Raw genomic sequence first — 57,671 nt, 5'->3', positions numbered from 1 at the left:
TTACAATCATGATCTTAATCATTCTGCTAATAGCAATATTTCCATTGGGGCCTCTTTATCTCTGGATCGCAATATGTCGATAAGTAGTAGTATGCAACACACAGACGAGCATAACGTCTTGATTGCTGATATTTCAAAATCAGTCGAAAGATCAGGCGGTATTGACTGGCGTGCGCAGGTAAGGCGTAGCGCAGCTACCAACTCTGCTACACTTTTAGATAAAAACATAGAAAATTATAATAGTGTTAGTGCATTGGCTGAGCTAAGTTATCTTGGACGATACGGACGAGTACAAGGTGGAATCAGCAGTATTGATAATCAGTATGCTACTTATGCCAGTGGTATAGGATCATTAGTAATGATGGGTGGCGGTATATTTCCTGCTCGCCAAATAGATAATGGTTTTGCCGTAGTATCTACAGGAGATATCGCTAATGTGCCCGTTCTGTTACAAAATAATCCCGTCGGTACTACCAATAAACAGGGACTCTTACTAGTAACGTCACTTAATGCCTATCAAAACAATAAAATTGGTATTGACCCTATGCAGTTGCCTGCTGATACGCGTATCAATAAAGTGAGTATTGAAGCAACGCCGATGGATCGCACAGGAGTGATGGTAGCCTTTGATATTGCACCGGTCCGCTCCGCAACTATCATCTTAACAGACAGCGCGTATCAGCCGATTGCGCTTGGTAGTCAAGTGAAAATACTGTCTAATGATGAGGCTCAGACGTCAGTGATAGGTTTTGATGGAGAAGTATATCTAGACACTTTAGATGAGGAAAATATATTGGAGATTACTACGCCTTCTAATGGTATTTGCACAGTAAAATTTCGTTATACCAAGCAAGGTGGCGAGATTCCGCTCATAGGTCCTCTTGTCTGCCATAAGGTACAGTAATGTTACGACTGCAATGGTATTACATACTTCTTATGGTATTGGTTATATTTTTCCTAGCTAAGCCTGCAACTACATTCGCTGATATTGGCTCTGGACCCGTTAGTTGTACCCAGTCAGGTAGTGTAAACAACATCAACAGTTTAAATTTTGGTGTCGTTGATCCTTTATCCAGTTCGGCTACGACTTCGACAACTCTTAATTATGAATGCAAAGGGAGTGAGGGACGTGATTCAACTGCTCGAATTTGCTACACTTTTGGACCTTTAAATTCCAACCGTCATTATGAACTGCTCGGACCAAGTAATTCATTATTAGCTTTCAGTTTATTCTCTGACCCAAACTTCACTAAGCCAATTACAGATGATGAACCGCTACAATTGATATTGACGAGCAGTAACAACACGACTATTACTGGTAGTATTACGGTATATGCTCAGGTTGTTGCTGGACAAACCAAGCTTATTGCAGGTAATTACGCGCTTCAGAACCAAGTGGTTATGACCGTCAATTCAATAGAGGGAAGGAGAGCTCCAGCCAATTGTATTGCCGTAGACAACTCAACTTCAACCTATGAGTTTCCGTATGACAGTAAGGCTTCTGTTAATGCATACTGTGCTGTTACTACAACGGGAGCTTTAAATCTTGGTAGAGTTGCTGCGACCACTACACCTATATCAGGAACAGCATCTAATCTTATCAATGTCAACTGCACTAATGAGACATCCTACAACATTGGTTTAGCGCCTGCTGCGTATAAGGGAGTAGTCAATAATAATGGTGTTGGAGCCATGAGGGGAACCAGAGGTGATATTGATGTGGTACATTATCAACTTCAATCGAATGAGAGTGGTACGGTATGGGGCAATAATGGTAACACTTATGCTACTTTAACCAATGGCGTCGCAGGTCAAGGCAATGGCACATCCCAAACACATACTGTATACGTGACTGTACCAAATACCGATGTAAAACCTGATGTTTATTCTGACATAGTAACCATTAACGTAAATTATTAACCATTACTTAAGGTTTAATGTACATGAACATATTATCAATATATCGTTATCTAGAAGCTTATAAGCAGTATAGGTAACATTCTATCATTTAAGAGCGGTTACTTGACCTACCTTTACATAGTAGAGGTCGCTATCTCGAATCTAGTTACGACTACCAGATTTTAAAGCCCCAATCTTAAAGATTGAGGCTTTTTTTGTCTGTAAAATATGGGTTGTAGCAAAAGTAGAAGCAAACATGACCGCAATACAGATTGATATTTTTATAGAAATAATATAAGATTCATTTTAAATGAACTTTTAAGAAATAGGCGAATTATACTTTGAGTAATCGTTCTAACAAGATTTAATTAATACTCAAAACTTTAGGCACTGTTACCGGTGTCAGTACCTCAACTTATCAATATAATGAAACACCAAGGAAAATATCATGGCGTCACCAAAAACGATAGAAATTGTAAAAGCAACCGTACCTGTGCTTGAAGAGCATGGCACTGCGATTACCACCGTGTTTTATCAAAATATGTTTGAAGAGCATCCTGAGCTGTTAGACATTTTTAACGAGACCAATCAAAAGCTAGGTCGCCAGCAGACTGCCCTTGCGACCACAGTTTTGGCCGCTGCCAAACACCTTGAAAACTTGGCTATTTTGCTACCGCAAGTAACCCAAATCAGTCATAAGCACCGCGCTTTACAGATCTTGCCAGAGCATTATCCGATCGTGGGTAAGCATCTACTTGGCGCGATAAAGGAAGTGTTAGGGGAGGCGGCCAATGACGACATCATCGACGCTTGGACTGAAGCTTATGATGAGATTGCTGGCGTCTTTATTCAGCTCGAAAAGAGCATGTATGAGCAAGAAATGTGGGAAGGTTTTGCGCCCTTTAAGGTCGTTGAAAAGGTGGCTGCAGCCACCGATATCGCCGCCTTTACCGTCGTTCCTGTCAATGATAATGCAGAGGACAGTCAAGACATTGACCTAAGTAAGCTCAACCTTACTGCTGGTCAATATATCACGGTAAAAACAGATCCAAAAGACAGTGATCATGTTGCACTACGTCATTACTCTTTATATTCTGCCAACACTGATACAGGCATTCAGTTTGCCGTCAGACGCGACAATCGCAATGAGCATTATGGTTTGGTCTCCAACCATTTACATGATGAGGTAGAGGTCGGCGATACCATTTTATTATCTGCCCCTGCTGGTGACTTTGAGCTCAACCAAGATATGGTGCAGCAAAACGATGTGCCATTAGTACTGATTAGTGCTGGCGTTGGTGTTACGCCCATCTTATCGATGTTAGAGGCGCAAGTAACTGCGAACTCACAGCGACCTATCATTTGGGTATATGCTTGCCAAAATAAACATCATCACGCCTTTGATATTGAGGTTGATAAGCTTTTAGAGTCAGCAGCAAACGTTGAAAAAAATATTTTCTATTTTGACGCGGGACAAATACTTGATGAACGTTATCTTGCTACTCTACCAAAGCCTGCTGATATTTATGTGTGCGGGTCGATGCCATTTATGGAAAATATGATTGATGGGCTGATGAAACTCGAGCATGGAGTAGACAATGTTCGTTATGAGCCATTCGGTCCTAAGATGAGCTTAGAGCTGGCTTAGTTTTGTAGATAAAATATAACTAATTACATTACTATATAAAATAATAGAGTGATATTTAAACGGTTTATTGGATGGTATTAAAGTCATCCACGTTTAGGTATGACTCTATTTTTTGTTTAACTCGCGTAATATTTGAGAAGCGTATTTTTCTCTGCTCATTTTAAATGTACGTCGTTATCTGCTATATAAATGACAAATGATAAAAACTTACCCTTCACATTACTAAAATATTTGTATAAAATACCGTCTGTATGGTTTCTTTAAAATGTATTGATACATTTTATTATTGGCCCTTTTACGCTCAATCGAGAGAATATGCTTGATTTAAAACAGGTAATTTAATTATGAGTCCTACCACTATTGCTTACGGTTATCTCGCGATTGCTATCATTTGTGAAGTGGTTGGCACGACGTTTTTAGTCAAGTCAGAGCAATTTACGCGTTTGGTGCCAACCCTGATTATGGGTGTGCTTTATGCCATCTCGTTTTATTTATTGACCCAAACCCTCAAGACCATTCCACTTGGCATCGCTTATGCGCTGTGGGGTGGACTGGGTATCGTGCTGACCTCGCTCGTTGGTATCGTATTTTTTAAGCAAAGCCTTGATACAGCAGCAGTGGTAGGCATTGCGATGATTGTTGGTGGTGTGGTGGTGATGAACTTACTGTCTAATTCTGTGGTGCACTGACAGGTAGGGGAAAATGAACATGGAAATAAAAATGGAAATACAGAACGCGCATAAACGTAAAAAACAGCCAGAACTCGTACGGCGGGCGCTGCTTGATGAGGCAGCACGTATCACGCTAGAGCAGGGTTTATCTAAAGTGACCTTTCAAGCGGTGGCGGATGCTGTCGGCGTGACCAAAGGCGGAGTGATGCATCATTTTGCTACCAAAGATGCGCTTATCTTGGAGGTGTTTTATGACGCGATGGCCAAGTTTGAGGCAGAAGTTAATCAAGCCATGGCAAAGGACCCTGTCCGCTATGGCTCTTTTACCCGCGCTTATATCGATGCCACGATTAGCTTGGGCGAAAAAGGCCAAGCCGAGTTTAATAGCCAAGCCACGCTGTATGTGCTGATGCTAGGAGATCGGATGCTGCGTGAACGTTGGGCTGAGTGGTCAAATGAGCAGCTAAAAAAGCACGCTGATACCGACAATACTGAAACGCTATGTATGGTGCGTCTGGTTGCCGATGGTATTTGGCTCTCGGACTTTTCAGGTATCGATATCTCGGACAAAATCTCATTGCGTAAGCGCCTGATAAATATGACGCAGCAAGACTTTGATAAACAGCCTTGATAACTGATTTTGACAAACAGCTTTGATCAATAACACGCACGCAGAAAATTTAACCTTTAACCCATGACGGCATGATTTACTTAACGCTTTTTTATAAAGCTTCAGTCGCCCTAAGGAAAACTTATGACAACTACTCAGACAAACGTAAATAATTTACAAGACATTATTGATTTAACACAAACGCAGACCGCTTATATTAACGGTCGTTATCTGGCTGTCGACGACTCGTTAACTACCTTTGACGATATTAATCCAGCGACTGGTGAGGTGCTGGCGACCATTCAGCAAACGACTGCTGAGCAGATTAATGAAGCGGTAAAAGCGGCGCAACAAGGCCAAAAACTATGGGCAGCGATGACAGCAGTTGAGCGCGGCCGTATTTTGTCAAAGGCAGTTGAGATATTGCGCGAGCGTAATGATGTTCTGGCGTTACTTGAGACCAAAGACACGGGTAAAGCTTACTCTGAGACCAAGTATGTCGATATCGTAACCGGTGCTGATGTCGTTGAATATTATGCAGGGCTTGCACCAATGATTGAAGGTCGTCAGATTCCGCTGCGTGATAGCAGCTTTGTTTATACGCGTCAGGAGCCACTCGGCGTCGTCGCCGGTATTGGTGCGTGGAACTATCCTATTCAAATCGCCATGTGGAAAGCTGCACCTGCATTGGCCGCAGGTAATGCGATGATTTTTAAACCATCAGAAGTCACGCCATTAACTGCTTTAAAACTAGCAGAAATATTTACCGAAGCGGGTTTGCCAGATGGCGTTTTTAACGTCGTGCAAGGTAATTACGAAGTGGGCGAAGCATTAACCCAGCATCCTGATATCGCCAAAGTATCGTTTACGGGCGGTGTGCCGACTGGTAAAAAAGTCATGTCGAGCGCAGCATCATCGTCGCTTAAAGACGTGACCTTAGAGCTTGGTGGTAAGTCACCATTAATCATATTTGAAGACGCTGACATCGATACCGCTGCTGACATCGCAATGATGGCGAACTTTTATAGCAGTGGTCAGGTCTGTACCAATGGCACGCGCGTGTTTATCCCTAAAGCGCTACAAGCCAAGTTTGAGCAAGCTATCTTAACGCGTGTTGAGCGTATTAAGCTCGGCGATCCAATGGACGAGAACATCAATATGGGTCCAATGGTCAGCTTTACGCACATGGAGAGAGTGCTTGGCTATATCGAGCAAGGTAAAGAGGGCGGCGCGCGTGTATTGACTGGCGGCGAACGTATCACCTCAGGCGAACTTGCCAATGGCGCGTTTGTCGCACCAACTGTGTTCACCGATTGCAGCGATGATATGACTATTGTACGCGAGGAAATCTTTGGCCCAGTGATGTCGATATTGACTTATGAGACCGAAGAAGAAGTCATTCGCCGTGCCAATGATACCGAGTACGGCTTGGCAGCAGGGGTCGTGACCGCTGATTTGACTCGCGCACATCGAGTAATCGGTCAGATTGAAGCGGGTATTTGCTGGCTAAATACGTGGGGTGAATCACCTGCGCAAATGCCAGTGGGTGGTTATAAGCATTCGGGTATTGGCCGTGAGAATGGTATTGAAGCCCTTGAGCACTATACACAGACCAAATCTATCCAAGTAGAGTTGGGTGCGTTTGAATCGGTATTTTAATAAACTGTATTGAGAAAATTCTTAATCAGTAAGATTGATTCATTTGGGCTAATTTGTCCTTTTGATTCAATTTTACTGATATTAAATGATTTATTTTTCAATATTATGGAGCATTTTATGACAACAACCACACCTGAATATGACTACATCATTGTCGGTGCAGGCTCAGCCGGAAATGTGCTGGCCACGCGCTTGACCGAAGATGCCAACATTAAGGTGTTGCTGTTAGAAGCGGGTCGTCCAGACCATCGCCTAGACTTTCGCACCCAGATGCCAGCAGCGCTCGCGATGCCGTTACAAGGCACCACTTATAACTGGGGATACAAAACCGATCCCGAGCCGAATATGAATAATCGCGTGATGGACTGCGGTCGCGGTAAAGGGCTTGGTGGCTCATCACTCATCAATGGCATGTGCTATATCCGTGGCAATGCGCTCGATTTTGACGATTGGGCGAAAATCAAAGGCTTAGAAGATTGGACTTATTCAGACTGTCTGCCTTACTTTAAAAAGCTAGAAAACTGCGACGCTGGCGAGAATGATTATCATGGCGTCGGTGGTCCGGTTGAGATGACCACTTCAAAGCCAGGAGTCAATCCGCTGTTTGAAGCGATGATTGAAGCGGGCGTGCAAGCTGGGTATCCAAGCACAGATGATCTAAACGGTTATCAGCAAGAAGGCTTTGGGCCAATGGATCGTTTTGTGACGCCCAATGGTCGCCGCGCATCAACGGCTCGCGGTTATCTTGACCGTGCCAAACCGCGTAGCAATATCACCATTTTAACTGGTGCATTGACCGATGTGATTTTGTTCGATGGCAAGCGTGCCGTAGGCGTTAAAGTAGAACACCAAGGTCAAACCAAAAACTTTTACGCATCTCGTGAAGTGATTGTCTCTTCTGGCGCGATTGCTTCACCGCAACTGTTGCAGCGTTCAGGTATTGGTCCTGGTCAATGGCTTAAAGATGTAGGCGTGACTGAGATTTTAGATTTACCGGGTGTCGGTAATAATTTACAAGACCATCTAGAGCTGTATATGCAGTACGAATGTAAGTTGCCGGTCTCGATCGCACCTGCCAATAAATGGTGGAATAAGCCAGCGATTGGTGCTGAATGGTTGTTTATGGGGACGGGACTTGGCGCCTCCAATCAGTTTGAAGGTGGCGGCTTTATCCGTACTGATGAGAAGTTTACCCATCCTAATATCCAGTATCATTTCTTGCCGTTAGCGGTGCGTTACGATGGCCGCAGTGCGGTGAACTCTCATAGTTTTCAAGCACACGTAGGTTCATTGCGCTCGCCAAGTCGTGGCCGCGTCAAGTTGACCTCAAAAGATCCAAGCGCTCATCCGAGTATCTTATTTAACTATATGTCTCATGAGCAAGACTGGCAGGAGTTCCGCGCTGCGATGCGTATCACTCGTGAGATTATGCATCAGCCAGCACTCGATCCTTATCGCGGACGTGCTATTGCGCCGACCGATGATTTGGTGACCGATGCGCAGTTGGATGAGTACGTTCGTAACCACAGTGAGACGGCGTATCACCCATCTTGTACTTGTCCGATGGGCGAAGGCAATGATTCGGTAGTCAATGGAGAAGGGCTGGTGCATGGTATTAGTGGCTTACGAGTCGTTGATGCTTCTATCATGCCAAATATAATTAGTGGTAACCTTAACGCGACCACCATTATGCTGGCAGAAAAAATCGTTGATAAGATGCGCGGCAAGCAATTACCGCGCTCGACGGCAGATTATTATGTCGCCAATGGCGCTCCGCTAAGAGCCGAGCCGATGCGTGATTACAGCTCTGTTATTTAAACGATTTTATAAGCTATTGAACACTATTAGATAATTTCAACAAGAAGGCCTTTCGAAGTAAAGGTCTTTTTTATCAGCGCTATAGTCGTTCCATTAGAAAAGTATTACTGCGTTAACCTCACTTGAAGTATTAAGTATACATCTACATTCGGTTGCCTTGTACTACTTTTAAATTGACTCGACTATTAGATGAAAAAAACGAATACCTTTATGGTTGAATTTTAAATCATTTACTCTGTTATTTAAGTAGTAAATTTTAAATAGCAGTTTTTGTTTATTGGTACTGCTTTGTGCGTCATGCGGTTATACGTATTTTATTTGACTATCAGTCATAAAGTTATGACGGACCAAGCAATATCAGACCCTGTTTCATTTACCTATTGAGGTCTTTTATGTACAGCTCGCCATCAGAAGATGCGACGAAATCCCTGACTCTAAATAAGACGGTTTTTTTAGGTTCAGCTATTATTTCTATTTTATTGATAATCTGGACGATCATGTTTCCAGATTATAGCGAGACATTATTGAGCGCTGGCATGGCATGGGTATCAGAGAGTTTTGGCTGGTACTACATGCTGGTGGTAGCCGCTTATAGTATTTTTGCTTTGTTTGTTGGCTTCTCTAAATATGGCGACATCAAGCTCGGTCAAGACCACGAAAAAGCCCAGTTCCCCTTTTTAGCATGGGCGGCAATGCTGTTCTCTGCCGGTATCGGAATTGATTTATTGTTCTTTGGTGCGTCTGAGCCGTTGATGCATTATTTGACGCCGCATACGGGGCTTGAGCCTGGCAGTGAGGCGGCCATGCGTGAAGCATTGTCGCAGACCTTTTTACATTGGGGTCTACATGGCTGGGGTATTTATGCCTTAATCGGTATGGCATTGGCATACTTTGCTTATCGTAAAAATATGCCATTGGCACTACGCTCACCACTGACACCTATCTTTGGCGAGCGCCTAATCAAGGGCTGGCTTGGTGATGGTATTGATACCTTTGGTGTCGTCTGTACGCTGATGGGTATTGCGACTAGCCTAGGCATTGGGGTATTGCAGGCCAATGCGGGTTTAACTCATGTTTTCGGTATCGAGTCTAGCAAAATGGTGCAGAGCCTGATTATCTTGGGCGTGGTCGCTGCTGCGGCTATCTCTGCGATGACAGGCGTAGAAAGAGGCGTACGCCGTCTATCTGAATTCAATATGCTGGCATCAATTTTGCTATTGATTGCCATATTGGTGCTGGGTAATACGATTTATTTGCTCAACACCTTTACCCAAAGTATCGGTCAGTATTTCCAAACCATCGTTTTCAAAACATTCGACGTTTATGCCTATGACGGTACTGCTGGTGCCGATTGGAAATCAGGCTGGACGATATTTTTCTGGGCATGGTGGGTTGCTTGGGCGCCATTTGTAGGCTTATTTATTGCGCGTATCAGCCGTGGTCGTACTTTGCGCGAGTTTGTATTTGGCGTGATGTTTATCCCGCTAGGTTTCATCTTTGCATGGTTCTCTATCTTTGGTAATTCAGCCATAGACCTAGTCGCCAATGGTGCAACTGAGCTTGGCGAAATTGCAGTCAATGATGCAGCGATGGGCATGTTTGCCTTGTTTGAGTACTTTCCTTACAGTGATATTTTATCATTTGCTGGCGTGGTCATTGGACTTATATTCTTTGTGACTTCAGCTGACTCAGGCGCTTTGGTACTCGCGAACCTAAGCTCGAGAGGCATGACCAATGATACTGACGCGCCTGTATGGCTGCGTTTGTTTTGGGCGGCGGCAACGGGTTTGATTACCCTAGGCTTACTGTTCGCAGGTGGCTTTGCATCATTACAGTCCGTTTCTGTGATTGCCGGTTTGCCGTTCTCGCTTATTTTAGTTCTTTACATGATGTCGATGTGGACCTCATTAAAAGAAGAAGGTAATAAACGTAAAGCCAGCACCCTTGGCACTGCAAACGTGCTAGATAGCGGTAAGAGCTGGAAAGCACGTCTGCAACGTATTGTCAGCTTCCCAGGGCACGCACAAGTTGAAAGATTTTTGCAAAATACTGTCATGCCAGCGATGACCGAGGTTGAAAAAGAGCTGAAAGCAGGCGGTCTTAACACTTCTCTAGATATTCGTAATCTTGATAATATCAGTGAAAGTATAGATGCTGGTAAGGGTCAAGATGAAGGTCAGATAGATGGCGTAAAACTGCGTGTCGGTCATGGCGATGAAGATGACTTTGTGTATGAAGTTAATCTCATCAAAGCTGAGCGTCCTAACTTTACGCTGAATACTTCGACCAAGCATGCAGAATTTTACTACCGTGCTGAAGTGTTCTTGAGTGATGGTTCGCAAGAGTATGACTTGGTTGGCTACACCAAGGAGCAAGTGCTGGTCGATATTCTACATCAGTACGAGTGCCATCTACAGTATCTACATTTAGAGCGTTAATTGGCTAGATGTTAACTGGCTATATGTAGTGACGAGATTGTCTTTTATATGACCCCATAAGTTGAATGCAGCTTATGGGGTTTATTTATGAACTGGCTATAGGTAAATAGGTGTTATAAAGTAAAATATATAGAGACAAGTTTTAAAGTATAGTCAGTGAGAAGTGATATCTATACATCATATACCAGCAGTACCGTAGCGTTTTCAAGGTATTTTCAAGGTGTTTTAACTAGGACATACCCTGTATCAGCAAAGGATAAATTTGTGACCACACTCAAATACATCGCTCATTATTCTGAGCATATCCAAAGCCAAGCGGCACTGCTCATCAGTGAGGGCAGGCTAGGAGAGTACCTAGAAAATAAATACCCTGATCAGCACCAAGTGCAAAGCGATAAGGCGCTGTATCAATATATAAACGACATAAAAAACCAATCTATGCGCAAAATTGGCCCATTATCGAATGTCAGTTATAGCAGTAAGTTAAAAGTTCTTAAGCATGCGCTGGGTATTCATACTACCCAGTCTCGCGTACAAGGCAGTAAGCTAAAATCGCATAACAGTATTACGGTAGCGAGCTTATTTAAAGAAGCGCCACCTGAGTTTTTACGCATGATAGTCGTTCATGAATTGGCGCATTTTAAAGAGCATGAGCACAACAAGGCTTTTTATCAATTATGCTGCCACATGGAGCCAGATTATCATCAGTTTGAGTTGGACACACGCTTGTGGTTGCACTGGCGTGAGTTGTGATTTGATTAATTGTACCGATTTAACTCATTGATATGACTTAGATTCAACCATAGTTTACTCTTCGCTATATTCCCAGTATTATCTTGACAAGCCTATACGAATGGCCTATAAGAGTTATAGAGTATAGGCTATTTCATAAGCGTTTTTTACGCATAGAATAATCAACGCCAAAACATACTAAAGGATATATCTAATATTTTGATGTTTGATCTGACGATTATTACTTTACAGTTTTGAGGCAATCAATGCCTATACTTTGACATTCATTAATGGCTGTTAAGCCAGTGTTGTCAACCTTACCTGCGCACGTGAACGATTTTGATCATTTTGCTTAAGTTCATTACCTGCCTATCAGGACGATTAGGTGACGATTCAGCGATATATGTCGCGCTGGGTTTATAAAAAGGGAATTGATGGAATGATGACATTATCCGATAGTTCTACAATACAACAAACCGCTACAGACTCAGGACACCACTTCGATGCCAACCGTCATTGGGCAGCATTTTTGACGTTGGGGTTTGGGGCTCATGCTGATGGTGATACCCATATCACTCGTATGAATATAGCGCGCCATTATGGTCCCTTACGTGTCCAAAGACCATTCTACCCTGAAGGTCGCGATGGTTGCTGTCATGTCTATCTGCTACATCCACCAGGTGGTATCGCTAGCGGTGATACGCTCAACATCGATGTCACTGTAGCGTCAAACGCGCATACTTTGCTAACGACAACTGCTGCCAATAAGCTTTATAAAGCTGATAGCAATGGCGTTGCTTGGAATCAGCATACCTATCTAAAAATTGCTAATGACGCTACTTTAGAATGGCTACCACAAGAAACGTTGGCTTTTGACGGTTCTCGCGGCGAGCAGACCATCATCATTGATTTAGAAGACAATGCTAAATGCTTGGGGTGGGAGATTCTCGGTCTTGGCCGTCCTGCCAGTAAGCTACCTTTCGTCAGTGGCCGTCTCGAACAGCGCTTTCATCTCACTCGTAATGGGCGTCCGTTATGGATAGAGCGCCAATGCATAGACCCCGATCATCCCAGATTCGCTGGCATGTGGGGTCAGGGCGGTGCCACCGTCCATGCGACGCTATGGGCAGTTGGACTGGACGATCCGCTAGAGGCCATCACTGCACTACGTGAGCATATACCCGCTGCCAATCATTGGGCAGTTACCTATCGTCGCGGCGTATTGCTGCTACGCTATTTAGGCGTTGAGCGTAACGAAGCTTGGGAGTTATTCCAGCAAGCACGAGAAGTGCTACGTCCGCGATTGACCGGACACAACGCTATCACACCACGAATTTGGTTGACTTAACGATTGGTGCCCAAGCATTTGCTTGGGGGCTGCCAAACGCTTTTATCTGTCTATTTATTAATAATTAATAACATAAGCCTTCTAATGACATAGGCTTTCCAAAAAACAATAACGATAACCATAATATAAGAAGGAGTCAGCGATGGAATTAACGCCAAGAGACAAAGATAAATTGCTATTGTTTACTGCAGGGCTACTTGCTGAGCGCCGCAAAGCTAAAGGCCTCAAACTGAATTATCCTGAAGCAATAGCGCTGATCAGTTGCGCCATTATGGAAGGTGCGCGTGAAGGCCGTACTGTGGCGGAAATGATGAGTGCCGGGCGCGAAATCCTTACTCGAGATGACGTTATGGATGGCATCGCTGAGATGATCGAAAGCCTGCAAGTTGAGGCAACTTTTCCCGACGGCACAAAGCTTGTGACCGTTCATAACCCTATTGTCTGAGGAGACTTGCTATGATTCCTGGTGAATATCAGCTAAAGAGCGATGACATTGAGTTATGTGTCGATCGTGAACCTATCACTATCAACGTCGCAAACACGGGTGACCGTCCTATCCAAGTCGGCTCTCACTATCACTTTGCCGAGACCAACGCAGCTCTAGATTTCGACCGTAAAAAAGCGTATGGACACCGCTTGGCAATTGCGGCAGGTATGGCGATACGTTTTGAGCCGGGTCAACACCGTGATGTACCCTTAATTCCTTTTTCAGGCTTACGCCATATTTATGGTTTCCGTGGTGAGGTAATGGGTCCCTTAGATCAGGATCAGGGTCAGAACCAAAACTCAGACTCAGGAGCGAACTTATGAAAATTACTCGCCAAGCTTATGCAGATATGTATGGTCCAACGACTGGCGATAGAATTCGTTTAGGCGATACTGAGCTGTGGATTGAGATCGAAAAAGACTACACGCATTATGGTGAAGAGGTTATGTTCGGTGGTGGCAAAGTGATTCGTGATGGTATGGGGCAAAGTCAGCGCTGCGACGATGCCGTGATGGATACCGTCATTACCAATGCTATCATTATCGACTGGTGGGGTATCGTGAAAGCCGATGTGGGTCTAAAAAATGGCCACATCGCTGCTATAGGAAAAGCCGGCAACCCTGATACCCAACCTGATGTCGATATCGTCATTGGCCCTGGTACCGAAATTATAGCCGGTGAAGGTCAGATTTTGACGGCAGGTGCTGTCGATACTCATGTGCATTATATTTGTCCGCAGCAGGTGGACGAAGCATTAATGAGTGGCCTAACGACTATGATTGGCGGCGGTACGGGACCAGCGACTGGCTCAATCGCGACCACTCATACCCCAGGTCCCTGGCATCTAGGCAAAATGATGCAAGCCGTGGATGACCTGCCCATTAATATTGGTTTTCTTGGTAAAGGTAGTGCTAGCACGCCAGAAGCGCTGGTGCAACAAGTAGAAGCGGGCGCAATGAGTCTAAAAATCCATGAAGATTGGGGCGCGACGCCAGCCTCTATTAGCAATGCCTTAGATGTGGCCGATCGCTATGATATACAGATTGCTATTCATGCCGATAGCTTAAATGAGTCAGGCTTTGTAGAAGATACAGTAGCGGCGTTTAAAGATCGCTGTATTCATACCTACCATTCTGAAGGTGCTGGTGGTGGTCATGCGCCCGATATTATCGTCGCTTGTAGCCTGCCCAACGTCTTACCATCATCTACCAATCCGACACGCCCTTATACGATTAATACCGTTGATGAGCATCTCGATATGTTGATGGAGTGCCATAATCTAGACCCAAGTATCCCAGAGGACGTCGCCTTTGCCGATTCGCGTATCCGCCGCGAGACTATTGCTGCCGAAGACATCCTCCATGATATGGGGGTGATTTCGATGATTTCATCTGACTCACAAGCGATGGGCCGTATTGGCGAAGTAGTGTGCCGCACTTGGCAAACTGCGCACAAAATGCGCCTACAACGTGGTCTGTTACCAGAAGATGAGGAACGCGGGACGGATAACTTCCGTGTGAAGCGCTACATTGCTAAATACACTATAAATCCAGCCATCACTCATGGCGTTGGTCATGAAGTTGGTTCTATCGAAGTGGATAAGCTGGCAGATTTGGTATTGTGGAAGCCGGGCTTTTTTGGCGTTAAGCCATCAATTATCCTCAAAGGCGGCATGATAGCGGGCGCTGCAATGGGTGATCCCAATGCGGCTATTTCTACGCCGCAACCAGTGCATTATCGCCGTATGTTTGGTGCACTTGGTCGTGCTGCCGCTGCCACTCGAATCACTTTTGTCAGTCAAGCGGCAATGAATACAGGCCTAGAAGAAAAGCTTGGTCTAAAGAGCAGGCTGGTTGCGTGTAAAAACGTCCGTCAAATGCGTAAGAGCGATATGAAGCTCAATGACGCCTGCCCAGAGCTGACAGTAGATCCACAAACTTATGAAGTTCGCGCAGATGGCGTGTTATTAACTTGTGAGCCACTGTCTGAATTACCATTAGCCCAACGTTATCATTTGTTTTAAAGCGCTTGTAAGGATATCAATATGCTTGAATTAATAAAAAGAATCGACGGCAACACTCAGGCCGATGTAAACGACACCCTGACGCTACCTTATGAGCTACGCATACGTGGCCGCTTAAAAGCGGTGACTGATAGCGGCCTCGATGTTGGTTTGTTCCTTGATCGAGGTCCGGTACTGCGTCATGGTGATTTACTACAAGCGAGCAGTGGCGAGATCGTCCAAGTGTTTGCCGCTGATGAACCAGTTACTACCGCTTATGTTGAGAGCGGTTTGGCATTGGGACGACTTGGCTATCACTTAGGTAATCGTCATGTATCGCTCGCCCTTGGTAGCGACGAAGATGGACGTTATTGGGTGCGGTTCCCACCAGATCATGTGTTAGAAGAATTGGCAGTTCTGCTGGGAGCTACCTTGAGCCATCACCAGGCGCCATTTGATCCAGAGTCTGGTGCTTATGCGCAAGCTGGCCGTGAACATTCTCATGCCCATGAACATGCACACGCCCATTCTCATTCACACGAACACACGGATGACCACTCTCACGAACACCATCATGCCCATGGACATTCCCATAATGACGACCATAACCATGCACACTGATGTACAGCCAGAAGCAACCAGCGATCTGGCGCTGCTGGGACTGATGCAACTGATTAGCCCTGCATTGCCAATCGGTGCATTCGCTTGGTCGCAGGGCCTAGAGAGTGCATTTGAGCTTGGCTGGGTATGTAATGAGACTGAGCTTGGCGAGTGGTTAGAGGGCGTACTTGACGATGGCTTGTCTCGCTGCGAATTACCAGTACTGGCACGCTTGCAAACCTGCTGGGAGAATGGTGACAGTGAAGGTCTGGCCTTTTGGAATGACTGGATACATGCCAACCGTGAGACCGCTGAGCTGAGCGACGAAGACATACGTTTGGGACAAGCACTGATGCGCTTGCTCAACAGTTTAGAGTTGCAGCCGCAGACAGCCTTAGGTCATGCGAAGTTACCAGAAGATCCCGGTTACGTGACCGTTTTTGCTTGGACTGCCCATCAGCGACAAGTACCGATACGCCAGAGTTTACTCGGCTTTGCTTGGGGCTGGCTGGAAAACCAACTGGCGGTTGCCTGTAAAGCGATGCCATTAGGTCATACTGCCGCACAGCGTTTAAACGAGCAACTACGCCCGCAACTGGTCGCTGCCGTTGATACCGCGCTGGCTTTAACCGATGAGCAGTTAGGTCCGATTTTACCGGGCTTAGCGCTCGGTAGTGCCCAGCACGAAACCCAATATTCAAGATTATTTAGAAGCTAATCGTTTTTTATTTACGATCGCTTTAATGCTATAACCTCTTCGATTTTATAACCGCTTTGACTCATACATTTTGACTAATATATAAGGAAAAATAGCCATGAAACATTGTTTAAGAGTAGGTGTCGGTGGACCAGTTGGTTCTGGCAAAACGGCCTTATTACGCCAGTTATGTAGCGCCTTAAAAGATCACTACGACATTGCCGTGGTTACCAACGATATCTACACCCGTGAAGATGCTGACTTTTTACTTAAGCACGACGCCTTGCCTGCTGATCGTATTCTTGGTGTGGAAACAGGCGGCTGTCCGCATACGGCCATCCGCGAAGACGCTTCTATGAATCTGGCCGCAATCGATGATTTGCAAACGCGTCATCCTAATCTAGAGCTAGTGTTAGTAGAGTCTGGCGGCGATAACTTAGCCGCGACCTTTAGCCCAGAGCTTTCTGATTTAACTCTATACGTCATCGATGTCGCTGCTGGTGACAAAATCCCTCGTAAAGGCGGCCCCGGTATTACCAAATCAGATTTGCTAATTATCAATAAAATTGATATCGCTGAATATGTACACGCCTCCCTAGATGTGATGGAACGTGACTCGAAAAAAATGCGCGGCGAGCGTCCATTTATATTCACCAACTTGTATGACGGTGTAGGCGTAGAAGAAATCATTAGCTTTATTTTAAAGCAGGGCATGTTACCTGAGCGTCGTCCTGGAAAGCTAAGCGCTGATGCTTAAGAATAAGTGCTTAATTATTAATACTTAACTGCCAGTGCTTAACTATCAGTGCTTAAACGCCTTTATAGTACAAGCAAGATATAAAAAGTAGTTATATACCAGTTAACAATAAACAAAAAGAACAGAGGGAGAATACCATGAATAAAATGACTAAGTTGCCAGTGGCGAAACTATTAATGACCATCGGGCTGATGCTGACGGCCACTTTAGCCGTTGCCCATCCTGGCCATGGCGAGCATGTGAGCAATGGTTTTCTTAGTGGTTTATTGCATCCATTAATGGGTCTTGACCACTTATTGGCCATGGGTGCGATTGGTTTTTGGAGTATTCGCCAAAACACTACGATGAAACGTGGCACGCCTTTATTTGTCGTCGGTGGCATGATAGCGGGCGCAGGCCTCGCATGGGCTGGTGTTAGTTTGGCTGGGATAGAGACAGGCATTGCCATGTCAGTCTTGCTAGTCGGTGTACTAATCGCGACGCTTGCAAAACTGCCGACTGCTGTTGGTGGCACTTTGGTTGCGCTGTTTATGGTCGCCCACGGTTATGCTCACGGAACTGAGATGACCCAAGGTTCAAGCTTACTGCTTTATATGGCTGGCTTCGTAGTCGCAACCTTAGCCATTACCTTTGTCGGTCGCGGTCTCGGCACCATGATGCTCAAAGCCGATAACCGTATTACTCGTGCATTAGGCGGCGTGGTTGCTATCATTGGTGGGGTATTGGCTGCTGGCTAATCGCTACTAGCTGATCTTCACTAGCTAGTCTCTACTAGTGCTGCAACCCAGTTATCATGATAAATCTAAAAAGCCGCACAGATTTCTTGCGGCTTTTTGAGTTTAATTTTCTCGTCTTGTTCCATAGCTAGCTTTTTATAGAAAACGATAAAACTGTATCAAACTGAGATTTATATAAAAACACATATCAAATAGGGAATACCGATATGAATGACACTACTAATCACGCTATTAATGACACTATCATAAAAGTATCAAGAAACACGGACATTGCTCCGCAAAATTTACTGTCTACGCAAACTGTTGCTTTTTCGCATTACAACTATATCTCAGCGCAATTACCTGTCAATATTACTACCGGTGATTTGGTTGCGAACGATATAAAAGTCCAAGCCGCGCAGTGCTTAAAAAATATCAAAACCATTGTAGCAAGCATCGATCATGACATGAATGATGTGATCAAAATTAATATATTTTTAAAAAACATCGAAGACATTAAATACATCGATACGATTTACCCCGCATTTTTTCAAGGCTATCTGCCGACACGGACGGTCATAGCAGTAGCAGCACTACCCATGGATGATGCTTTGGTACAAATGGACGCTGTTATCTCAAACGGTGAAGGTACGTATCCGCAAGCACCCGTTGAGCTGGTAAAAGTACCAAAAAACAATGAACAAGTACCAAAAGATTCAGTATCGCCGCATACGATCGCTTTTTCCCATTACAATAATATCTCAGCGCAACTGCCTGTCGATATTGAAACTGGTAAGCTGGTCGCTGGTGGTGTCAAAGAGCAGACGCAGCAATGCCTACAAAACATTGAAGCGATTTTAGAAAGTATCGACGTTCCTCTTCAAGAAATTGTCAAAGTAAATATCTTTTTAAAGAGTCTTGCCGATGTGGACGTGGTAAATGACGTTTATAAAGAATTCTTTCCAGAGTCAACCAGTGATGGAAGCGCGGCCTATTTACCGGCACTGACGATGGTGATAGCGTCAGATTTACAGCTAGATGCTTTGGTACAGATTGATGCTATCGTGTCTCATGGAAATGGCACACCGCCACAAGCCACTGAAGATAAACATAGCATCACTATTAAGGCTAACAATACCGATAAAGCGCCGAAGAACCCGTTATCGACACAAACGGTGGCGTTCTCTCATTACAACCATCTCTCAGGTCAATTACCTATAAATCCTGAAACAGGCAAACTAATCGATGGTGATATAAAAGCGCAGACCAAACAGTGCTTAGAAAATATCAAAGCCATTGTAGAAAGTATCGATCATGTTATGGACGATGTGGTAAAAATGACCATCCAACTTACAGACATCACGGATATCGATGCGGTAAATGATATTTATAAGACCTTCTTCAATAACGACTTGCCAGCCAGAACAGTGATTGGTGTTGCCGCTATTCCTATGGATGCTTTGATACAGATTGACACTGTCATATCTAATGCCGAAGGTACGCCACCAGCTTGAGAATAGTAATTGTTGATAACAGGACTTTTTAAGAAAAAAGTGCCAGTCATTTCAACGACGGGCACTTTTTTTAGATCTTCCTAGTAATATGAAGAGGGTTTATTTAGAAAAAATGTTATTTAAAAAGGCGAGCTGTTTGAAAAGAGAACGGTTTAAAAAATAATATGATGGCTTTTATAGTCGGCAAGTAACGCTGTATTTACGATCGTTTACTGAGCGGATACTCAGGACGCCAACATTGGCTTTAGTCTGCCATTCGTAGCTGGCTTTAGAGCTTGACTCCTTAACATAACGAGCACCAGAACCTGATACTGCTCGTTTAAGATTAACTCTTTTATTGCGTAAGCCAAGCTTAGGAAGGGTCAAGCTTAAGTTAGCGAATTTGCCATTCGCTGAATAAATAGCAGTCACCTTACTATTATCTTCACAGCTAAAAGCATAAGATTTTTGTATTTGAGGCTTATGCCCACTATGGCCATTATTTATTGGTGCATTAGTCGCACATGCTGCTAATAATAAAATAGTAGGGGTTACAACCAGTAATTTTTTCATGATATTTCTCGATAGCACTACGGGCTGATAAGGGTAGCAATGCGAGACGTATCTTACAATAAGTTGTGTCTATTTTATTGGCTTCTATTATCATTTGTTGTGCCGATATCTGCCACTGGCACGTCGTTAGTTCGGCGCGCCGCCATCCGATCATTGGCTTCTTGCACCGCTTTTTCGACCAGCGCATAGTCCGAATGGCGTACATCTTGTCCGCTGATATAGTTGATAACCAGCTCAGCGATGTTTTGCGCATGATCACCAATACGCTCAAGCGCGCGCAACACCCACACGATATTGATGACCTTGGAGACGTGGCGCGCGTCCTCCATGATATAAGTCATCAAGGCACGAATCGCTGACTGATATTCCTCATTGACCACATCATCATTGCGCATCACTTCAAATGCCTGCTCAGCATTCGACTGACTAAAGGCTTCTAGCGCATTATGTAGCATGATACGAACCTGATTGCTGAGATGTTGAACCTCAGCGTAACCGTATGATGATTTGCCTTGTGCTGCAAGTTTATTGGCCATTTTGGCGATTTTGACCGCTTCATCGCCGATGCGCTCCAGATCTACCACGCCTTTACTGATGGACATTACCAAGCGCAAATCACTGGCCGCTGGCTGACGCTTGGCGACCAATAACAAGATATGCTCATCAAGCTCGACCTCCTGCCGATTGATTTCAAAATCCATCTCGATGACTTCTTGCGCCAGTGTGTCATCCTTGTCGATAAGGGCGTGAATGGCTTTGGCAACTTGGCTAGCTGCATGGTCGCCCATCACTAAAAACAGACGAATCGCCTCATCCAAATCTTGATCAAAACTTTTGGAGATGTGCTTGTCACTTTGCATAAGAGGTATTTCCTAAATATCTGTATTTTAGTGTAGTCAGTTCAACCTAAAAGAAGGGCACTGTTAATGGCGTGCTGCTGGGATAAATTTTCCTCGCTTGCTGTGCGCAGGCCAGACAGATGCTTCGCAAAATTCACCCCAGCAGTACATATATCTTTTTAAAATGAAACGACTATAACGAGATATGTTTTTTAATTTGTGTAAATAGCTTTAGTCTGCTGTACTTTTAATTTGCACAGCGTTAACCATAACGACCAGTAATGTAGTCTTCCGTCGCTTTTTGCGTAGGCGTGGTAAATACTTGGTCCGTCTCGCCCATCTCAATCATATCGCCCAAATACATATAGACTGTATAGTCTGACACTCGCGCAGCCTGTTGCATGTTATGAGTAACGATGGCAATGGTGTAGTCGTTTTTTAGGTCTTCAATCAAATCCTCAATGGCGCCTGTCGAGAGTGGGTCAAGTGCAGAGGTTGGCTCATCAAGTAACAGCACTTCAGGCTTGGTAGCGACACTACGAGCGATACACAGTCGTTGCTGCTGTCCGCCTGATAAAGACAAGCCTGAAGCTTTGAGCTTGTCTTTTACTTCTGGCCATAATGCCGATTTTTTTAGTGCCCATTCCACGCGATTATCGAGCTCAGCTTTGCTTAATTTTTCATAGAGACGCACACCAAAGGCGACATTGTCATAGATGGACATCGGGAACGGGGTTGGCTTTTGAAACACCATGCCCACTTGCGCGCGTAGTAGGTTGACATCGACGTCTTTACCTAAGATGTTTTTGCCATCAAGATTGATATTGCCTTCTGCACGCATGCCGGGATATAAGTCATACATACGATTAAAAGTACGTAGCAGAGTCGATTTTCCGCAACCTGACGGGCCGATAAAGGCAGTGACCTTTTTATCAGGAATGTCGATATTGATGTTTTTTAGTGCCTGAAAATCACCATAATAAAAGCTTAAATCACGAATCTGCATTTTTGCTGCAGGCATGTTTTTGGGAATATCATGCAGTGTTTGCTTAGTTAGGTTTGCCGCATCTGGCTGCTGCATTTGCGCTGCCGTCGACATTGGCCTATTTAGTAGATTGCCTGTCGGCGTCTTGAAGTTATTCGTATTAGTTGTTGTACGGACTTTGCTTATGACGTCATTCATAATGTTATCCAACCTAGCTTAATGAATATAAATTTAAGTAAATGGTGTAGTTGATCTACTTTAAAAACGACCCAGTGTTGTTGGAATATATTTCGCGCGGCCTCTGTCGGCGTAGGCACAGCACGCAAGTGAAATTTATTCCAGCAACACATGTCAAAAACGCATCATTTTTATTTAGTAACTGCTTTTATTTGGTTTGTCTGCTATTTGCTGGAGCTGCGACCACCGATGAATCTTGCCAAGACATTTAGGACCAATACCGAAGCGGTAATGAGCAGTGCAGCGGCCCATGCAAGTGCATGCCAATTGTCATAAGGGCTCATCGCAAACTGATAAATGGTATTAGGCAAGTTAGCAATTGGCTGACTCATATCGGTACTAAAGTATTGGTTGTTTAATGCCGTAAATAGTAATGGCGCTGTCTCACCCGTGATTCTGGCAAAGGCCAACAGCACACCAGTGGTCAGCCCTGCTCGAGCCGCTTTAATAGTGACTTGCGTTACCATTTTCCATTTAGGCGTACCCAGTGCATAGGCCGCTTCACGAATACTGTTGGGCACTAAGTTAAGCATGTTCTCAGTCGTACGCACGACAACAGGAATGACAATGAGTGCCAATGCCAGTGCGCCGGCCCAACCAGAAAAGCTTTGGCCTTTTACCATCAACGCATAAATAAAGAGACCAATGACAATCGAAGGTGCAGAGAGCAAAATATCGTTTAAGAAGCGCGTCACCTTGCCAAGCATGCTGCCATGAGAGAACTCAGACAAATAAATCCCTGTCATCAAGCCAATAGGCGCGCCGATAAACAATCCCGAAAATGCCAACATCACGGAACCGACAATGGCGTTACGTAAACCACCTGCGCTCATTGGCGGCGGAGTGTCGGCGGTAAAGATAGGCATTTGCACCATGCCTTGAAAGCCTTCTACAAAAAGCGTTACCAATATCCAAAACAGCCAAATCAAGCCAAAAACCATCGCTGACATGGCAAAACCCAAACCGAGCTTGTTGGCCCAGCGCCGCTTGTTATAAAGGCGCTTGTTATAACGATCTTCAAAGCTTGTCTTAACAGGTAACGCTGAATTCATAGCATTAGTAGGCATAACACTCATTTCCCATATTCTTATCAGTACCAATAACCATTAAAATCTATCAAAAATCCAGCTACTATCGATTACCTGCTTTATGATCCATGCGCATCAGCATGAGCTTAGCCAAAGACAGCACAATGAAAGTGATGACAAATAGAATTAAGCCTAAATGTAATAACGACGCCAGATGTAGCTCACTAGAGGCTTCGGCGAATTCATTGGCAAGGGCAGAGGTAATGGTGACCCCAGAAGTAAATAGACTTGGACTGATATTAAAGGCGTTGCCGATGAGGAAGGTCACGGCCATCGTTTCACCCAATGCACGACCCAATCCCAAAATGACACCGCCTACGACGCCCGCTTTGGTATAGGGCAAGATAATCTTAAACATAACTTCCCAAGTCGTCGCACCCATGCCGTAAGCCGATTCTTTTAATAAATCCGGCACCACGGAAAAGACATCACGCATGGTGGCCGCGATAAAAGGAATAATCATAATGGCAAGTACCAGTGAAGCGGTAAACATACCGAGTCCCATTGGTGCACCCACAAATAGCTTACCGATGATAGGCAGTGGACCGACGTGTTCGATAAACCACGGCTGAATGTGATCGCCAAAAAATGGCGCAAATACAAACAATCCCCACATACCGTAAATGATAGAGGGAATACCTGCCAGTAGTTCAATGGCGATACCAAGTGGCTTTTTTAAGAAATTCGGGCACATCTCGGTCAGAAATATCGCAATACCAAAGCTGACTGGCACGGCGATTAAAATCGCGATAAACGAAGTGACAAGCGTGCCATAAATAGGCGCTAGCGCACCGTACTCATTGGCAACCGTATCCCAGTTATTACTGGTATAAAAGCCGAGACCAAATGCTTGAATACTTGGCCAAGCCCCGATGATTAATGAGACCAAAATGCCGCCCAAGGATAAGAGAACGAGGATGGCAAAAGCCTTAGTTGCATTAACGAATAGCGCGTCGTAACGTTTTTGTTTAGCCAGTTGGGACCTTAGGTCATTCATAAGTGTCTCAGCATCAAATAGGGTTAAATCAAAAGATTCAAAAGATTAATCAGGTCTTATCACAGCAAACTAAATTTTAATCAGTAGCGCTACTAACGGTAATTAATAACGCTACTTTTAAATTTGTTGTGATAAAACCTTTCAAACAACTACCGGAGAATAGCTGTTTGAAAGGGTGACTCGAGAATCATTACTGGTTTTTAAATACTATTGAGCTGGTTTGTAGACGGGTTGACCATCGCTGCCTTTGACTTCATTCCACTGCGCTTTAAAGAGCGCAACAGCGGTATCAGAAAACGGCACATAATCAAGGGCTAAGGCATCTTCATCGCCTTGAGCGTAAGCCCAGTCGAAGAAGTTTAAGACGCCAGCCACTTGCTGCGGATTTTCTGGCTGCTTATGTACCAAGATAAAGGTCGCCGCTGCGATTGGCCATGCTTGCTCAGTCTCAGAGTTGGTGATGACTTTATAAAAGCCTGCTTGCTGTGACCAGTCGATATCACCTGCCGCTGCAAAGGTCTCAGCAGATGGCTGCACGAAGTTGCCAGCCGCATTTTTTAGTGCAGTATGTGACATGTTATTTTGCTTGGCGTAAGCGTACTCGACGTAGCCGATAGAATTTTTCATACGATTGACGTAACTTGAAACCCCTTCGTTACCTTTACCACCTGCACCAGTCGCAGAGGTCGGCCATTTGACGGTTTTATCGACACCAACGCTGTCTTTCCAGTCAGTTGAAACCTTGGCCAGATAATCGGTAAAGTTAAAGGTCGTACCTGAACCATCTGAGCGGAATACGGTGGTAATAGCAGCATCAGGCAGGGTTAAGTCTGGGTTTAGGTTAGTAATAGCAGGGTCGTTCCAGTTGCTAATCTTACCCAAGTAGATGTCCGCTAACGTTGCGCCGTCCAATTTCAGCTGACCTGGCTCTATGCCATTGATGTTGACAATCGGTACGACGCCACCGATGACGGTCGGAAACTGAATAAGTCCTGCTGCGTCCAACTCTTCAGGGGTCATCGGTGCATCGGAAGCGCCAAAGTCTACAGTTTTTGCTTCGATTTGTTTGATACCACCAGAGGAGCCAATTGATTGGTAGTTCACCTGACCGCCAGTCGCGGCATTATAGTCATAAGACCATTTGGCATAGATAGGTTGCGGGAACGAAGCGCCTGCACCGGTGATGTTCATGGCGATGTTTTCAGCAGATTTAAAATCAGTTGCTGTAGTAGACGCTGTATTAGTGGTGGTTTCAGCCGCTGTTACAGCGCTACTGCTATCAGTAGCCGACTCTGTAGTATCAGTCGATTTATTACAAGCGGTGAGTAATAAGGTACAACTAACGGCGACTGCTAATAACGAATAACGCATGTAAGACTCCTAAAGTTTGACAACAAAGCAAATTTGATAAAAAGCAAAAATAACTGTTTGGAAGATGTGTCGTAGTTTGCCAAGCTTTCATGACAGTTTGATGACAATGGGAAATTTATCTTATTAGCAGTGAAATTTTAGATTGGTCGTTATAAATTAATGACTATATAAAATGGTTATATAAGAGGTTGAATTAAACCAGTTGTAAGTTGGAGTTTTAATTCTGTATGCGCAAATGAGAAATAGGCAGATTTGCCTGAGCGTTAACACTTTTTGCCTATCTACTACAAAAAAACAATATCGTAAGTTTCGCTGAGCATATTAATGTATAGATTGTTTCGATTGTATTTTTCTATATTAATGATGACATTAGCGCATATTAAAGGCATAAAAACGGTCTGTAGTAGCGTCAAAGCTAAATGTCCAATACGTCTTAATATTAAATAATCAATACTAAATAACTAGATGGATGGATAAAAAATCATCCGCAAATTCTTATCATCTGCCAGCGAGAAGCCAGCATGTCTACTTTGACGTTAACGATTAATAAGCAGGATTATCAGCTTGATAATCTCGATCCGCGCACGACATTGCTCGATGTCTGCCGCCAACATTTACAAATCACTGGACCCAAAAAAGGCTGTGACCACGGTCAATGCGGTGCTTGTACGATGCTCATCAATGGTGAGCGTATTAATTCCTGTTTGACCTTAGCCGTGATGCACGACGGTGATGAAATCACGACAATCGAAGGCATTGGTATGCCCGAATCGTTATCAGCCTTGCAACAAGCATTTAAAGATCACGATGCTTTTCAGTGTGGGTATTGTACCCCGGGGCAAATTTGTTCAGCGACTGCCTTAATAGAAGAGGTCAAGCAAAATTGGCCAAGCTATGTGACGACAGATCTCAAAAACCCTAATGGGCTATTAGTCCAAGAGATCGCTGAGCGCATGAGTGGCAATATTTGTCGCTGTTCTGCTTATCCCAACATCGTTGATGCCATCTCACAAGTGCTTGAAAGCGAAGTGTCAGGTAAGCGGGCTTCTTCTAGTGAAAAGACGAATACAAGTTCGCTGCAAGACTCGGCCGTAACAGGTATTTGGTCACCGCCGCCCAGTCAGTCCCAACTTGGTAACCAATCAGTAAACCATAATAAAACTGCCAGTAGCACAGCAGGAGGCCGCTCATGAAACGCTTTGAATATATCCGTGCCCTCGAACCGCAGCAAGCGGTAATGTTTGCTACTCCTAAAGAGGCCTCATTTATCGCAGGCGGTACCAATTTGCTCGATCTGATGAAGTTTGAGATTGAAACGCCAACCAAACTGGTTGATGTGACACGCTTAGAGCTTGAACAGATTGAAGACACTGCTGATGGCGGTCTACGTATTGGGACTTTAGTGAGCAATAGTGATTTGGCCGCGCATCCTAGTGTGATTGCCAATTATCCAGTATTGTCTCGCGCCATATTAGCTGGTGCAACTGGTCAGCTGCGCAATAAAGCGACGACTGGCGGTAACTTCCTGCAGCGTACGCGCTGCTACTACTTTTATCATACCGATAGCCCTTGTAATAAGCGTGAACCGGGCACTGGCTGTCCTGCAATTGATGGTGAGAACCGCTCTTTGGCTATTTTGGGTACCAGCGAATCTTGTATTGCTCAGCACCCATCCGATATGGCGGTCGCTATGCGTCTGCTTGATGCAACGATTGAGACTGCCAAAACCGATGGCTCGACTCGGCAGATTCCGGTAAAAGACTTTTATTGTCTGCCAAAAGATACCCCCCATATCGAAAACGTTTTAGAGTCCGGTGAGCTTATTACGCATGTTGTGCTGCCAGCACCTATTAAAGGTATGCACACTTATGACAAAGTGCGTGACCGCGCCTCTTACGCTTTTGCGCTTGTATCCTGTGCAGCTGTGATAGACGCTGATGATAATGGTAATTTGGCGACAGTACGCTTAGCATTTGGCGGAATTGGTACTCAGCCATGGCGCAATGAGGACGTGGAAGATCTATTGACGGATACGCAGGGCGACGATGACACTATCAATCAGGCAGCAGATCTGTTGTTAAAAGATGCCAAAGGTAGCGGTCAAAACGATTTTAAAATACCACTAACACGCCGTTTGCTAAAACAAGTCATTAAGCGTGCACTAGCGGGCGAGGGAGCATAATCATGTCATTATTAGATTCAGTATTACCGTCAGAGCCTACCAATAAAGAAAAAATGAATGAGCCTGTTGAAACGTTATTTGACAAAACAGCAAGTAATTTGGTGGGTAAACCGATTAACCGCGTCGAGGGCTCGTTAAAGGTTAGCGGTCAAGCTCATTATTCGGCAGAGATTCAACTAGACAATAAAGTGTATGGTGTCTTGGTGGGCTCAACCGTTGCTAAAGGAAAAGTCGAAAAGATCGATAACGACTCGATTGCACATATTCCAGGTATTATTAAAGTCGTTACTGATCCTAAGCGCTTCTTACGTAATGCACAGCAAGGCGGTGAGACCGAAGCACCGACTCAGGGCGTAAGCGAGGTTTTTTATCATGGTGAGCCCATCGCTGTTGTTGTCGCTGAAACTTTTGAAGCGGCGACCGAAGGCGCCAAGGCCCTTAAAGTCACTTATAAAGACGAAACCGATCAAGCGGCTTTGGATTTTACTAAAGAGCTACCTAACGCCCACGAGGTAAATGAGAAAAAAGGCTCGGATAAGAATGCCAAGCACGGAGATCCAGAGCAAGGCCTTGCGGATTCGGCGGTAACCCTCGATAGTATGTACCATACCCCAAGTCAAAATAGCGCTGCAATGGAACCGCACGTTACTTTGGCACATTGGGAAGATGACAAGCTTGTCTTATATACTTCAAACCAGATGATCGCCTCTTGTAAGCAGCAAGTAATGGACGCATTAGATTTGAATAAAGATCAAGTCGAGCTGATCTCCTATTATGTGGGCGGCGGTTTTGGCAGTAAGCTTGGTATTGCACCAGAATCTATTGCTGCCGCTATTGCTTCTAAAGAAGTCGGTCGTCCAGTACTGATTACTATGACGCGCCCGCAAGTGATGGAAGCGACGGTAAGACGCTCAAATACCCGTCAGCGTATCGCTATCGGTTGTAATGAAGAGGGTATTATTAATACCTTTATTCACGATACCACGACCAGCAATTTGCCAGGCGAGGCGTTCTTTGAACCAACAGCGTTATCCACTCACTTTTTGTATCGCGGAGAGAATCGCCGCGTCAGCTATCAGATGGTAGATATGAATCACGTATTATCAGGCTCTATGCGTGCTCCTGGTGAAGCGGTAGGTATGATCGCTGTTGAATGTGCGATGGATGAGCTGGCGAACAAGCTTGAGATCGACCCTATTGAGCTGCGCCGCCGTAACGAACCTGAAGAAGACCCTAGTGAAGAGATTCCGTTCTCCACGCGTCAGCTGGTCGCCTGTATGGAAAAAGGCGCTGAAGCATTTGGTTGGGACGAGCATAACCCCAAACCTGCCAGCCGACTAGAAGGCGACTGGTGGATAGGTACCGGTATGTCTGGCACTTCTCGTGGCAACACGTTACAACCTTCTGAAGCGCGGGCGATACTACAAGTCGATGACTCAAAAGAGCTTGGCGTCAAAGCCATTATCGAAACGGATATGACAGATATTGGGACAGGCTCTTACACCGTATTTACTCAAGTCGCAGCCGACTTATTAGGTCTGCCTATCGATCATATTGAGATGAAGCTTGGCGATAGCGCACTACCACCAGCGTCGGGTTCGGGTGGCAGCTTCGGTGCCGCTAGCGCCGGTAGTGGTGTCTATTTAGCTTGTGAGCAGCTACGCACCATGTTAGCCAAAAAGGTAGGTCTACATGCCGATACGATTCGTATAGATAACGGTCAAATCAAAAAATCAGGTGAGCACGAGCCTAGTAAAGTAGAAGTAGCCATTGATGCAGGTAAAGAAAAAGTCACAGAGCTGGTTGATGAAAAATTGGCTAATAAAGTCTCAGGCTTGATGGATAAAGCCGTAGATTTGATGGATATAGCGTCAGAGAAAACGGGTATACCGCTGCCAGAATCGGCATCAAATCTGAAAACAGCAACCGAGCAATATGATTTTGATGATAATCAGTCTTATGCACTAGCCGATATCATCGCTGAGTTTGACGAGCAAGAAATCAGCGCCAAAGGCCAGATCAAGCCGGGCAAAAATGGCAAAAATCTTCGCCAAGCCTCGTTTGGGGCCAACTTCGCTGAAGTCGCGGTACATAAAGTCACCGGTGAGATTCGCGTCAAGCGTATGACTGGCGTGTATGCAGCGGGCCGTATTCTCAACCATAAGCTTGCAACTTCACAGTGTTACGGCGGTATGATATTTGGCATTGGTTCCGCTTTGATGGAGGAGGTCATTCATGACAAGCACGATGGCCGCTTATGTAACCATGACCTTGCCGAGTACCATGTGCCGGTCAACGCGGACGTACCGCAGTTGGATGTGATTTTGTTAGAAGAAGATGACCCTTATACCAACCCTATGCATATTAAAGGGATTGGAGAAACCTCCATTTCAGGATCGGCGGCAGCTATTGCGAATGCTATCTATAATGCGGTCGGTGTGCGTGTTTATGATTTTCCAATTACGCTTGATAAGCTGCTTGCTGAAATGCCAGAGTAAGGGCTGTTGATAGATTTTTATCAAAACCTATCATTTTCACCTCAAGAACCCGCTTTAGATATTGGCTAAAGCGGGTTATTCTTTCTTCAAAATGATTATTTCTTTAATATAAGAAGCATATTATGAATCAAATTGCTGACATTCTTAGACTGGCAGACGAGGCTCAACAGCAAAAAATCGATGCCGTACTCGCAACGGTCGTCCGTACTGAAGGCTCAGCATATCGCCGGGCTGGCGCCATGATGCTCATCCTTGAAGATGGGCGTTCAGTGGGGATGATCAGTGGCGGCTGCCTTGAGCCGCATATTATCAAGCGCGGGTTTTGGCTCACTCGTCACGGCGCATGCGTGCAAGCTTACCAAACCGGCGACGATATTGGCTATACTGAGGATGGCAGGGCTAAACCTGACATTGAGCTGACGCAAAACGATGTGAGCGACGATCCACATGACGATTTATATCATGAGATGGACGAATTAAATTTTGGTCTAGGTTGTAATGGGCGCATACACATACTGTTTGAGCGACTAACGTCGGCTACGGCTTTATTAGATATCGTTCGGCAAGTGCGTGCAACTCAGCAGCCAAAAAAAATTGCAACCCTCATTCGTTTTGCTAATCATCAAGATTCAAGCTCTAAACTTAAAATCAGTATGCGTCTTGATTTGGATAATTATACCGAGTCGGGACAAATCACGACTATTGGCACTGATAACAGCGGTATCAATAGCGAGTCAAATCAAGCTGGCGCTAACACCTCAAATACGATTGCGGATACGGTTGAAAAATTAGCACAACATGCACTTATCGATAAAAATGCCGAGTATATTGTTGTAAAAGATGATGAACATGATAACAATGATGAAAATGACGACAACGCTAACTTAGTAACCGAGTGGCTCGTACAAAGTATACAGCCACAAATCCGCTTGCTGATTTGCGGGGCAGGTGACGATGTGTCAGCGCTGGTCACCATGGCAAAGCTGCAAGATTGGCACGTCACCGTTGTAGACAGTAGGTCAGGATATGCAACTCGCTCACGTTTTTTTCAGGCAGATAGGGTGATGCAGTTGCCGCTTGATGCGACGGACAAGCTACTGGCGCTCAGCGAAAATGCGGCAGTGGCGCTTATGTCACATAGTTTGTCGCAAGACCGTATTCGCCTTGCAACCTTACTAGAGCATGCTCATCATTATAAGTACCTTGGCCAATTGGGGCCACGCTATCGTACTGAGCGTTTGATTAATGAAATTAGCGTGACCAAAGCTGATCCTAGCGTTTTAAATGCAGGGATTAATAAACTGCATTATCCAATCGGCTATAAGCTAGGCGGCGATGGACCCGAAGCCTTAGCACTTAGTATCATGGCACAGATTAATGCAGTCATGCATGGACAAACGCCATCAGCTCAATGTGTAGATTTGGCCAATAGTGATGTAACTATGATGAGCCACGCATGATGACGCAAAATCATACCGTTATTGTTTTGGCAAGTGGTCTCAGTCAGCGCCTTGGTCAAGCAAAGCAGCTACTTCATAAAAATGGTGAGCCATTGATCGGCTACATGATTAAGCTAGCATTAGCGACTCAGCCACAAGCTATTGTCGTGGTTATTCCTAGTGATCATTCATTAATAGCAGATGTGGTGGCTAAGCTGGCAGCACAGTATGCCGCCATTCATACGGTTATGAATACAGCTCCCAAAACTGGTATGGCGCACAGTTTGTATTTGGGTATCGAGGCATTACGCAATGATATTGACTGCGATGATCTTTTAGTCAGTCGCGTATTAATCATGGGCATTGATCAAGTATTGCTTGATAAGTCGCATCTAATCGCGTTGATGACAGGCGCGCAGGATGTGGTTGCTAGTAGATATAGTAGTTTGAACAATTGGAGCGACGAGCAGGACTTGAGCGAGAAAACTGCGTTTCATGAGACAACCACCAATCAAATAACCACTAGTGATCCTCTTAGAAATGATATCGTTGGCCTGCCTCTAAAAATCGATTATGAGCTACTGACACAATGGCAAGCCTTGCTGACAGGGGATAAGGGACTACGGCACTTAATTAGAGGGCTGGCGTCTCACCAAATAAGTAGCGTAAATAATCATCAGCTCAGTTATGATATTGACACGCCAAGCCAACTTGCTCATGCTAGAGCACGAAGATGGATTGATGGTTGAGTTAAGAGGGTTCTTACGTCGCAATCCTTTCATCTTACAAATAACGTGAATAAAAAGAGTAGACCTTTATGATTACTATGGAAGAATTGCAGTCAGCGATAAAGCTGCGCGTAGACAATTACAATAATAACGACTTTACGCGTCAACAAAGAGTCATTGATACTTGCAAGCTACTAGATAGCCAAAATCAAATATTAGCGCAAGATATAAGCTCACCTTTTGATATACCAAGACAAGACCTGTCAGCGATGGATGGCTATGCAATTGCGCAAGGCAGTGCGCTATCAAAAGACAGTACTGTCAAAATAGTCGGCGAATCGCAAGCGGGCAGCGCTTATACAGGTCAGCTTGTAGCGGGACAGGGTGTACGCATTTTTACTGGGGCAGTCGTGCCAAGTGACTGTGATACGGTTATCATGCAAGAGAATACCAATTTTGCAGAAATAAAAGACACGCTTGATAAATCAAAGCCTTATGCTATTACGCTATCGCAAACTGCTGAGATCGATAGCAATATTCGCCGCCAGGGTGAAGAGATTGAGTCAGGTGAAGCGGTACTAAAAACAGGCAAACGCATTAATCCTGCTGATATTAGCTTGCTGGCAAACTTAGGGGTCGGTGAAGTAAGCGTCTTTGAGCCGCTTATCGTTGGGTTGCTGGCAACCGGCGACGAGCTTGTCGCTGTAGGTGATGAGCTGACAAGCCTTGCACAAATATATAATTCCAATACCCCAACCCTCAAAAGCTTGCTCGCAGACTTACCGATTACGATTCGCGACTACGGCATCATTGCTGATGATTTAGGCAAGACGACTGCGGCTGTCAACGAAGCCATGCAAGACTGTGATGTGCTGATCTCAACCGCTGGCGTGTCGGTGGGAGATTATGATTTTCTAACCACCGTCATTGAGCAGTTAGGGCAAATTAACCATTATAAGGTGGCGATGAAGCCTGGCAAGCCCTTTGTGTTTGGCGAATTAAATAAAGACCTTGATAAACCTGTATTATATTTTGGCTTGCCTGGCAATCCATTATCTACGGTTGTCGGAGCGCTGCAGTTTGTGATACCAGCACTATGGCAGATGTCAGGTGCTGGTTTGTCAGAGCAACCTATTCAACTGAACGTCAAAGCGATATTGATGAATGATGTGAAAAAATCAGTCGGTCGCAAAGACTTTCAGCGCGGTGTAGTGTCGCAAAATGCAGCAGGCAGCTATCAAGTTAAGTGCTTTTTAAGTCAGCAATCACACAGAATCAAACAGCTGAGCCATGCCAATTGCTTTATTGTATTAGATAAGGATAGCGGCGATGTGGCAGCGGACAGTACCGTGACCGTACAGCCTTTTCCTTGGCTACATAGTTGATTAAGCGCTTGCCAATTTACTATAAGATGACTACAAGAAAAACCAAAATAAACGCTACAATAGGTTGATAAATCCGAATAGAAAAGTAATGCTGATAACCAGCAATACTAATGGCAGTAAATTATGAATGATGACAATACTAAAATAGGTAATGCTCAGATAGGCAGTGCTCAGATGTATTCGCCTACCTCAGCACATACTACGTTTGATAATTATAGAGCGTCATCTGTAACTGCACCTGCTGCTAGTACGATTGATGCCCATCAGCCTTTAACTGACGGTTTCTCTCGTCGCCTGACCTATCTGCGTCTGTCTATTACTGACTTTTGTAATTTTCGCTGTGAATACTGCCTACCAAATGGTTATCAAGGCAAGCGTCCTGATGATGAATTGAGTGTGCCTGAGATTGCGACACTCATTCGCGGGTTTGCGCAAGTTGGCACCAAAAAGGTAAGAATCACAGGCGGCGAGCCCTCTATTCGCCGTGATGTAGTCGAGATTATTAACACCATTAAACAGACACCGGGCATTGAGACTGTCGCCATGACCAGTAATGGTTATAAGCTTGGTAAACACTTGGCCAATTGGCAAGCAGCTGGCCTAAATCAATTAAATATCAGCATGGACAGCTTTGATGCCGACACCTTTCATCAGATGACTGGCTTTAATACCTTACCGCAACTGCTTACTGATATGGATACCTTATTAGAAACTACCGATATCAAGCTTAAAATAAACAGTGTTTTGATGGCAGAGACTGCTTTTGAGAACTTGATGGACGCCATTGACTATGTCAAAGACAGACCCGTCACTTACCGATTTATTGAATTTATGCAAACCAGTGATAACAGTGATCTGTTCTTTGCTCAGCATGCCCATTCCGATACCATCATCGATTATCTGACTGAGCATGGCTGGCAGCCACACGTAAGAGGTAGTAGCGATGGCCCAGCAGTAGAGTATAGTCATCCAGACTATGTGGGTCGCATCGGTATGATTGCGCCTTATGCTGCGCATTTTTGTGATACCTGCAACCGCCTGAGAGTCAGTAGCCAAGGCAAGGTGCATCTGTGCTTGTTTGATCAAGGCAACTACGATATTCGTCAGCATCTGCAAACAGGGGATATACAAGGTTTGGTTGAGACTTTGCACAGCTTTATGCCGATCAAACCTGAACACCATCATTTGCATGAGTCTAATAGCGGCATTATGCACAACTTATCGATTATTGGTGGTTAGCATGACTGTACTCTAATCATAAAAACTATATTTAAATTATAAAAACTGTATTTTTGAGGAATCCCTATGAGCAAACCTGCTACCAAGTTTACCCCACTTAATATTGCCGTATTGACCGTTTCTGATAGTCGGACGCTGGCAGAAGATACGTCAGGCCAGTATTTAGCAGATAGCTTAACCGACGCAGGTCATCATTTGGCAGATCGCAAGCTGATTACCGATGATATCTATCAGATACGAGCGGTGATTAGTGGCTGGATTGCTGATCCAAACGTCCACGCGGTCATTACCACGGGCGGTACAGGGTTTTTTATTAGAGACAGTATGCCAGAGGCAGTAAATGTATTGTTTGATAAATCTATCGACGGCTTTGGCGAGATGTTTCGTCTGATCTCAAAAGATGAGATTGGCATGTCAACGGTACAGTCGCGCGCGGTTGCAGGCATGGCAAACGGCACGGGTATCTTTTGTTTGCCAGGCTCATCAGGCGCGTGCCGTACAGGCTGGGAGAACATCCTCAAAGAGCAGTTTGATAGCCGTACGCGACCGTGCAATTTTGTACCGCATTTTATGGCACAAAACCCAAGCCACGACTGAGGTGATAACAAGCAAAGTGTGGCTATGATAAATACTATAGATGGTTCAAATGGTTTTAACTGCTTAGACAGTTTGGCTGGTATTGTTATTTTAGCAGGCGGTGCCTCTAAACGGATGGGCACACCCAAAGCTGAACTCGTTCTGCCGACAGGTGAGCGTCTGCTTGATTACCATGTACGGCATGCGCTGGATTTAGCTCAAGCTCATACTGGCAATCATAAAAAGCTGCCTATTATGATTGCTGATAATGGGCGCGGCTTTAACATTGATTCAGTTTTAAGTGACAATGAGCCACAATCTCCAATTATTCATATTGCTGATTATGGTGCTATCAATAGTAAAAAGCAGAAGAGTGACGGTCAGATTGTTACAGGCGGGGCATTGGTCGCTATCGAGTCGGCTCTGCAAACTGTGATAAAGACTCAGCCATCAGATGCTTTAACGGAAAACCAGTCATCATGGCTGTTGGTAATTAGCTGTGATAGTCTGATACCTGCTACAGAGTTATGGCAAAAGTTGCAGTCTGTAGCGACTCAAATAAACAAAAATCAAGAAGCTGATAAAAAGGTGATTTGCTTAACCGATAATAGCCATTTGTATCCATTATTAGGGCTTTATCAGTTGAGTATTGAACCTGATTTAAAGGCTTATATTGATAATGGCGGACGGCGCGTGATGGCCTTTCTTCAGCCGATGGCGCAAGCGGTGCCTTTAGCAAGCAACTGGCAGCATTTGACCAACTTTAATACGCCAGCAGAGTTTGCTCGCGTCTGCGGCTCGTTAAGCAATCTATAAATATTAGAGAAACTAACAATGAATAACAACGCCCAAGCAGACAATCAAACTACTGCTACCCAATCCACTTTATCGCATTTAGACAGCGATGGTGATATTACTATGGTCGATGTCAGTGGTAAAACTGCCACAACACGAGAGGCCAATGCGGCGGGACAAGTGCGATTTCCGAGCGAGATTTATGAGCAGATCAAAGCCGCTGATGGTATGACCAAAAAAGGTAGCATCACTCAGACCGCGCATATTGCAGGCATCATGGCGGCCAAGCGCACCCACGATCTGATTCCGCTGTGTCATCCGCTGCCACTAGATAAGATTGGTTTAACCTTTGAGTACGATGATACCTGCAATAGCATAACCGTCAGCGGTACTGTTAAAGTCACGCATAAAACGGGTGTCGAGATGGAAGCCTTGACAGCGGTGAGTATTGCTTGTTTGACCATCTATGATATGACCAAAGCACTATCGCATGATATCGTTATCGATAACGTACATTTGCTAAAAAAAACGGGTGGCAAATCAGATTATAGTCATGCTTAGGGTTATAAGACTTCTTTTAAAACAGTTTTTTTAAGACAGTAAGGCATTGAACACAAAGCCAAGTAGCTTGTAAAGAATGGAGAGTGTGATGAACACTATCGAACCAAAAATCGTTGAGCCAGAAACTAAAACAGCAACCAACGTTGATACCGCTATGGATATCAATGTTTTATACTTTGCTAGCCTCGCCGATGAAGCTGGGCGCCAGCAAGAGACCGTCAGCGTGGTGCAGTCAACCTCATTGAGCGAGCTATACGATCAGCTGCGTCAAAAGCACGGATTTAGTCGTCCGCAAGCTGAGCTGCGGGTCGCCGTTAATGATTACTTCGCTAAGTGGACAGAACAAATCCATGATGGCGATAGCGTGGTGTTTATCACCCCAGTGGCTGGTGGTTAAATAAGTATTTGTTAGCGGCTATATAGCTAAAAACATTAAGTAGAGAGAAACGATGACAGACAACGTCCATAGCCATTCAATGACCATCAAACGCAGCGTTGATGAAGTATACACAATTGCTGAACGCGATGGCTTTGCCTTATTAGATATTGCCATAGATGAAGACCGGCTTAAAAGCACCCTTGATGATGACGGCTGCGGTGCATTTGTCTGCTTTGAAGGTCGCGTGCGCAATCATAATAATGCCACCAGTGTGGATCGTCTCACATATTATGGTTATGAAGATTTGGCAATCAATCAAGGCCGTGCCATTATCGAAGAGGCCAAACAGCGTTTTGAAATTACCCATGCTATTGCTATTCATCGTATCGGCGCATTAGAGATTGGTGATGTAGCAGTATGGGTTGGGGTGGTTTCTGCCCATCGTTATCCGGCGTTTGACGCTTGCCGCTGGATACTTGACACCATTAAGGCTGATATTCCTGTATGGAAGCAAGAGTATTATGAAGATGACTCTTCTAAATGGTTAAGTAATAATGGTTAAGTAATGATAGCTAACTGATAATGGTCAAGTAATGATGGTTAAGATAGCGGCTTTAGTTGGGGCAATATTGATGCTTAATGCCTGTACGCAAGAGAGTACGGTCAGTGAAGCATCTGCTGCTGACACTGAGCAAGCTCAAACGCTGCGTATCGCTGCTGCTGCCAATTTGTCTGACGTACTGCCTAAGATTATAGCAGGCTATAAAAAAGACAATAACCTACCCGTGCAAAATATCTATGACATAGATGTCACTTATGCGTCCTCTGGCAAGTTATACGCGCAGATTATAGCAGGCGCGCCTTATGATATATTTTTATCGGCCAATCAAGAATTTCCTGCCAAGCTTGCTGATACAAGCGCGCAAGGCGTAATGTTTCATGAACCTTTTACTTATGCGCAAGGCCAACTGGCATTATATAGCGTAACCAAACCTTTGGCTGAGCGCAGCCCTACAGCGCTGACCGAGCGCCTGATGAGTGATACTAAGGCCAAAATCGCCATTGCTAGTCCCAAGCTTGCCCCTTATGGCGCATCGGCAAAGTCTTATCTGCAATCGCAGAAATTGTATGACACTTTAGAGCAGCAAAAACGCTTAATACAAGCAGAGAATATCGGTCAGGCCTTTCAATACGCGCATACGGGCCATGTCGATTATGGCTTTGTGGCGCAATCACAACTCTCTGCTATCAACGCCAAACCTGAGCAATTTATTACTTTAGCACCAGCGTCTTATCCTGCTATTTTACAAGATGGTATCGTCATTGGTGACTCTGCTATGGCGACAGACTTTAGTGATTATCTGCTATCGACTGCGGGGCAACAGTATTTTTTACAAGCAGGATATTTAACCGCTCAATAACGATTGGTGGGATAGAATACACCTTTACTAATATGATGAGCAACGGCGTTATGATAGACCCATCCTTTATGTCCGACATGCTCAGTCCATTCTTAGTCAGTCTTAAGCTGGCTGCTATCACTACCTTGTGTTTATTACTCTTTGCCACACCTGTGGCATATTGGCTTGCCAAACCAAGTCGTGGACACTTCGTGGCACGTGTCAAAGTGGTAATGATGGGCGTTATTGCCATGCCGCTGGTACTGCCGCCGACCGTTATTGGTTTTTATTTATTATTACTACTTAGTCCCAGCACGGGTATCGGTCATTATCTTAATGAGCTTGGGGTTAGTCCTTTAATTTTTACCTTTGAAGGTCTGGTCGTCGGCTCCCTCATTTATTCCCTGCCATTTTATATCCAGCCTGTCTATGCTCAGTTTTTACGTATTCCCAAAAGCGTGATGGACATGGCAAGCTTGTTAGAGCCCAGCCGTCTTAAGCGCTTTATGAGAATGGCACTACCACAAGCCAAGGTCGGTATCATTTTGGGTAGTCTTATCAGCTTTGCCCATACCATTGGCGAGTTTGGTGTGGTACTGATGATCGGTGGCAGTATTTCAGGTGAGACCAAAGTGGTGTCGATTGCGATATATGAACAAGTCGAGGCACTCAACTATGAAGCGGCGCACATGATGTCAGGCGTTCTTATCATCATAGGGATGATTATGGTGGCGCTCATTGCGAGCGTGAACAAATTAAATCAGCGCTGATCTGTACAAGTCGTAAAAGTACATCTTGAAACGGTTATCCAATGTGAGAGGTGATATGCTAAATAGTATGATCATCGCCTAAGTTTTCAATTTTTAAGTTTTTAAGTTGCTGTATATCAACAATCGCAGGCGTAGATCGACAAGTCGAGCTGCACAAAAAGGTGGCAGCCATCGTTAAAAATTAAGGATGAATCATGAAAACAGAACAGCACATTTTAGCCTGTATTGATGGCTCAGCGGTTACTAAGTCGGTTTGTGATTATGCAGCATGGTATGCCAGTAGGTTAGGGTTGCCGGTTGGGCTGCTCCATGTCAGCGATGTTCCGGCGTCGACCAGACGCGACTTATCAGGAGCGATAGGAATCAATAGTCGCGAATTTTTGCTAGAAGAGTTAACAGAATTAGATGAAAAAAGAGCCAAGGTTGTCAATAGTTATACTAATGCATTGACACAGGATGCAAAAAGCTATTTGCAAAGTAGCTTTAAGGAAGTGGACGTCCATATTTATCAACGCCGCGGTAAACTGTTACCTGCCATTGAGCATTTTAAAGAAGAAAATCGTGCCATCGTTATGGGGCGTCGCGGTGAAGATCATAAGAACAGCCGCATCAACATCGGTAGCCAAATCGAAACCGTTGCACGAGCATCAAGTATACCTGTTTTAATTTGCTCAGAAGAATTTGAAGCGCCTAAGTCCTACATGGTCGCATTTGATGGTAGTAAAACGGCTATCAAAGCCACACAGATGGTAGCAAAGAGCGATCTGTTGCGAGGATTAAAAGGTTATATCGTGATGGTAGGTAATGACAAAGAAGCCACCAAAAAGAGCCTTACTGATGCTGTAGATCATCTAACGTCAGCGGGCTTTGAGGTAGAGGCGCATCATCTGCCTGAGCTTGATGCAGTTGATGGATTATTGTCGTTTCAGATAGATAATGGTGTCGATATTATTGTAGTCGGTGCTTACGGTCATTCTAAATTGCAGCGCTTGTTTCTTGGTAGCACTACTACAGAAATCATCGCCAGCACAGTGTCGCCAGTAATTTTAGTGCGCTAAAACAGCGAAATAACCTTTTATAAACGACATTTAATTTTGCTAGTAAACAAGGTGGATATAATGGATATTAAAGCAGCAGTCACTCAAAACCAAGGCGCGGCTTTTGAATTAGAGACTGTACAGCTTGCCACGCCTGAGATTGATGAGATACGAGTAAAAGTCATTGCGACAGGCGTTTGTCATACTGATGTGGTCGCGCGTGATATGGGCATCGCGCCATTTCCTATCGTACTGGGTCATGAAGGGTCTGGGATAGTGGATGCTGTCGGCGCAGGGGTAACTGATTTGCAAGTCGGTGATCCTGTAGTGCTATCGTTTGCGCACTGCGGTAATTGCGGGCATTGCCTGACGGGTCATCCAACCGTTTGCGACACTTTTAATGAGCTGAACTTTGGCGGTGCCATGGACGATGGCACCCGTAGGCTTGCGCAAAACGGAGAGACGCTGGCGACTTTTTTTGGACAATCTTCATTTGCCACTTATGCGATAGCCAAGTCTAGAAACGCCGTAAAAGTCGATCCAGAAGTCGATTTAGCGCTACTTGGACCGTTAGGATGTGGTATTCAGACTGGTGCAGGAACAGTGTTAAATCGCTTGATGCCAGAGTTTGGTTCTAGCATCGTGATTTATGGCGCTGGCGCCGTTGGCCTCAGTGCAGTGATGGCAGCTAAGATTGTTGGCTGTCAGCATATCATCGCCGTTGATGTGCACGATAGTCGTCTTGAGCTGGCAAAAAAGCTTGGCGCGACCCATACTCTAAATGGTGAAAACGTTGATGTCGTAACAGAAGTCAAAAAGATAACGGATGGTGGCAGTCACTATGCGGTAGAGACCACAGGCGTCCCTATAGTAGTCAAGCAATCATTAAATGCCTTGCGTCCTTTGGGGACAGTGGCAATCGTTGGTATTACACCAGAGATGAATATCGATGTCCATAATGATTTGATGGCTGAAGGTAAGAGCATGATCGGCGTCATTGAAGGTGACTCTATTCCGCGCGTATTTATCCCGCAGCTGATTGCTTACTTTAAAACGGGTCAATTCCCATTTGATAAGCTGGTTAAATTTTACGATTTTGAGGACATCACCCAAGCGTTTGAAGATTCGGCAAGTGGCATTACCATTAAGCCGATTCTGAGAGTAGGATCATAAGCAAAACGCAAAGTTAAATTGGTTTTTCATCATCCTAAAAGTAGTTTATTTTTTAAATTTCAAAGGTACATATTAATGGCGATATACGTGGATTTTATGCAAATAGAATTTAAAGGCTATAAATGGTGCCATATGCTGGCCGATACCCTACAAGAGCTGCATGAGTTTGCCGAATTGATTGAAGTAGATGCGCGCCTATTTCACCGTAATGCCAGCTATCCGCACTATGATGTAACAGTACAGATGCGAGAGACAGCGATTAAGTATGGTGCTATACCTGCTAATAGAAGAAAAATTATCGAGTGCGCTAAGAAATTAAAAGTAGAGTTACATGAGCAAATAGCACAATCTGAGAACTCCTAATAAGTTAATTTTCTAAAAACATAAAAAAGGTGGGTTATGCTTTTGCATCCCACCTTTTTGTTTGTTCAGATTTTCATTTATATTTTACTTTGCAATAGCGGCTTTACTAACGCCATCAAGGGCTTTTGCAATATTCGCTAATTGGGTATCACAACCTTTTATATTATGACGCTCTTTTAGGTATTCTGGATTGTTGTACGACAACCAGACCTTTTTATCAGCATCTTCACTGATGAGGATTTTTTGTGGCAAATCGATAGCGACGCTTTGCTCGCAATTCATCAACGGCGTACCCGCTTTTGGATTACCAAACATAATGACTTGCGTCGGTCTTAATGTTAAATCGACACCTTGCGCATTTTTCTGATGATCGACGCGCGCAAATACTTTCATACCTTTGCTTTCGATAATCGCCGCCAGCTTTTCAGCGGTATCTTGAACAGAATGATTACTTTGCATCGTCACCAAACCCTTATCAGCATTGATAGCAGTCATTGTTTCTGGCGTCGATTGCACCTTATCTGGCGCGTTTAAAATATTTTCAACACTGGCGCAAGAGGATACGGCCACAGTTAGGGCAGCGATAGAGATAATTTTAAGCATAAAAATTCCTTTTTTATTGTGGTTGTTTATTCAGTGAGTGATGGCTGACAACATCGAATATTCATTGTGAACCATAATACTGTGCTTCATAACATTGTGCTTCATAGTATTGTGCGTAATAAACTGCGCATAGTAAAGGGTCGCATGACAACACCTCTTAAAGAATGACTAAGCCAAAACCAATTACAAAGCCAAACGCTCTGCCAGATAATCTACGAGCAATCGAATCTTTGGCGATAAATGACGGTTGTGCGGATAGACGGCCCAGATACTTTCCTCGGGCTCTCTATAGTTATCTAATAAGCTGACAAGCTCACCTGATGCTAAGTATTGTTGCACATAATAATCAGGTAGCTGCACAATACCTAAACCTTTTAACGCAGCATCGACTAGACTGTGTCCACTGTTGTATTGCACAGTGCCAGACACGCGCAGGTTTTTTTCTTTATCAGCATCTTTTCCAGAATCTGTTTTTTTAAGATCTATAAAATGCCAATAGTCACGAGTGCCAAGCAGACAGTTATGTTGGCTTAGATCGGACAGCGTATTCGGTATGCCGTGTTTCTTGAGATAAGCGGGTGCGGCACAGACGAAGTTGGTACGACGGCTAAGTTTTTTTGCCATCATCGTCGAATCGCTTAATTTGCCAATACGAATCGCCAAATCATAACCGCCATCAACCAAGTCAATTTTTTGATTACTCAAAAATGCTGTCACTTCGATATCACTATATTGCACCATGAAGTCATTGACCAGTGGCAATAATTGTTGCTCGCCATAAGTGACAGGGGCGGTCAGTTTGATCCTGCCTTGCGGCTTTGATTGTAAGTTACTCACCGCTTGCTCAGCAGCATCCAAACCATCGAGCACGCTGCGGCAGTGCTGATAAAACACGCGACCTTCTTCTGTCAGTGATACCTTGCGCGTTGTGCGATACAGCAATTTAATACTGAGGCGCTTCTCTAAGGCGCTTATCTGCCGACTGACCTGCGCGGTTGAGATGCCCAACTCTTTTGCGGCGCGGGTAAAGCTCTCGTACTCCGCCACATAAACGAACTCGCTAATACCATCCCAACGCATGATTATTACCGTTATGTAAAAGATATTTGCAAATATAGCACATTGTTATCGTTCCAGAAAAGACTATAATGGTCAGTATAAAGTTTAACGCTTCACAGACTGGTACAACGGTAGCTTGCCTCTATTAAGTCAGCACTATAAGATGAGTAGGTCTGTGTTCAATAATCGATAAAACCAATTAAAAGAGAGAATACTATGTCAGATAAATTTATTAAATCGAAAGCCGCTGTTGCTTGGGCAGCAAATGAGCCACTGTCTATCGAAGAAGTAGATGTCATGCTGCCCAAAAAAGGCGAAGTATTGGTAAAAATCATCGCCAGTGGCGTGTGTCATACCGATGCGTTTACCTTATCTGGTGAAGATCCAGAAGGTGTATTCCCAGCTATCTTAGGTCATGAAGGTGGCGGTATCGTTGAGCAAATCGGTGAAGGCGTGACCAGCGTCCAAGTTGGCGATCATGTCATTCCTTTATATACTGCAGAGTGCGGTGAATGTAAATTCTGCTTATCAGGCAAAACCAACCTATGCTCTGCGGTACGTGAGACTCAAGGTAAAGGTTTAATGCCAGACGGAACCACGCGTTTTTATAAAGATGGTGAGCCGATTTACCATTACATGGGCTGCTCAACGTTCTCTGAGTATACCGTCCTACCAGAGATTTCATTGGCCAAAGTTGACGCTGATGCACCGCTTGAAAAGGTTTGTTTACTTGGCTGCGGCGTCACTACAGGTATGGGCGCAGTTATGAATACGGCTAAAGTCGAAGAGGGTTCTACCGTCGCTGTTTTCGGTCTTGGTGGTATTGGCCTTGCCGCCATTATTGGTGCAAAAATGGCCAAAGCCAGTCGTATTATCGGCGTTGATATTAACGAAGATAAGTTTGAGTTGGCTAAGAAGCTTGGCGCGACTGATTGCATCAATTCTAAAGACTACGACAAGCCTATCCAAGAGGTCATCGTTGAGATGACGGATGGCGGCGTAGACTACTCTTTTGAATGTATTGGTAATGTCGATGTGATGCGCTCAGCACTTGAGTGTTGCCATAAAGGTTGGGGCGAGTCGGTTATCATCGGTGTTGCTGGTGCAGGACAAGAGATCTCAACCCGTCCATTCCAGTTGGTGACCGGTCGAGTCTGGAAAGGTTCCGCATTTGGCGGTGTCAAAGGTCGCACCGAATTGCCCGGCTACGTTGATCGTTATATGCAAGGTGACATCCCATTAAATGACTTTATCACTCACACTATGCCATTAGAGGACATCAATGAAGCATTTGATCTGATGCATAAAGGTGAGAGTATTCGTACCGTTATTCATTTTTAGAAGTTAATCTGTAGATAGCAGTTTTAAAATGAGTCTCGTGTCATAGTATTTATAAAAATGCCGCCCTTATATAGGAGCGGCATTTTTTTAGCATTAAAAATATAGTCAGTGAAAAGTAATATCGATATATCAGCAACACCGTAGCGTTTTTAGGATATTTTGACTATAGAGTTATAAATAACGGTTAGCCTTGAGTGTCAAGAATAATCTGCTCTGCAAGCGTGACCAGATCTGAGGCCATAAAGTCTGGCGTCGGTACATTGGAGGCGGGCAACATGGCATTATAGGGCCGAGTGAGAAATGCCCCTTGGCAGCCAGCAGCTTGCGCGCCAATCGTATCCCAAAGATGACAAGCGACAAGGCACAAATCTGACATTTCAACAGCCAGCTCTTTAGCGACCATTTGATAAGTTTCAGGCGCAGGCTTGAACTTTGCAACCTGCTCAACGCTAAAAGACTGCTCAAAGAACTCACTCAATCCTGCTTTTTCAAGTGGCGTAGGAGAAGCACTACTGGCTGAATTGGTCAATGTCACCAGTCGAAACCCTGCGTCACGTAGTTTGGTCAAGGATAGTATTGCATCAGGATGAGCAGGCATTTTGCTCATGCGCTCTTTTAACTCATTAATATCGTCATCTGTCAGCGTGATTTCATGGATATCAGCTGTCATCTGTAACGCACCGACGCCAAGCTCACCAAAAGGCGTATAAAGTCCTGACAAAGTCATGGTCTGCGAATAAAGCACCAATTGGGCGAACCATTCTCTTAGCATGTGCTTGTCACCGAACAGGCGCGCAAATAATGGTTCAAGAGTAGTAATGTCGAGTAGTGTCTCATTGACATCGAAGACGATAATCGAGGGTGATAGATTGTTGGACATAAAAACTCCTTTTTAGTAGCTATGAGTACCGTCTAACTTTAACTAGACTTGAGAGGTTGTTCAAGATAAAATTGAGCAATCACTCAAATTAATATTGTTTTACAACTTTGCTGCATCTGATTGCAGCTTGGCACAGACTGAATATTGGAATTAGATATGTCTCGTACGACGCTTTATAACCGACAAGACTCTTTAGAGCGAGCTTTACAGCTTTTTTGGCAAAAGGGATTTCATGCGACGTCTTTAAAAGATTTAGAAAAAGCACTCGACATGCGACCGGGGAGTATTTATGCCGCTTTTGGTAGCAAGGATGGACTGTTCCAAGAAGTATTAGAGTACTATGCTCGTCTGTCATTGGCTGAGTTAGAGTATACTTTGAAGACCCATAGCTCGCCATTGATGGGGCTAGCTGCCTACTTGCGACAGCTTGGTGGAATTCTCGATAAGGGGCTGCCAAGTCGCGCTTGTATGCTGGTAAAAAGCTTGTTGGAGCTTGGCGCTCGTGAGCAATCAGCCTTACAAAAGGTTGAGGCAATGCTGGCTGGAATGGAAGCGCGATTTATTGACTGCTTTACAGAAGCTCAGCGCATAGGAGAGCTTGATAGTGAGCTTGACCCTGTGAGGCTGGCTCGGCGTTTGCAAGCGGAGATAATGGGGCTGCGCGCTTTTGCACAGCGCGATGTAGATAGTGCTGCCGTACATGAGCTTGCCGAAGATATGGCGCAATCAATAGAAGCCTTGCGTAATGATAGCGCCACAGAATCGATATAATTTAATCAGCCATGTCAGCCAGTTGCTTTAGAATTTGAGTATAGTTTTCAACCCCTTGAGCACCGCTAACCAGATGACGCTCATTAAAAATGATGGCTGGTACGCTTTGAATACCCTGCTGCTGCCAGTGCTGCTCAGTCTCTCGTACTTCTTTTGCAAAACGTTGATCTTCTAACACTGTCAGCGCCTCGCTACGGTCTAACCCAATCTCCGCTGCGATATCAGCAAGTACTTCTTTGTCAGAAATGTTGCGACCATTAGTAAAGTGCGCGGCGAACAAAGCTTGTTTTAAGTCGTGCATACGACCCTGTTGATCCGCCCAATGCAACAACTGATGCAAATCAAACGTATTGTGCATACGTGTGTCATCATCGAAATTGAAGGTAAAGCCCACCTCACTACCAGCTTCAGTCATTCTGATGCGGCTCGCATCTGACTCGGCTTTGCTTGAGCCATACTTCTCCATGATATGCTCACGCAAGTTTTGACCAGCGCTTGGCATATTAGGGTTCAGCTCAAACGGATGCCAATGTATCTCATAGTCGGTATCGGTTCGCTCAAGCGCTTGTGCCAGTTGGCGATAGCCGATGACACACCAAGGGCAAACCACGTCCGATACAATATCTATGCGCAACGGCTGATCTGATGATAACTGCTTTGAATGTTCCATATGACCTCTCGTTAGCTATTATTTATAATGTTAACTTCCAAAACTGCTGCGTGTTAGCTTAGGTAGTTAGTCAGCCTTTTGCCATTCAAACTTTTGGAACGGCTTATCAATTGGCGTGTTAGCGAGATGATTGGTGTAGTTACTCATCACTTTTTGCGCGGCTGCAAGGATGACTTCCAAAACTTGACGCTTAGTAAAACCTGCATTTAAGAATGCTTGTACAGCGTCATCGTTAACATTACCACGATCACGGACGACAGAGAGGGTAAAGTTACGTAGCGCTTCCAACTTATCAGTCGGTAGTGGCGTTTCATTACGTAATGCTTCGGTGATAGCGTCATCTACCTTCATACTTTTGGCAATGCCAGTATGTGCTGGCACGCAATAATGACAATCGTGCTCAACGTTGATCGTTTGCCATACAACGGTGGTCTCTTCATCATCGAAGCTGCTGTCTAAAAACAACTGATGCAAACGTTGATAGCCTTCTAACAGCCCTGGTGCTTCGGCCATGACAGCATGTAGATTTGGAATCATACCAAAGGCATCGATAGAGTTATTCAGCAACGCTTTGCTATCCTCTGGTGCGCTTTGTTTGTCATGTAGAGTAAAGTCAGTCATATAAGAATCCTTATTGTAGGTGCTAATGATTAGTTGTTGATGGTTTAGTAATGAATGCTTTTATATTAAATTGACTATATTTGAGTGATTGCTCAAATTAATAGATAATGCGTTTTCGAGTCATTCAACTACAATCACTATAAATCATTTTGAGTGAACGTTCAAGTTTGATTGAGCAATTGTTTGAAGCACAACATTTTCATTACAATATGCTGTTTTATGACAGATAAAATAGAACACATTCAAGACGTAAATATTAGCGTAAATAACAACTCAAATAATAAGGACGGCTCATGGCTAAGACTATTTTGATTACTGGCAGTACTGATGGCATTGGTAAACTGACCGCTTTAAAACTGGCAAAAGCGGGACATCAAGTGTACTTGCATGGTAGAAATGCGGACAAACTTGCCAGTGTCATTGCAGAGGTCAACGCTGTCGCGACAGGCGCAGCAGTAGACAACATTGATGGATTTGTGGCTGATTTTTCAGATTTAGATGCGGTACGTAAAATGGCAGCAGAAGTCAGCGAAAAGCTACCAAAGCTCGATGTACTCATCAACAACGCAGGGATTTATACCACCGCATCGGCAACAACCAAAGATGGGTTGGACATACGTTTTGTGGTCAATTACTTGGCGCCTTACGAGTTAACCAATGCTTTATTACCGCTACTCAAAGAGTCGGATGAATCCCGCATCATTAATTTAAGTTCGGCGGCGCAAGCGTCGATATCCTACAAAGCATTGGCAGGACAAGAGCGTCTCGCCGATAAAGACGCCTATGCTCAAAGCAAGCTGGCGCTCACGATGTGGAGTATGGATTTAGCTGCCACAGTCGCGGCAGATGATATCAATGTCATCGCTGTCAATCCAGGCTCGCTACTAAATACTAAAATGGTCGATAAGGCTTATGGTCAATATTGGTCACCGGCGGATAAAGGGGCAAATATCCTAACCGAGCTTGCCATCTCAGATGAGTTCGCTAATGATACTGGCAAGTACTTTGATAATGATATTAAGGATGGCTCACATGGTGATGCAAGAGGGGAGTTCGGACAACCGCATGCAGATGCTTTAAATAAAGAAGCCGTTGCAGAGCTTGAGCAACAAACTCAAGTAGTATTACAGACGCTTTTTCTATAAGTTATCGATTTTTGAATAATTTGTTAGCTCTATCTAATGATATAATCCGTCACTTTAGCTTTTATATCTTTATGACCTGTGTTTAAGTGACTTAAGTTTCACGACTTAAGCTTCATGATTTTTCATAAGCTAGGCACATTCATTAAGTGTTTAATGATAGCTAAAAATCGATAAGAGCGTAGCTAGTTTGAGTCCAACAGGAGATAACCCATTATGATTTGGCTAAAAATGCTTGTTGGCGCGTTGGTGGTATTATTGATTCAACTGTTCGCTCAAAGTCGTTTTTTTTATTTGGCTGCACTTGCGCCACTTTTTCCGACTTTTACTTTGATCAGTCATTTTTTAGTCAGTACTCAGCGTAGTGCTACAGATTTTAAGGTTGCACTGATATTTAGTATGCTAGGTGTGATACCGCATCTTATTTATACGCTGATTGTGTTTTTTAGTTTTAGCCACATTGGGCTGTATAAGGCGTTATTACTAGGTATTGCAGGCTGGTTAATCGCTGCTGCTATTTTGGTATTTGCATGGCAACATCTGCAAATATAACAAAGAATGAATCAGTACGTTAAGCGCTTCTTTTTTTATTCATGCAATCAAACCAAGCGTCGTCATAGGCAGCAGTAGCAGAATCAAAGTGCACGTATATTTTTTCATTATTTAGTGTCGCATACCAATGCTCATCGTTATACCCTGTAAGCACTTGAAAATACTTTTCATTCACAAAGTCGCCTACAACATAGGTATTACCTGTTGCAAAAAAGGTATTGCCAGCCGTACAGAGTAGTGTGTCGCCCGTATTTATCATAGCTTTCTACTTGTATATTTGTTTATATTCGGTAATGTTAATATATGATTTTAGCCGAATATAAGGTGAAATACCATAAGGTAGGGTACGATGAATACGTTTTGTAACGTAATTTTTTATGCTTCCATACAAAAAAGCAAGACAGTAGCTGCCTTGCTTTTTAGTTAACTTAGACCGTTCATTGAATCAACGAATTAATGTCCATACTTAGCACAAGAGGCTGGTAGCCAATAAAACTCAGTAGCGACGAATTCATCATCACGTAGACGACCTTCATAACTGTCGTCAAAGATGATCTTATATTGACACGTTTCGACTCTGTCATCAGTACTGTAAAATTTGAGGATATAATCCCATTCACGAGCGTTAAAGCCCTCACTAAAATGAGGGGTGCCAATTAGTTTATAGATTTCATCTTTAGTAGTACCCACCTTGATTTTGGCAACATCGTCCTGACTGACGATACTACCGCCTTTTTGCCACGCTTTGTTTGGATCTGGGAACACCAAGTCATCGGTATCAACAGAGCCGTGCTGAGCACCAGGGGTCAAATGCCACGTTGGCGTTATGTTTTTTTGGGTACAGCCAGTCATAGCAAATAGTAGAGCAGTAGTGGCTAACAAGCCGTAACGGTAAGCAGATTTTTTCATGATCCATTCCTTAATATATGTTGTGTGTCATTTGACAACGTTTATCTATTTATAAAAGCTATCTATAGACAAACGCTGCCATGAGGTAAGGTGCTTGTACTAGAAATGGAAGCCTGCACCAATGGCACCGCCAGCATTCCCTTGTGTATCCGCTGTACCATTCACTTTAATTACCCAGCGACCGTTATCAGACACTTTAGACACACCAACGGCCACTGCGCTTTCGCCATTGTACGAGGCGATACCGCCGCCGACCATCGACTTACCTGGGATATACGCTTGTGGCAATGAAGACATTGCCATCGCCGCTGAGATACCAGCATTGGCATCATCTTCGACTTCACCAATTCTGTAGCCTAGGGCGTTGACGCTATCGCCAAGCTTTTTATCAAGAGCATGTAGCTGACCACCGTTAACCGCATCAGTACTGTCCGCTGCAACTCTGCCAGCTTCAACTCCAGTGATGACAGTGTTGGCGGCATTAAAGCCTTCAGTTGTCATGCTAGGACCATCTTTGATCGTGACGCCATTGTCACTAACCACTGTGTTGCCAGTAGTGACGCTGTCGACTTCGATGTTGCCATCTAGGCCAATTTGAATATCACCGTTAGCAGTACTGGTGGTAATGTTATTGCCGCCTTCAAATTGAATGCTGCCATTGTTACCGCCGATGCTCTGACTGATATTGTCACCGTTATCCGCGCCAAAGCTGATACCTGCGTCAAGACGACCAGTATTGTCTGTGATCTGCTCGTTATTGGCTTGGATATCTTCGTTGGCCTGCGCGTTGCCTTGGTTAACAGCAGCGATGGCGTCACTAATGTTACCTTGACCAGTACCGCCGATGTTATTAGCAGTGAGGTTGCCATCAGCATCATAGCTAGCATCGCCGCCGATAATGCCGGCGACGCCGCTACCAAGATTATCTAACTGACCTTTATTAACAGCATCTGATGCTTGAACCCCATTGGCTACGTTAGTAATCGTGGTACCTTCAGCACCGCCACCTAACGTGATGCTGCCTTTATTGACCGTATCATCTGGGTTTTTGTCATACTGAACCGCTGCATTATTGAGTGATGCATTGCTATCACCAAGTGCGTCACTGACTGCTTTTAACTGTGAGACGTTGACCGCATCAGAGTCTGCCGTACCAGCGGCAACACCAGTGACTTGACGATATACGTCATTAGCCGCATCGCCTACAGCAATTGCGCCTGTAGTGCTGGTTGTGGCAGCAATAGCGGCATTACTAGCGGCGCCAAATCCTACAATACCAGCACCTGTTGTAGCTGCAGAGCCAAGACCTAGTACTACTGAGCCATTTTGGTTTGCTGTAATGCCGTTACCGATTACGAAAGTATCATCACTGTTAATCGTATTGTTATTACCCACTGAGTAACTGTTATTACCATTGATCGTACTTGGATCACCAAAGGCACCAGAGTTATCGCCATTGACGATGTTACCTGTACCGATACTAATGGACTGCGTGCCGTTGGCTTGAGCGTTATCACCGATGGCAACAGAGGAGGCGCCTGATACTTTTGAGCCTTTACCAATGACCACAGAGTCTTTAGCCGTCTCTGTCGCTTCGGTGTCGTGCCCTAGAGCAACCGTGCTATCAGCGCCTTCTTTGATAATGGCATTGACACCAATGGCTGTTGAATCAAAGCCGCCGGCACTTGAGTCGTTGGTAATGCCGACGCCACCTGCACCATTATCTCTAGCATTGGTGTGAGCAAATTTTACGCCTTCAGTGTTCATCTTTTGTACGGTTTGACCAATGGTTAGACGGTCTGTGACTTCTTGGCCTGTTTTATCGTAAGTTAAGAACAATGAATCTAAATTATCATTATCTACAGAAGTGTTAGCGACTTGCTCAGCGACATTAATGGTCACTTCGTCCCCGCTGCTATCAAAGACTTTAACTTTGGTAGCGCTGTCGAGCTGACCTTTATTGACTGCATCGGAAGCATTGACACCATTGGCAACGTTGGTAAGCGTCGTGCCACCACTGACGACGATATCGTTATCACTATCATCTTTGCCAATAACAGCCTGTGTACCGTCAAAGCTAACTCTATCGTAGTTTACTGTATTGTCATTATTACGATCATACTGAACGCCACTTGCACTTATGTTGCCAGTAATAGCGTCTAACTGACCTTTATTCACAGCGTCTGTGGCATTGGTGCCATCAGCCACACCTGTTAACTGACGAGCATCGCCACCTACATTGGTAAAGTTAACGCTTGTACCGCCCGTTTGAGCACCAACGGTGATCGCGCCTGTGCCTGTGTCTTGACGAACCAGACCAGTTTTACCTGAGGCCAGATCTGCGAGGCCAGAAGTGTTTGCCGTGGTGCGACCATCTAGGTTCTCAAGTGCCAATCCGACGTTGTTAACCGTGGTATCGGTGCCAGTATTAGCGCCATTGTCCAAGGTGTAGGTTGGGGCGCTAACTACACCTGTTGCAGCGTTATAGCTTGCACCGCCGCCAAGGTTGCTTGCTGTGCTGTTCCCTAGAGCATCTGTCTTAGTGTTACCTGCACTTGCTATCGCGTCTAGTTGACCTTTGTTAATGGCTTGGTCAGCTGCAGTTGCGTCAGTTACACCGCTGATCTGTCCTGTGTTGCCATCTAATACTAAGGTGTTGGATACAGGGTTTGCAGGGTCAGTGTTGTCAACACCGCTGACACTGATGTTACCTGCGCCTATTGTAGTGACGTTGTTGCCAGTGGTGATGGTATTGCCTGTCGCGGTGCTGACATTGGTGTTGCCTTGGTCATCACTTAAGCTTGAGCCGGCTGCTGTGTAGCCCGCATTGTTACCATCAGCATCGACCACGCTTGTGCCAGCGGTGGTGATGGTGGTTGCATTGCCTGCGCCATCATTAACTAAAAGCCCTGTATTGTTCATTAGGGTGTTGCCAGTCGTCACACTACCATCAGTACCAAGGTTAATGTTCTCAGCCAACTGGACGCTTAGACCATCTGTACCGTCTGCTACCACACCGATATTGCCAGTGGTTAAGTTACCAGTTGCGCTACCTGTAACCCTGAGTGTGTCGCCAAGGTTGCGATCGATCAATGTACCGTCGTCGCCTTGGAAGTTTAGACCAGCATTAGTCAAGCCTGTAACCGCTGCATTCACGTCACCAGCATTCACCGCAGTATTTGCATTGGCAGGTAAACTTATATCACCTGCACTTGCCACGCCTGTTAGTTGACGAGCATCGCCACTTACATTGGTAAAGTTAACGCTTGTACCGCCAGTCTGAGCGCCAACGGTGATAGCGCTTGTACCTGTGTCTTGACGAACCAGACCAGTTCTACCTGAGGCCAGATCTGCGAGACCAGAAGTGTTCGCAGTGGTACGACCATCTAGGTTGCCTAGTGCACTACCGACGTTATCAAAGTCGCTGGTGGTACCGATATTGCTACCATTATCTAGTGTATAAGTCGGCGCGGTATAGGTATCAGTTACAGCATTATAAGTTGCACCGCCGCCAAGGGCAGACAAGTTCCCTGTTGCAATATTATTGGTGTCTGTTAATTGACCGAAAGTTGCTGCGTCATTTGGTGCAATGCCATCAGCTAGGTTGGTAATTCTATTATTACCGTTATTGAGTCCAGATCCGCTAAGGGTAACAGTATTGTTAGGACCATCAACAATGGTAACACCAGCATTATTTAATGTACTGTTACCAGCAGTGATTCTATTAACATCAATATTATCGTTCAGAGTAACTTGTACACCGCCTGCGGTGGTAGTAGAAGTGATATTACTGTCACCAGTGACATTAATAGTATCGCCTAGCGCAAAGTTATTATCTGTCGTACCATTCCCAAAGCTGATACCTTTATCAATATCAGCGGTATTAGTGGTAGTGCGTATATCTAGGTTACCTAGCGCGTCACCAACGTTGTTAACCGTGGTATTGGTAGTCGTATTGGTACCGTCATCCAAGGTATAGGTTGGGGCAGTATAGGTATCAGTTGCTGCATCATAAGCAGCATTGCCGCCCAATGCCGCTAAGTTGCCAGTAGAGCGATTGCTGTTGTCGGTGACATTGGTATTAGTAGTGTTTAATTGATCACCAGTCACCGCTTCAGTTGAACCTGCGGCAACGTTGCCATTAGAAAGGCCACTTAAGGTACGCACGCCATCATTGCCAGTAAAGTCAACGCTTGTACCGCCAGTCTGAGCGCCAACCGTAATCGCGCCTGTGCCAGTATCTTGACGGACGATACCGGTGCGACCAGCGTTGATATCGTCGATATCGCTAGTGTTAGTAGTGGTACGACCATCAAGGTTGGTGAGGGCAGCGCCCACGTTATTGACCGTAGTGTTGACACTAGCATTAGTCCCATCATCTAAAGTATAGCTTGGAGCACTGACTGCGCCAGTGGCTGCGTTATAGTTCGCGCCGCCACCTAGGTTACTCGCTGTACTGTTGCCCAAGACATCGGTCTTAGTATCAGCAGCATTGCTTGATGCTTCTAGCTGACCGAAATTCACTGCGTCGCCTGCGTCCGTACCGTCATCGACGTTGGTTATTTTATTACCGGCGGCATTGATACCAGCACTGGTGATACTCGGTCCACCCGTAATGGTCAGACCGGTGTTGTTTAAGACACTGTTACCGGCGGTGAAGCTACCATTTGCACCAAGATCAACGCTCTCATTTAAACTAACTTGTACGCCATCGGCGGTGGTAGTAGAAGTGATATTACTATCACCAGTGACATTAATAGTATCGCCTAGCGCAAAGTTATTATCTGTCGTACCATTCCCAACGCTAATACCTTTATCAATATCAGCGGTATTAGTAGTGGTACGAGTATCTAAATTACTAAGAGCGCCACCAACGTTGTTGACCGTGGTATTGGAGCCAGTATTAGTCCCGTCATCCAAGGTATAGGTTGGGGCAGTATAGGTATCAGTTGCTGCATCATAAGCAGCATTGCCGCCTAATGCAGCTAGGTTGCCAGTAGAGCGATTGCTGTTGTCGGTAATGTTGCCTGCGTTGATATCGATGTCTGTTCTATTAGCAGTAACGTTAGTATTAGTAGTATTTAACTGATCACCAGTCACCGCTTCAGTAGAATTTGCAGCAACATTACCATTTGCAAGACCACTTAAGGTACGCACGCCATCAGTGCCAGTAAAGTTAACGCTGGTACCACCAGTAGCAGCACCAACAGTGATCGCACCTGTACCAGCATCTTGGCGGACGATACCGGTGCGACCAGCGTTGATGTCGTCAATATCGCTGGTGTTGGTATCAATGTCTGTTCTGTTGGCTGCAACGTTTTGATTGGTAGTGTTTAATTGATCCCCCGTCACTGCATCACTTGATCCAGCAGCAATAGTGCCGTTGGATAGGTTAGTGATTTTATCACCGCCTACATCTAAACCATTAGCTGTGCTGGTCAATACCGTATTGTTAGTGGCATCACCAATAGTCGCTTGGGTGACACTGATGTTCTCTGCTAAGTCGTAGTTAATGCCATTATCGACAGTATTGGTCACAACTAGGTTGCCATCTGTATTGGTAAAGTTAACCGCTTCGCCTAACTGCACGTTGTCTTGAGTGCCATTGTCGGCACTGATGTTAAAGCCCTTTGCAATATCAGTGGTATTCGTAGTGGTACGAGTATCTAAGTTACCTAGCGCGCTACCGACATCGTTATAGTCTGTGGTGGTCGCATCATTATTACCGTTGTTTAGGGTGTAAGTTGGAGCAGTATAAGTATCAGTTGCTGCATCATAAGCAGCGCCGCCGCCTAATGCAGCTAGGTTGCCTGCTGAGCGGTTATCGTTATCAGTGATGTTGCTAGCATTAGTGGCAACATTGCTATTGGTAGTATTTAATTGACTCACGTTCACCGCATCATTGTCGGCTGTTCCGGCAGCAATGCCTGTCAGTTTACGGTTCTCATTTGTTGAATTACTGAAGTCAACGCTGGTACCACCCGTTTGAGCACCAACGGTAATCGCGCCTGTGCCTGTGTCTTGACGAACCAGACCAGTTTTACCTGAGGCCAGATCTGCAAGACCAGAAGTGTTTGCAGTGGTGCGACCATCTAAGTTGCCTAGTGCGCTATCGACATCGTTATAGCCTGTGGTGTTACCATCGTTATCGCCGTTATTTAAGGTATAAGTGGGCGCTTCAACTACGCCAGTGGCTGCGTTATAGTTCGCGCCGCCACCTAGGTTACTCGCTGTACTATTGCCTAGCGCATCAGTCTTGGTATCAGCAGCCCCTGCTGCTGCATCTAATTGACCGAAATTCACCGCGTCATCAGCTACGATACCGTCGGCAACTTTAGTAATACGATTGCCACCGTTATTAAGACCTTCATTGCTTAGAGTCACTGTTTGGTTTGTACCACCGGTTAAAGTAATACCAGATCTATTGACGGTAGTATTACCTGTTCTAACGCTACCATTTACTCCAAGATCAACGCTCTCATTTAAACTAACTTGTACGCCATCAGCGGTGGTAGTAGAAATGATATTACTGTCACCAGTGACGTTAATAGTATCGCCTAGCGCAAAGTTATTGTCTGTCGTGCCATTCCCAAAGCTGATACCTTTATCAATATCAGCGGTATTAGTGGTAGTACGAGTATCTAAATTACCTAGCGCGCTACCGACATCGTTATAGTCTGTGGTGGTCGCATCATTATTACCGTTATTTAGAGTATAAGTGGGCCCGGTATAGGTATCCGTTGCTGCATCATAAGCAGCGCCGCCGCCTAATGCAGCTAGGTTGCCAGTAGAGCGATTGCTGTTGTCGGTAATGTTGCCTGCGTTGATATCGATGTCTGTTCTATTAGCAGTAACGTTAGTATTAGTAGTATTTAACTGATCACCAGTCACCGCTTCAGTAGAATTTGCAGCAACATTACCATTTGCAAGACC

General features: G+C 44.7%; 52 protein-coding genes and 1 pseudogene (1 of these 53 running past the window's edge). 39 read left to right on the top strand and 14 right to left on the bottom strand.

The window, feature by feature from the left end; all coding sequences use genetic code 11:
• The 18 genes from ACS8FC_RS01720 to ACS8FC_RS01635 all read left to right on the top strand — a co-directional run.
• On the top strand, positions 1–904 hold the 3' portion of the coding sequence (locus ACS8FC_RS01720; protein WP_439295686.1) for a fimbria/pilus outer membrane usher protein. It extends 1,649 nt beyond the left edge of the window; the window shows 904 of its 2,553 coding nt (coding positions 1,650–2,553); its start codon lies beyond the left edge, outside the window; its stop codon occupies positions 902–904.
• Positions 904–1,920, top strand: coding sequence for a Csu type fimbrial protein (locus ACS8FC_RS01715; protein ID WP_439295685.1), 1,017 nt, complete (start codon positions 904–906; stop codon positions 1,918–1,920). Before ACS8FC_RS01720 ends, ACS8FC_RS01715 begins: the two co-directional genes overlap by 1 nt.
• A 427-nt stretch (positions 1,921–2,347) precedes the next feature.
• Positions 2,348–3,547, top strand: coding sequence for a globin domain-containing protein (locus tag ACS8FC_RS01710; RefSeq protein ID WP_439295684.1), 1,200 nt, complete (start codon positions 2,348–2,350; stop codon positions 3,545–3,547).
• Between the two features lie 344 nt (positions 3,548–3,891).
• Positions 3,892–4,236 carry a DMT family transporter gene (locus ACS8FC_RS01705; RefSeq protein WP_439261757.1) on the top strand — a complete coding sequence of 115 codons (345 nt, stop codon included), beginning with the start codon at positions 3,892–3,894 and terminating at the stop codon, positions 4,234–4,236.
• Positions 4,237–4,267: 31 nt separating this feature from the next.
• Positions 4,268–4,849: a TetR/AcrR family transcriptional regulator gene (locus ACS8FC_RS01700; protein ID WP_439261756.1), complete on the top strand. Its 582-nt coding sequence runs from the start codon at positions 4,268–4,270 to the stop codon at positions 4,847–4,849.
• A 123-nt stretch (positions 4,850–4,972) separates the two neighbouring features.
• Positions 4,973–6,487 carry a betaine-aldehyde dehydrogenase gene (gene betB, locus ACS8FC_RS01695; protein WP_439261755.1) on the top strand — a complete coding sequence of 505 codons (1,515 nt, stop codon included), beginning with the start codon at positions 4,973–4,975 and terminating at the stop codon, positions 6,485–6,487.
• A 117-nt stretch (positions 6,488–6,604) separates the two neighbouring features.
• Complete coding sequence (gene betA, locus ACS8FC_RS01690; protein WP_439295683.1) at positions 6,605–8,305, top strand: choline dehydrogenase; 1,701 nt, start codon at positions 6,605–6,607, stop codon at positions 8,303–8,305.
• 392 nt (positions 8,306–8,697) lie between these two features.
• Positions 8,698–10,743 carry a choline BCCT transporter BetT gene (betT, locus tag ACS8FC_RS01685; protein WP_439295682.1) on the top strand — a complete coding sequence of 682 codons (2,046 nt, stop codon included), beginning with the start codon at positions 8,698–8,700 and terminating at the stop codon, positions 10,741–10,743.
• A gap of 264 nt (positions 10,744–11,007) precedes the next feature.
• Positions 11,008–11,496 carry a M48 metallopeptidase family protein gene (locus ACS8FC_RS01680; RefSeq protein ID WP_439295681.1) on the top strand — a complete coding sequence of 163 codons (489 nt, stop codon included), beginning with the start codon at positions 11,008–11,010 and terminating at the stop codon, positions 11,494–11,496.
• 418 nt (positions 11,497–11,914) lie between these two features.
• The gene (locus ACS8FC_RS01675) at positions 11,915–12,823 is read left to right on the top strand and encodes an urease accessory protein UreD (protein ID WP_439295680.1); all 909 of its coding nucleotides are present in this window, start codon (positions 11,915–11,917) and stop codon (positions 12,821–12,823) included.
• A 142-nt stretch (positions 12,824–12,965) separates the two neighbouring features.
• Positions 12,966–13,268 (top strand): urease subunit gamma, encoded by a 303-nt coding sequence (ureA, locus tag ACS8FC_RS01670; protein ID WP_058369263.1) that lies wholly within the window; start codon positions 12,966–12,968, stop codon positions 13,266–13,268.
• 11 nt (positions 13,269–13,279) lie between these two features.
• Positions 13,280–13,633, top strand: coding sequence for an urease subunit beta (locus ACS8FC_RS01665; protein WP_439261750.1), 354 nt, complete (start codon positions 13,280–13,282; stop codon positions 13,631–13,633).
• Positions 13,630–15,333, top strand: a complete 1,704-nt coding sequence (gene ureC / locus ACS8FC_RS01660; protein WP_439295679.1) for an urease subunit alpha — start codon at positions 13,630–13,632, stop codon at positions 15,331–15,333. The genes ACS8FC_RS01665 and ureC overlap by 4 nt, the downstream gene beginning before the upstream one ends.
• A 21-nt stretch (positions 15,334–15,354) precedes the next feature.
• Positions 15,355–15,933 (top strand): urease accessory protein UreE, encoded by a 579-nt coding sequence (ureE, locus tag ACS8FC_RS01655; protein WP_439295678.1) that lies wholly within the window; start codon positions 15,355–15,357, stop codon positions 15,931–15,933.
• Positions 15,908–16,630 (top strand): urease accessory protein UreF, encoded by a 723-nt coding sequence (locus ACS8FC_RS01650; protein WP_439261747.1) that lies wholly within the window; start codon positions 15,908–15,910, stop codon positions 16,628–16,630. The genes ureE and ACS8FC_RS01650 overlap by 26 nt, the downstream gene beginning before the upstream one ends.
• 97 nt (positions 16,631–16,727) lie before the next feature.
• Positions 16,728–17,366 carry an urease accessory protein UreG gene (gene ureG / locus ACS8FC_RS01645; RefSeq protein ID WP_058369267.1) on the top strand — a complete coding sequence of 213 codons (639 nt, stop codon included), beginning with the start codon at positions 16,728–16,730 and terminating at the stop codon, positions 17,364–17,366.
• A 137-nt stretch (positions 17,367–17,503) separates the two neighbouring features.
• Positions 17,504–18,103 (top strand): HupE/UreJ family protein, encoded by a 600-nt coding sequence (locus ACS8FC_RS01640; protein WP_439261746.1) that lies wholly within the window; start codon positions 17,504–17,506, stop codon positions 18,101–18,103.
• Between the two features lie 206 nt (positions 18,104–18,309).
• A complete protein-coding gene (locus tag ACS8FC_RS01635; protein ID WP_439295677.1) occupies positions 18,310–19,596 on the top strand; it encodes a RidA family protein in 1,287 nt (428 codons plus the stop codon).
• A gap of 174 nt (positions 19,597–19,770) precedes the next feature.
• Here ACS8FC_RS01635 and ACS8FC_RS01630 read toward each other — a convergent pair whose 3' ends face one another.
• The 6 genes from ACS8FC_RS01630 to pstS all read right to left on the bottom strand — a co-directional run bounded on the left by ACS8FC_RS01630 (position 19,771) and on the right by pstS (position 25,665).
• On the bottom strand, positions 19,771–20,148 hold the full coding sequence (locus tag ACS8FC_RS01630; protein WP_439261744.1) for an MliC family protein: 378 nt from the start codon (positions 20,146–20,148) through the stop codon (positions 19,771–19,773).
• Between the two features lie 74 nt (positions 20,149–20,222).
• Positions 20,223–21,008, bottom strand: coding sequence for a phosphate signaling complex protein PhoU (gene phoU, locus ACS8FC_RS01625; RefSeq protein ID WP_439261743.1), 786 nt, complete (start codon positions 21,006–21,008; stop codon positions 20,223–20,225).
• 241 nt (positions 21,009–21,249) lie between these two features.
• On the bottom strand, positions 21,250–22,170 hold the full coding sequence (gene pstB / locus ACS8FC_RS01620) for a phosphate ABC transporter ATP-binding protein PstB (RefSeq protein WP_439261742.1): 921 nt from the start codon (positions 22,168–22,170) through the stop codon (positions 21,250–21,252).
• Between the two features lie 203 nt (positions 22,171–22,373).
• The gene (pstA, locus tag ACS8FC_RS01615; protein WP_439261741.1) at positions 22,374–23,276 is read right to left on the bottom strand and encodes a phosphate ABC transporter permease PstA; all 903 of its coding nucleotides are present in this window, start codon (positions 23,274–23,276) and stop codon (positions 22,374–22,376) included.
• A gap of 64 nt (positions 23,277–23,340) precedes the next feature.
• The gene (gene pstC / locus ACS8FC_RS01610) at positions 23,341–24,294 is read right to left on the bottom strand and encodes a phosphate ABC transporter permease subunit PstC (protein ID WP_439295676.1); all 954 of its coding nucleotides are present in this window, start codon (positions 24,292–24,294) and stop codon (positions 23,341–23,343) included.
• Positions 24,295–24,501: 207 nt separating this feature from the next.
• Positions 24,502–25,665, bottom strand: coding sequence for a phosphate ABC transporter substrate-binding protein PstS (gene pstS / locus ACS8FC_RS01605; RefSeq protein ID WP_439295675.1), 1,164 nt, complete (start codon positions 25,663–25,665; stop codon positions 24,502–24,504).
• A 521-nt stretch (positions 25,666–26,186) separates the two neighbouring features.
• Here pstS and ACS8FC_RS01600 point away from each other — a divergent pair.
• From ACS8FC_RS01600 to ACS8FC_RS01520, 17 genes are all read left to right on the top strand, one after another.
• On the top strand, positions 26,187–26,858 hold the full coding sequence (locus ACS8FC_RS01600) for a 2Fe-2S iron-sulfur cluster-binding protein (protein ID WP_439261738.1): 672 nt from the start codon (positions 26,187–26,189) through the stop codon (positions 26,856–26,858).
• Positions 26,855–27,847 carry an FAD binding domain-containing protein gene (locus ACS8FC_RS01595; RefSeq protein ID WP_439295674.1) on the top strand — a complete coding sequence of 331 codons (993 nt, stop codon included), beginning with the start codon at positions 26,855–26,857 and terminating at the stop codon, positions 27,845–27,847. Before ACS8FC_RS01600 ends, ACS8FC_RS01595 begins: the two co-directional genes overlap by 4 nt.
• 2 nt (positions 27,848–27,849) lie before the next feature.
• On the top strand, positions 27,850–30,345 hold the full coding sequence (locus ACS8FC_RS01590) for a molybdopterin cofactor-binding domain-containing protein (protein WP_439295673.1): 2,496 nt from the start codon (positions 27,850–27,852) through the stop codon (positions 30,343–30,345).
• 122 nt (positions 30,346–30,467) lie between these two features.
• Positions 30,468–31,805 carry an XdhC family protein gene (locus ACS8FC_RS01585; protein WP_439261735.1) on the top strand — a complete coding sequence of 446 codons (1,338 nt, stop codon included), beginning with the start codon at positions 30,468–30,470 and terminating at the stop codon, positions 31,803–31,805.
• The gene (locus ACS8FC_RS01580) at positions 31,802–32,533 is read left to right on the top strand and encodes an NTP transferase domain-containing protein (protein WP_439261734.1); all 732 of its coding nucleotides are present in this window, start codon (positions 31,802–31,804) and stop codon (positions 32,531–32,533) included. The genes ACS8FC_RS01585 and ACS8FC_RS01580 overlap by 4 nt, the downstream gene beginning before the upstream one ends.
• Before the next feature lie 68 nt (positions 32,534–32,601).
• A complete protein-coding gene (locus ACS8FC_RS01575; RefSeq protein ID WP_439261733.1) occupies positions 32,602–33,897 on the top strand; it encodes a molybdopterin molybdotransferase MoeA in 1,296 nt (431 codons plus the stop codon).
• A gap of 123 nt (positions 33,898–34,020) precedes the next feature.
• On the top strand, positions 34,021–35,136 hold the full coding sequence (moaA, locus tag ACS8FC_RS01570; RefSeq protein ID WP_439295672.1) for a GTP 3',8-cyclase MoaA: 1,116 nt from the start codon (positions 34,021–34,023) through the stop codon (positions 35,134–35,136).
• Between the two features lie 66 nt (positions 35,137–35,202).
• Positions 35,203–35,733, top strand: coding sequence for a molybdenum cofactor biosynthesis protein B (gene moaB / locus ACS8FC_RS01565; RefSeq protein ID WP_439261731.1), 531 nt, complete (start codon positions 35,203–35,205; stop codon positions 35,731–35,733).
• A gap of 24 nt (positions 35,734–35,757) precedes the next feature.
• Positions 35,758–36,528: a molybdenum cofactor guanylyltransferase gene (gene mobA / locus ACS8FC_RS01560; protein ID WP_439295671.1), complete on the top strand. Its 771-nt coding sequence runs from the start codon at positions 35,758–35,760 to the stop codon at positions 36,526–36,528.
• 18 nt (positions 36,529–36,546) lie between these two features.
• Entirely contained in the window at positions 36,547–37,068 is a 522-nt protein-coding gene (gene moaC, locus ACS8FC_RS01555) for a cyclic pyranopterin monophosphate synthase MoaC (protein WP_439295670.1), read from the top strand.
• Positions 37,069–37,156: 88 nt separating this feature from the next.
• Entirely contained in the window at positions 37,157–37,465 is a 309-nt protein-coding gene (locus ACS8FC_RS01550) for a MoaD/ThiS family protein (protein WP_439295669.1), read from the top strand.
• Positions 37,466–37,517: 52 nt separating this feature from the next.
• A complete protein-coding gene (locus tag ACS8FC_RS01545; protein WP_439261727.1) occupies positions 37,518–38,009 on the top strand; it encodes a molybdenum cofactor biosynthesis protein MoaE in 492 nt (163 codons plus the stop codon).
• A gap of 31 nt (positions 38,010–38,040) precedes the next feature.
• A complete protein-coding gene (modA, locus tag ACS8FC_RS01540; RefSeq protein ID WP_439295668.1) occupies positions 38,041–38,868 on the top strand; it encodes a molybdate ABC transporter substrate-binding protein in 828 nt (275 codons plus the stop codon).
• A gap of 50 nt (positions 38,869–38,918) precedes the next feature.
• Positions 38,919–39,617, top strand: coding sequence for a molybdate ABC transporter permease subunit (modB, locus tag ACS8FC_RS01535; protein WP_439295667.1), 699 nt, complete (start codon positions 38,919–38,921; stop codon positions 39,615–39,617).
• Positions 39,618–39,811: 194 nt separating this feature from the next.
• The gene (locus tag ACS8FC_RS01530; protein WP_439261724.1) at positions 39,812–40,675 is read left to right on the top strand and encodes a universal stress protein; all 864 of its coding nucleotides are present in this window, start codon (positions 39,812–39,814) and stop codon (positions 40,673–40,675) included.
• 60 nt (positions 40,676–40,735) lie between these two features.
• The gene (locus ACS8FC_RS01525; RefSeq protein ID WP_439295666.1) at positions 40,736–41,827 is read left to right on the top strand and encodes an NAD(P)-dependent alcohol dehydrogenase; all 1,092 of its coding nucleotides are present in this window, start codon (positions 40,736–40,738) and stop codon (positions 41,825–41,827) included.
• Positions 41,828–41,902: 75 nt separating this feature from the next.
• Positions 41,903–42,190: a DUF4031 domain-containing protein gene (locus tag ACS8FC_RS01520; protein WP_439295665.1), complete on the top strand. Its 288-nt coding sequence runs from the start codon at positions 41,903–41,905 to the stop codon at positions 42,188–42,190.
• An 84-nt stretch (positions 42,191–42,274) separates the two neighbouring features.
• Here ACS8FC_RS01520 and ACS8FC_RS01515 read toward each other — a convergent pair whose 3' ends face one another.
• A complete protein-coding gene (locus ACS8FC_RS01515) occupies positions 42,275–42,793 on the bottom strand; it encodes a DUF302 domain-containing protein (protein WP_439295664.1) in 519 nt (172 codons plus the stop codon).
• A gap of 183 nt (positions 42,794–42,976) precedes the next feature.
• Positions 42,977–43,873, bottom strand: a complete 897-nt coding sequence (locus tag ACS8FC_RS01510) for a LysR family transcriptional regulator (protein WP_439261720.1) — start codon at positions 43,871–43,873, stop codon at positions 42,977–42,979.
• 210 nt (positions 43,874–44,083) lie between these two features.
• Between ACS8FC_RS01510 and ACS8FC_RS01505 the strand changes: the two genes are divergently transcribed.
• A complete protein-coding gene (locus ACS8FC_RS01505; protein ID WP_439262132.1) occupies positions 44,084–45,193 on the top strand; it encodes an S-(hydroxymethyl)glutathione dehydrogenase/class III alcohol dehydrogenase in 1,110 nt (369 codons plus the stop codon).
• A 184-nt stretch (positions 45,194–45,377) separates the two neighbouring features.
• On the opposite strand, the gene ACS8FC_RS01500 is transcribed toward ACS8FC_RS01505, so the two are convergent.
• Positions 45,378–46,073, bottom strand: a complete 696-nt coding sequence (locus tag ACS8FC_RS01500) for a haloacid dehalogenase type II (RefSeq protein ID WP_439261719.1) — start codon at positions 46,071–46,073, stop codon at positions 45,378–45,380.
• A 156-nt stretch (positions 46,074–46,229) separates the two neighbouring features.
• Between ACS8FC_RS01500 and ACS8FC_RS01495 the strand changes: the two genes are divergently transcribed.
• Positions 46,230–46,844, top strand: a complete 615-nt coding sequence (locus tag ACS8FC_RS01495) for a TetR/AcrR family transcriptional regulator (RefSeq protein WP_439261718.1) — start codon at positions 46,230–46,232, stop codon at positions 46,842–46,844.
• Position 46,845: 1 nt separating this feature from the next.
• Here the strand turns inward: ACS8FC_RS01495 and ACS8FC_RS01490 are convergent, their stop codons facing one another.
• A complete protein-coding gene (locus tag ACS8FC_RS01490) occupies positions 46,846–47,514 on the bottom strand; it encodes a DsbA family oxidoreductase (RefSeq protein WP_439261717.1) in 669 nt (222 codons plus the stop codon).
• A 66-nt stretch (positions 47,515–47,580) separates the two neighbouring features.
• Complete coding sequence (locus ACS8FC_RS01485) at positions 47,581–48,135, bottom strand: carboxymuconolactone decarboxylase family protein (RefSeq protein ID WP_439295663.1); 555 nt, start codon at positions 48,133–48,135, stop codon at positions 47,581–47,583.
• A 293-nt stretch (positions 48,136–48,428) separates the two neighbouring features.
• On the opposite strand from ACS8FC_RS01485, the gene ACS8FC_RS01480 reads away from it, so the two are divergent.
• The gene (locus ACS8FC_RS01480) at positions 48,429–49,280 is read left to right on the top strand and encodes an SDR family NAD(P)-dependent oxidoreductase (protein ID WP_439295662.1); all 852 of its coding nucleotides are present in this window, start codon (positions 48,429–48,431) and stop codon (positions 49,278–49,280) included.
• Positions 49,281–49,493: 213 nt separating this feature from the next.
• Positions 49,494–49,829: a GlpM family protein gene (locus ACS8FC_RS01475; protein ID WP_439261714.1), complete on the top strand. Its 336-nt coding sequence runs from the start codon at positions 49,494–49,496 to the stop codon at positions 49,827–49,829.
• A gap of 19 nt (positions 49,830–49,848) precedes the next feature.
• On the opposite strand, the gene ACS8FC_RS01470 is transcribed toward ACS8FC_RS01475, so the two are convergent.
• The 3 genes and pseudogenes from ACS8FC_RS01470 to ACS8FC_RS01460 form a co-directional block, all read right to left on the bottom strand.
• Positions 49,849–50,088 (bottom strand): hypothetical protein, encoded by a 240-nt coding sequence (locus ACS8FC_RS01470; RefSeq protein ID WP_439261713.1) that lies wholly within the window; start codon positions 50,086–50,088, stop codon positions 49,849–49,851.
• A gap of 194 nt (positions 50,089–50,282) precedes the next feature.
• Positions 50,283–50,738 carry an outer membrane protein assembly factor BamE gene (locus ACS8FC_RS01465; RefSeq protein WP_439261712.1) on the bottom strand — a complete coding sequence of 152 codons (456 nt, stop codon included), beginning with the start codon at positions 50,736–50,738 and terminating at the stop codon, positions 50,283–50,285.
• Positions 50,739–50,852: 114 nt separating this feature from the next.
• Positions 50,853–57,071 (bottom strand): annotated as a pseudogene (locus ACS8FC_RS01460) (YadA-like family protein); the annotation flags it as partial.
• Positions 57,072–57,671 lie beyond the last annotated feature (600 nt).

Source organism: Psychrobacter sp. 1Y4, from assembly GCF_051847555.1.
Note: the sequence above shows the minus strand (reverse complement) of the source record. Positions and strands in the feature narration are given on the sequence as shown.

What these genes read in the sequence shown, in the direction of transcription:
- ACS8FC_RS01715 (WP_439295685.1), top strand. Translation starts at nt 904, where the DNA reads ATGTTACGACTGCAATGGTATTACATACTTCTTATGGTATTGGTTATA.
- ACS8FC_RS01710 (WP_439295684.1), top strand. Translation starts at nt 2,348, where the DNA reads ATGGCGTCACCAAAAACGATAGAAATTGTAAAAGCAACCGTACCTGTG.
- ACS8FC_RS01705 (WP_439261757.1), top strand. Translation starts at nt 3,892, where the DNA reads ATGAGTCCTACCACTATTGCTTACGGTTATCTCGCGATTGCTATCATT.
- ACS8FC_RS01700 (WP_439261756.1), top strand. Translation starts at nt 4,268, where the DNA reads ATGGAAATACAGAACGCGCATAAACGTAAAAAACAGCCAGAACTCGTA.
- betB (WP_439261755.1), top strand. Translation starts at nt 4,973, where the DNA reads ATGACAACTACTCAGACAAACGTAAATAATTTACAAGACATTATTGAT.
- betA (WP_439295683.1), top strand. Translation starts at nt 6,605, where the DNA reads ATGACAACAACCACACCTGAATATGACTACATCATTGTCGGTGCAGGC.
- betT (WP_439295682.1), top strand. Translation starts at nt 8,698, where the DNA reads ATGTACAGCTCGCCATCAGAAGATGCGACGAAATCCCTGACTCTAAAT.
- ACS8FC_RS01675 (WP_439295680.1), top strand. Translation starts at nt 11,915, where the DNA reads ATGATGACATTATCCGATAGTTCTACAATACAACAAACCGCTACAGAC.
- ureA (WP_058369263.1), top strand. Translation starts at nt 12,966, where the DNA reads ATGGAATTAACGCCAAGAGACAAAGATAAATTGCTATTGTTTACTGCA.
- ACS8FC_RS01665 (WP_439261750.1), top strand. Translation starts at nt 13,280, where the DNA reads ATGATTCCTGGTGAATATCAGCTAAAGAGCGATGACATTGAGTTATGT.
- ureC (WP_439295679.1), top strand. Translation starts at nt 13,630, where the DNA reads ATGAAAATTACTCGCCAAGCTTATGCAGATATGTATGGTCCAACGACT.
- ureE (WP_439295678.1), top strand. Translation starts at nt 15,355, where the DNA reads ATGCTTGAATTAATAAAAAGAATCGACGGCAACACTCAGGCCGATGTA.
- ACS8FC_RS01650 (WP_439261747.1), top strand. Translation starts at nt 15,908, where the DNA reads ATGACGACCATAACCATGCACACTGATGTACAGCCAGAAGCAACCAGC.
- ureG (WP_058369267.1), top strand. Translation starts at nt 16,728, where the DNA reads ATGAAACATTGTTTAAGAGTAGGTGTCGGTGGACCAGTTGGTTCTGGC.
- ACS8FC_RS01640 (WP_439261746.1), top strand. Translation starts at nt 17,504, where the DNA reads ATGAATAAAATGACTAAGTTGCCAGTGGCGAAACTATTAATGACCATC.
- ACS8FC_RS01635 (WP_439295677.1), top strand. Translation starts at nt 18,310, where the DNA reads ATGAATGACACTACTAATCACGCTATTAATGACACTATCATAAAAGTA.
- ACS8FC_RS01630 (WP_439261744.1), bottom strand. Translation starts at nt 20,148, where the DNA reads ATGAAAAAATTACTGGTTGTAACCCCTACTATTTTATTATTAGCAGCA.
- phoU (WP_439261743.1), bottom strand. Translation starts at nt 21,008, where the DNA reads ATGCAAAGTGACAAGCACATCTCCAAAAGTTTTGATCAAGATTTGGAT.
- pstB (WP_439261742.1), bottom strand. Translation starts at nt 22,170, where the DNA reads ATGAATGACGTCATAAGCAAAGTCCGTACAACAACTAATACGAATAAC.
- pstA (WP_439261741.1), bottom strand. Translation starts at nt 23,276, where the DNA reads ATGCCTACTAATGCTATGAATTCAGCGTTACCTGTTAAGACAAGCTTT.
- pstC (WP_439295676.1), bottom strand. Translation starts at nt 24,294, where the DNA reads ATGAATGACCTAAGGTCCCAACTGGCTAAACAAAAACGTTACGACGCG.
- pstS (WP_439295675.1), bottom strand. Translation starts at nt 25,665, where the DNA reads ATGCGTTATTCGTTATTAGCAGTCGCCGTTAGTTGTACCTTATTACTC.
- ACS8FC_RS01600 (WP_439261738.1), top strand. Translation starts at nt 26,187, where the DNA reads ATGTCTACTTTGACGTTAACGATTAATAAGCAGGATTATCAGCTTGAT.
- ACS8FC_RS01595 (WP_439295674.1), top strand. Translation starts at nt 26,855, where the DNA reads ATGAAACGCTTTGAATATATCCGTGCCCTCGAACCGCAGCAAGCGGTA.
- ACS8FC_RS01590 (WP_439295673.1), top strand. Translation starts at nt 27,850, where the DNA reads ATGTCATTATTAGATTCAGTATTACCGTCAGAGCCTACCAATAAAGAA.
- ACS8FC_RS01585 (WP_439261735.1), top strand. Translation starts at nt 30,468, where the DNA reads ATGAATCAAATTGCTGACATTCTTAGACTGGCAGACGAGGCTCAACAG.
- ACS8FC_RS01580 (WP_439261734.1), top strand. Translation starts at nt 31,802, where the DNA reads ATGATGACGCAAAATCATACCGTTATTGTTTTGGCAAGTGGTCTCAGT.
- ACS8FC_RS01575 (WP_439261733.1), top strand. Translation starts at nt 32,602, where the DNA reads ATGATTACTATGGAAGAATTGCAGTCAGCGATAAAGCTGCGCGTAGAC.
- moaA (WP_439295672.1), top strand. Translation starts at nt 34,021, where the DNA reads ATGAATGATGACAATACTAAAATAGGTAATGCTCAGATAGGCAGTGCT.
- moaB (WP_439261731.1), top strand. Translation starts at nt 35,203, where the DNA reads ATGAGCAAACCTGCTACCAAGTTTACCCCACTTAATATTGCCGTATTG.
- mobA (WP_439295671.1), top strand. Translation starts at nt 35,758, where the DNA reads ATGATAAATACTATAGATGGTTCAAATGGTTTTAACTGCTTAGACAGT.
- moaC (WP_439295670.1), top strand. Translation starts at nt 36,547, where the DNA reads ATGAATAACAACGCCCAAGCAGACAATCAAACTACTGCTACCCAATCC.
- ACS8FC_RS01550 (WP_439295669.1), top strand. Translation starts at nt 37,157, where the DNA reads ATGAACACTATCGAACCAAAAATCGTTGAGCCAGAAACTAAAACAGCA.
- ACS8FC_RS01545 (WP_439261727.1), top strand. Translation starts at nt 37,518, where the DNA reads ATGACAGACAACGTCCATAGCCATTCAATGACCATCAAACGCAGCGTT.
- modA (WP_439295668.1), top strand. Translation starts at nt 38,041, where the DNA reads ATGATGGTTAAGATAGCGGCTTTAGTTGGGGCAATATTGATGCTTAAT.
- modB (WP_439295667.1), top strand. Translation starts at nt 38,919, where the DNA reads ATGATAGACCCATCCTTTATGTCCGACATGCTCAGTCCATTCTTAGTC.
- ACS8FC_RS01530 (WP_439261724.1), top strand. Translation starts at nt 39,812, where the DNA reads ATGAAAACAGAACAGCACATTTTAGCCTGTATTGATGGCTCAGCGGTT.
- ACS8FC_RS01525 (WP_439295666.1), top strand. Translation starts at nt 40,736, where the DNA reads ATGGATATTAAAGCAGCAGTCACTCAAAACCAAGGCGCGGCTTTTGAA.
- ACS8FC_RS01520 (WP_439295665.1), top strand. Translation starts at nt 41,903, where the DNA reads ATGGCGATATACGTGGATTTTATGCAAATAGAATTTAAAGGCTATAAA.
- ACS8FC_RS01515 (WP_439295664.1), bottom strand. Translation starts at nt 42,793, where the DNA reads ATGCTTAAAATTATCTCTATCGCTGCCCTAACTGTGGCCGTATCCTCT.
- ACS8FC_RS01510 (WP_439261720.1), bottom strand. Translation starts at nt 43,873, where the DNA reads ATGCGTTGGGATGGTATTAGCGAGTTCGTTTATGTGGCGGAGTACGAG.
- ACS8FC_RS01500 (WP_439261719.1), bottom strand. Translation starts at nt 46,073, where the DNA reads ATGTCCAACAATCTATCACCCTCGATTATCGTCTTCGATGTCAATGAG.
- ACS8FC_RS01495 (WP_439261718.1), top strand. Translation starts at nt 46,230, where the DNA reads ATGTCTCGTACGACGCTTTATAACCGACAAGACTCTTTAGAGCGAGCT.
- ACS8FC_RS01490 (WP_439261717.1), bottom strand. Translation starts at nt 47,514, where the DNA reads ATGGAACATTCAAAGCAGTTATCATCAGATCAGCCGTTGCGCATAGAT.
- ACS8FC_RS01485 (WP_439295663.1), bottom strand. Translation starts at nt 48,135, where the DNA reads ATGACTGACTTTACTCTACATGACAAACAAAGCGCACCAGAGGATAGC.
- ACS8FC_RS01480 (WP_439295662.1), top strand. Translation starts at nt 48,429, where the DNA reads ATGGCTAAGACTATTTTGATTACTGGCAGTACTGATGGCATTGGTAAA.
- ACS8FC_RS01475 (WP_439261714.1), top strand. Translation starts at nt 49,494, where the DNA reads ATGATTTGGCTAAAAATGCTTGTTGGCGCGTTGGTGGTATTATTGATT.
- ACS8FC_RS01470 (WP_439261713.1), bottom strand. Translation starts at nt 50,088, where the DNA reads ATGATAAATACGGGCGACACACTACTCTGTACGGCTGGCAATACCTTT.
- ACS8FC_RS01465 (WP_439261712.1), bottom strand. Translation starts at nt 50,738, where the DNA reads ATGAAAAAATCTGCTTACCGTTACGGCTTGTTAGCCACTACTGCTCTA.